The organism is Ruegeria sp. BE10 (assembly GCF_056538905.1).
On sequence record NZ_JBQFTX010000005.1, the window covers coordinates 113,060 to 167,284 of the forward strand.

Annotated in this window: 57 protein-coding genes, 3 tRNA genes and 1 riboswitch (1 of these 61 running past the window's edge); of the genes, 25 read left to right on the forward strand and 35 right to left on the reverse strand. The window is 58.6% G+C overall.

Going from position 1 to position 54,225, the window contains the following annotated elements:
• Both ACR0M2_RS12875 and ACR0M2_RS12880 read left to right on the forward strand, forming a co-directional pair.
• A protein-coding gene (locus ACR0M2_RS12875; protein ID WP_170349618.1) for a carbonic anhydrase crosses the window boundary here: on the forward strand, positions 1-218 show its 3' portion. Its footprint begins 433 nt before the window's first position; the window shows 218 of its 651 coding nt (coding positions 434-651); its start codon lies off the left edge, out of view; the stop codon is at positions 216-218.
• Between the two features lie 105 nt (positions 219-323).
• Complete coding sequence (locus ACR0M2_RS12880; RefSeq protein ID WP_480705418.1) at positions 324-860, forward strand: SRPBCC family protein; 537 nt, start codon at positions 324-326, stop codon at positions 858-860.
• Between the two features lie 60 nt (positions 861-920).
• On the opposite strand, the gene ACR0M2_RS12885 is transcribed toward ACR0M2_RS12880, so the two are convergent.
• From ACR0M2_RS12885 to ACR0M2_RS12900, 4 genes are all read right to left on the reverse strand, one after another.
• Positions 921-1,838, reverse strand: a complete 918-nt coding sequence (locus tag ACR0M2_RS12885) for an endonuclease/exonuclease/phosphatase family protein (protein ID WP_170550208.1) — start codon at positions 1,836-1,838, stop codon at positions 921-923.
• A 161-nt stretch (positions 1,839-1,999) separates the two neighbouring features.
• A complete protein-coding gene (locus ACR0M2_RS12890) occupies positions 2,000-3,022 on the reverse strand; it encodes an aspartate-semialdehyde dehydrogenase (RefSeq protein ID WP_170349621.1) in 1,023 nt (340 codons plus the stop codon).
• A gap of 110 nt (positions 3,023-3,132) precedes the next feature.
• On the reverse strand, positions 3,133-4,170 hold the full coding sequence (locus tag ACR0M2_RS12895) for a glycosyltransferase family 4 protein (protein WP_480638408.1): 1,038 nt from the start codon (positions 4,168-4,170) through the stop codon (positions 3,133-3,135).
• 33 nt (positions 4,171-4,203) lie between these two features.
• Positions 4,204-5,376, reverse strand: coding sequence for an MFS transporter (locus ACR0M2_RS12900; protein WP_226689046.1), 1,173 nt, complete (start codon positions 5,374-5,376; stop codon positions 4,204-4,206).
• Positions 5,377-5,518: 142 nt separating this feature from the next.
• Here ACR0M2_RS12900 and ACR0M2_RS12905 point away from each other — a divergent pair, with 142 nt between their 5' ends.
• Positions 5,519-6,661 (forward strand): DUF3095 domain-containing protein, encoded by a 1,143-nt coding sequence (locus ACR0M2_RS12905; RefSeq protein ID WP_480705420.1) that lies wholly within the window; start codon positions 5,519-5,521, stop codon positions 6,659-6,661.
• 4 nt (positions 6,662-6,665) lie between these two features.
• Here ACR0M2_RS12905 and ACR0M2_RS12910 read toward each other — a convergent pair whose 3' ends face one another.
• The gene (locus ACR0M2_RS12910) at positions 6,666-7,436 is read right to left on the reverse strand and encodes an HpcH/HpaI aldolase family protein (RefSeq protein WP_480705422.1); all 771 of its coding nucleotides are present in this window, start codon (positions 7,434-7,436) and stop codon (positions 6,666-6,668) included.
• Between the two features lie 10 nt (positions 7,437-7,446).
• A complete protein-coding gene (locus ACR0M2_RS12915; protein WP_480705423.1) occupies positions 7,447-8,859 on the reverse strand; it encodes a pyridoxal phosphate-dependent decarboxylase family protein in 1,413 nt (470 codons plus the stop codon).
• Positions 8,860-9,095: 236 nt separating this feature from the next.
• Here ACR0M2_RS12915 and hpaR point away from each other — a divergent pair, with 236 nt between their 5' ends.
• Positions 9,096-9,530, forward strand: coding sequence for a homoprotocatechuate degradation operon regulator HpaR (gene hpaR / locus ACR0M2_RS12920; protein WP_170349627.1), 435 nt, complete (start codon positions 9,096-9,098; stop codon positions 9,528-9,530).
• Positions 9,531-10,071: 541 nt separating this feature from the next.
• Entirely contained in the window at positions 10,072-10,770 is a 699-nt protein-coding gene (locus ACR0M2_RS12925) for a fumarylacetoacetate hydrolase family protein (protein WP_425081268.1), read from the forward strand.
• 3 nt (positions 10,771-10,773) lie between these two features.
• On the opposite strand, the gene ACR0M2_RS12930 is transcribed toward ACR0M2_RS12925, so the two are convergent.
• Together ACR0M2_RS12930 and ACR0M2_RS12935 are read right to left on the reverse strand one after the other, a co-directional pair.
• A complete protein-coding gene (locus ACR0M2_RS12930) occupies positions 10,774-11,982 on the reverse strand; it encodes a winged helix-turn-helix domain-containing protein (RefSeq protein WP_480705425.1) in 1,209 nt (402 codons plus the stop codon).
• Between the two features lie 4 nt (positions 11,983-11,986).
• The gene (locus tag ACR0M2_RS12935; protein WP_170349630.1) at positions 11,987-13,012 is read right to left on the reverse strand and encodes a LacI family DNA-binding transcriptional regulator; all 1,026 of its coding nucleotides are present in this window, start codon (positions 13,010-13,012) and stop codon (positions 11,987-11,989) included.
• A 115-nt stretch (positions 13,013-13,127) separates the two neighbouring features.
• Here ACR0M2_RS12935 and ACR0M2_RS12940 point away from each other — a divergent pair.
• Positions 13,128-13,204: transfer RNA gene (locus ACR0M2_RS12940), tRNA-Arg, on the forward strand.
• Positions 13,205-13,260: 56 nt separating this feature from the next.
• Here ACR0M2_RS12940 and arsJ read toward each other — a convergent pair.
• From arsJ to ACR0M2_RS12955, 3 genes are read right to left on the reverse strand one after another with little or no spacing between them, the layout of a single operon-like run.
• Complete coding sequence (gene arsJ, locus ACR0M2_RS12945; protein ID WP_480705427.1) at positions 13,261-14,526, reverse strand: organoarsenical effux MFS transporter ArsJ; 1,266 nt, start codon at positions 14,524-14,526, stop codon at positions 13,261-13,263.
• Entirely contained in the window at positions 14,523-15,521 is a 999-nt protein-coding gene (locus ACR0M2_RS12950; protein WP_480688663.1) for an ArsJ-associated glyceraldehyde-3-phosphate dehydrogenase, read from the reverse strand. The genes arsJ and ACR0M2_RS12950 overlap by 4 nt, the downstream gene beginning before the upstream one ends.
• Before the next feature lie 2 nt (positions 15,522-15,523).
• Entirely contained in the window at positions 15,524-16,351 is an 828-nt protein-coding gene (locus ACR0M2_RS12955; protein ID WP_480705429.1) for an arsenate reductase/protein-tyrosine-phosphatase family protein, read from the reverse strand.
• A gap of 206 nt (positions 16,352-16,557) precedes the next feature.
• On the opposite strand from ACR0M2_RS12955, the gene ACR0M2_RS12960 reads away from it, so the two are divergent.
• Positions 16,558-16,633 (forward strand) — tRNA-Thr (locus ACR0M2_RS12960).
• Between the two features lie 32 nt (positions 16,634-16,665).
• On the opposite strand, the gene dxs is transcribed toward ACR0M2_RS12960, so the two are convergent.
• From dxs to ACR0M2_RS12990, 6 genes are all read right to left on the reverse strand, one after another.
• Positions 16,666-18,594 (reverse strand): 1-deoxy-D-xylulose-5-phosphate synthase, encoded by a 1,929-nt coding sequence (dxs, locus tag ACR0M2_RS12965; RefSeq protein ID WP_480705431.1) that lies wholly within the window; start codon positions 18,592-18,594, stop codon positions 16,666-16,668.
• A gap of 14 nt (positions 18,595-18,608) precedes the next feature.
• Entirely contained in the window at positions 18,609-19,475 is an 867-nt protein-coding gene (locus tag ACR0M2_RS12970; RefSeq protein WP_480705433.1) for a polyprenyl synthetase family protein, read from the reverse strand.
• A complete protein-coding gene (locus ACR0M2_RS12975; protein WP_058282745.1) occupies positions 19,476-19,718 on the reverse strand; it encodes an exodeoxyribonuclease VII small subunit in 243 nt (80 codons plus the stop codon).
• Complete coding sequence (locus tag ACR0M2_RS12980; protein ID WP_480705434.1) at positions 19,715-20,641, reverse strand: histone deacetylase family protein; 927 nt, start codon at positions 20,639-20,641, stop codon at positions 19,715-19,717. The genes ACR0M2_RS12975 and ACR0M2_RS12980 overlap by 4 nt, the downstream gene beginning before the upstream one ends.
• 69 nt (positions 20,642-20,710) lie before the next feature.
• Positions 20,711-21,412, reverse strand: coding sequence for a response regulator (locus tag ACR0M2_RS12985; RefSeq protein ID WP_170349647.1), 702 nt, complete (start codon positions 21,410-21,412; stop codon positions 20,711-20,713).
• A complete protein-coding gene (locus ACR0M2_RS12990; RefSeq protein ID WP_170349648.1) occupies positions 21,409-21,921 on the reverse strand; it encodes a MarR family winged helix-turn-helix transcriptional regulator in 513 nt (170 codons plus the stop codon). The genes ACR0M2_RS12985 and ACR0M2_RS12990 overlap by 4 nt, the downstream gene beginning before the upstream one ends.
• 160 nt (positions 21,922-22,081) lie before the next feature.
• Between ACR0M2_RS12990 and ACR0M2_RS12995 the strand changes: the two genes are divergently transcribed.
• The 4 genes from ACR0M2_RS12995 (at position 22,082) to ACR0M2_RS13010 (ending at position 24,961) form a co-directional block, all read left to right on the forward strand.
• Entirely contained in the window at positions 22,082-22,948 is an 867-nt protein-coding gene (locus ACR0M2_RS12995) for a branched-chain amino acid aminotransferase (protein WP_170349649.1), read from the forward strand.
• A gap of 127 nt (positions 22,949-23,075) precedes the next feature.
• Entirely contained in the window at positions 23,076-24,026 is a 951-nt protein-coding gene (locus tag ACR0M2_RS13000) for an AraC family transcriptional regulator (RefSeq protein WP_480705436.1), read from the forward strand.
• Between the two features lie 109 nt (positions 24,027-24,135).
• On the forward strand, positions 24,136-24,501 hold the full coding sequence (locus ACR0M2_RS13005; protein ID WP_170349651.1) for an SPW repeat domain-containing protein: 366 nt from the start codon (positions 24,136-24,138) through the stop codon (positions 24,499-24,501).
• 262 nt (positions 24,502-24,763) lie between these two features.
• Positions 24,764-24,961 carry a hypothetical protein gene (locus ACR0M2_RS13010; RefSeq protein WP_170396731.1) on the forward strand — a complete coding sequence of 66 codons (198 nt, stop codon included), beginning with the start codon at positions 24,764-24,766 and terminating at the stop codon, positions 24,959-24,961.
• Between the two features lie 33 nt (positions 24,962-24,994).
• Here the strand turns inward: ACR0M2_RS13010 and cobO are convergent, their stop codons facing one another.
• The 5 genes from cobO to ACR0M2_RS13035 form a co-directional block, all read right to left on the reverse strand.
• Positions 24,995-25,594 (reverse strand): cob(I)yrinic acid a,c-diamide adenosyltransferase, encoded by a 600-nt coding sequence (gene cobO, locus ACR0M2_RS13015; protein WP_480647608.1) that lies wholly within the window; start codon positions 25,592-25,594, stop codon positions 24,995-24,997.
• 58 nt (positions 25,595-25,652) lie between these two features.
• Entirely contained in the window at positions 25,653-26,588 is a 936-nt protein-coding gene (locus tag ACR0M2_RS13020) for a DMT family transporter (protein ID WP_170376372.1), read from the reverse strand.
• Positions 26,589-26,633: 45 nt separating this feature from the next.
• The gene (locus ACR0M2_RS13025) at positions 26,634-27,296 is read right to left on the reverse strand and encodes an HD domain-containing protein (RefSeq protein ID WP_480705438.1); all 663 of its coding nucleotides are present in this window, start codon (positions 27,294-27,296) and stop codon (positions 26,634-26,636) included.
• On the reverse strand, positions 27,280-28,380 hold the full coding sequence (aroC, locus tag ACR0M2_RS13030) for a chorismate synthase (RefSeq protein WP_480705440.1): 1,101 nt from the start codon (positions 28,378-28,380) through the stop codon (positions 27,280-27,282). The genes ACR0M2_RS13025 and aroC overlap by 17 nt, the downstream gene beginning before the upstream one ends.
• Before the next feature lie 95 nt (positions 28,381-28,475).
• Entirely contained in the window at positions 28,476-28,916 is a 441-nt protein-coding gene (locus ACR0M2_RS13035; protein ID WP_480705442.1) for a 6,7-dimethyl-8-ribityllumazine synthase, read from the reverse strand.
• A 74-nt stretch (positions 28,917-28,990) separates the two neighbouring features.
• Positions 28,991-29,138: riboswitch (FMN riboswitch) on the reverse strand.
• Positions 29,139-29,247: 109 nt separating this feature from the next.
• Here ACR0M2_RS13035 and ACR0M2_RS13040 point away from each other — a divergent pair.
• Positions 29,248-29,856 carry a glutathione S-transferase gene (locus tag ACR0M2_RS13040; RefSeq protein ID WP_480705443.1) on the forward strand — a complete coding sequence of 203 codons (609 nt, stop codon included), beginning with the start codon at positions 29,248-29,250 and terminating at the stop codon, positions 29,854-29,856.
• Positions 29,857-29,897: 41 nt separating this feature from the next.
• On the opposite strand, the gene ACR0M2_RS13045 is transcribed toward ACR0M2_RS13040, so the two are convergent.
• Positions 29,898-30,356 (reverse strand): c-type cytochrome, encoded by a 459-nt coding sequence (locus ACR0M2_RS13045; protein WP_170349659.1) that lies wholly within the window; start codon positions 30,354-30,356, stop codon positions 29,898-29,900.
• 485 nt (positions 30,357-30,841) lie between these two features.
• Here ACR0M2_RS13045 and petA point away from each other — a divergent pair, with 485 nt between their 5' ends.
• The 4 genes from petA to ACR0M2_RS13065 all read left to right on the forward strand — a co-directional run bounded on the left by petA (position 30,842) and on the right by ACR0M2_RS13065 (position 34,132).
• The gene (petA, locus tag ACR0M2_RS13050; RefSeq protein WP_170349660.1) at positions 30,842-31,426 is read left to right on the forward strand and encodes a ubiquinol-cytochrome c reductase iron-sulfur subunit; all 585 of its coding nucleotides are present in this window, start codon (positions 30,842-30,844) and stop codon (positions 31,424-31,426) included.
• A gap of 11 nt (positions 31,427-31,437) precedes the next feature.
• Complete coding sequence (petB, locus tag ACR0M2_RS13055) at positions 31,438-32,769, forward strand: cytochrome b (protein ID WP_170349661.1); 1,332 nt, start codon at positions 31,438-31,440, stop codon at positions 32,767-32,769.
• Between the two features lie 17 nt (positions 32,770-32,786).
• Complete coding sequence (locus ACR0M2_RS13060; protein ID WP_170360923.1) at positions 32,787-33,572, forward strand: cytochrome c1; 786 nt, start codon at positions 32,787-32,789, stop codon at positions 33,570-33,572.
• A 146-nt stretch (positions 33,573-33,718) separates the two neighbouring features.
• Positions 33,719-34,132, forward strand: coding sequence for a nuclear transport factor 2 family protein (locus ACR0M2_RS13065; RefSeq protein WP_170349663.1), 414 nt, complete (start codon positions 33,719-33,721; stop codon positions 34,130-34,132).
• Between the two features lie 11 nt (positions 34,133-34,143).
• On the opposite strand, the gene mtaB is transcribed toward ACR0M2_RS13065, so the two are convergent.
• Together mtaB and dapF are read right to left on the reverse strand one after the other, a co-directional pair.
• On the reverse strand, positions 34,144-35,400 hold the full coding sequence (mtaB, locus tag ACR0M2_RS13070; RefSeq protein ID WP_480705445.1) for a tRNA (N(6)-L-threonylcarbamoyladenosine(37)-C(2))-methylthiotransferase MtaB: 1,257 nt from the start codon (positions 35,398-35,400) through the stop codon (positions 34,144-34,146).
• Entirely contained in the window at positions 35,397-36,239 is an 843-nt protein-coding gene (dapF, locus tag ACR0M2_RS13075; protein WP_480705447.1) for a diaminopimelate epimerase, read from the reverse strand. Before dapF ends, mtaB begins: the two co-directional genes overlap by 4 nt.
• 211 nt (positions 36,240-36,450) lie before the next feature.
• On the opposite strand from dapF, the gene ACR0M2_RS13080 reads away from it, so the two are divergent.
• The 7 genes from ACR0M2_RS13080 to ACR0M2_RS13110 all read left to right on the forward strand — a co-directional run bounded on the left by ACR0M2_RS13080 (position 36,451) and on the right by ACR0M2_RS13110 (position 41,285).
• Positions 36,451-36,526 (forward strand) — tRNA-Lys (locus ACR0M2_RS13080).
• A gap of 397 nt (positions 36,527-36,923) precedes the next feature.
• A complete protein-coding gene (locus ACR0M2_RS13085; RefSeq protein WP_170349678.1) occupies positions 36,924-37,352 on the forward strand; it encodes a hypothetical protein in 429 nt (142 codons plus the stop codon).
• Positions 37,349-38,014 (forward strand): MotA/TolQ/ExbB proton channel family protein, encoded by a 666-nt coding sequence (locus tag ACR0M2_RS13090; RefSeq protein WP_480705449.1) that lies wholly within the window; start codon positions 37,349-37,351, stop codon positions 38,012-38,014. Before ACR0M2_RS13085 ends, ACR0M2_RS13090 begins: the two co-directional genes overlap by 4 nt.
• 31 nt (positions 38,015-38,045) lie before the next feature.
• Positions 38,046-38,372: a biopolymer transporter ExbD gene (locus ACR0M2_RS13095; RefSeq protein ID WP_170550152.1), complete on the forward strand. Its 327-nt coding sequence runs from the start codon at positions 38,046-38,048 to the stop codon at positions 38,370-38,372.
• Positions 38,369-38,746 (forward strand): ExbD/TolR family protein, encoded by a 378-nt coding sequence (locus tag ACR0M2_RS13100; RefSeq protein ID WP_170349681.1) that lies wholly within the window; start codon positions 38,369-38,371, stop codon positions 38,744-38,746. Before ACR0M2_RS13095 ends, ACR0M2_RS13100 begins: the two co-directional genes overlap by 4 nt.
• Positions 38,743-39,888 (forward strand): TonB family protein, encoded by a 1,146-nt coding sequence (locus ACR0M2_RS13105; RefSeq protein ID WP_480705451.1) that lies wholly within the window; start codon positions 38,743-38,745, stop codon positions 39,886-39,888. Before ACR0M2_RS13100 ends, ACR0M2_RS13105 begins: the two co-directional genes overlap by 4 nt.
• Before the next feature lie 374 nt (positions 39,889-40,262).
• Positions 40,263-41,285: a porin gene (locus ACR0M2_RS13110; protein ID WP_170360912.1), complete on the forward strand. Its 1,023-nt coding sequence runs from the start codon at positions 40,263-40,265 to the stop codon at positions 41,283-41,285.
• A 58-nt stretch (positions 41,286-41,343) separates the two neighbouring features.
• Here the strand turns inward: ACR0M2_RS13110 and ACR0M2_RS13115 are convergent, their stop codons facing one another.
• Genes ACR0M2_RS13115 through ACR0M2_RS13135 form a run of 5 tightly spaced genes read right to left on the reverse strand, consistent with a single transcriptional unit; the run spans position 41,344 to position 45,550 of the window.
• The gene (locus ACR0M2_RS13115; RefSeq protein ID WP_170360909.1) at positions 41,344-41,886 is read right to left on the reverse strand and encodes a DUF3833 domain-containing protein; all 543 of its coding nucleotides are present in this window, start codon (positions 41,884-41,886) and stop codon (positions 41,344-41,346) included.
• Positions 41,883-42,500: a DUF3833 domain-containing protein gene (locus ACR0M2_RS13120; RefSeq protein WP_170360907.1), complete on the reverse strand. Its 618-nt coding sequence runs from the start codon at positions 42,498-42,500 to the stop codon at positions 41,883-41,885. The genes ACR0M2_RS13115 and ACR0M2_RS13120 overlap by 4 nt, the downstream gene beginning before the upstream one ends.
• Entirely contained in the window at positions 42,497-43,720 is a 1,224-nt protein-coding gene (locus ACR0M2_RS13125) for an MFS transporter (protein ID WP_170410945.1), read from the reverse strand. Before ACR0M2_RS13125 ends, ACR0M2_RS13120 begins: the two co-directional genes overlap by 4 nt.
• Positions 43,720-44,265 (reverse strand): hypothetical protein, encoded by a 546-nt coding sequence (locus tag ACR0M2_RS13130; protein WP_170349686.1) that lies wholly within the window; start codon positions 44,263-44,265, stop codon positions 43,720-43,722. Before ACR0M2_RS13130 ends, ACR0M2_RS13125 begins: the two co-directional genes overlap by 1 nt.
• The gene (locus ACR0M2_RS13135) at positions 44,216-45,550 is read right to left on the reverse strand and encodes an NAD(P)/FAD-dependent oxidoreductase (protein ID WP_170376342.1); all 1,335 of its coding nucleotides are present in this window, start codon (positions 45,548-45,550) and stop codon (positions 44,216-44,218) included. The genes ACR0M2_RS13130 and ACR0M2_RS13135 overlap by 50 nt, the downstream gene beginning before the upstream one ends.
• 166 nt (positions 45,551-45,716) lie before the next feature.
• Here ACR0M2_RS13135 and ACR0M2_RS13140 point away from each other — a divergent pair, with 166 nt between their 5' ends.
• Positions 45,717-46,442: an SDR family NAD(P)-dependent oxidoreductase gene (locus tag ACR0M2_RS13140; protein WP_170550128.1), complete on the forward strand. Its 726-nt coding sequence runs from the start codon at positions 45,717-45,719 to the stop codon at positions 46,440-46,442.
• Positions 46,443-46,445: 3 nt separating this feature from the next.
• Here ACR0M2_RS13140 and ACR0M2_RS13145 read toward each other — a convergent pair whose 3' ends face one another.
• Entirely contained in the window at positions 46,446-48,098 is a 1,653-nt protein-coding gene (locus ACR0M2_RS13145) for a DUF6504 family protein (RefSeq protein ID WP_480705454.1), read from the reverse strand.
• A 61-nt stretch (positions 48,099-48,159) separates the two neighbouring features.
• Entirely contained in the window at positions 48,160-48,450 is a 291-nt protein-coding gene (locus ACR0M2_RS13150; RefSeq protein ID WP_170349690.1) for an I78 family peptidase inhibitor, read from the reverse strand.
• Between the two features lie 129 nt (positions 48,451-48,579).
• Here ACR0M2_RS13150 and ACR0M2_RS13155 point away from each other — a divergent pair, with 129 nt between their 5' ends.
• Complete coding sequence (locus ACR0M2_RS13155) at positions 48,580-49,692, forward strand: S-(hydroxymethyl)glutathione dehydrogenase/class III alcohol dehydrogenase (protein ID WP_480705456.1); 1,113 nt, start codon at positions 48,580-48,582, stop codon at positions 49,690-49,692.
• A gap of 51 nt (positions 49,693-49,743) precedes the next feature.
• Here the strand turns inward: ACR0M2_RS13155 and ACR0M2_RS13160 are convergent, their stop codons facing one another.
• The 3 genes from ACR0M2_RS13160 to ACR0M2_RS13170 all read right to left on the reverse strand — a co-directional run bounded on the left by ACR0M2_RS13160 (position 49,744) and on the right by ACR0M2_RS13170 (position 54,205).
• Positions 49,744-50,679 (reverse strand): DMT family transporter, encoded by a 936-nt coding sequence (locus ACR0M2_RS13160; RefSeq protein WP_170376338.1) that lies wholly within the window; start codon positions 50,677-50,679, stop codon positions 49,744-49,746.
• Between the two features lie 142 nt (positions 50,680-50,821).
• Positions 50,822-51,235, reverse strand: coding sequence for a group III truncated hemoglobin (locus tag ACR0M2_RS13165; RefSeq protein WP_480705458.1), 414 nt, complete (start codon positions 51,233-51,235; stop codon positions 50,822-50,824).
• Between the two features lie 51 nt (positions 51,236-51,286).
• On the reverse strand, positions 51,287-54,205 hold the full coding sequence (locus ACR0M2_RS13170) for an error-prone DNA polymerase (protein ID WP_480705460.1): 2,919 nt from the start codon (positions 54,203-54,205) through the stop codon (positions 51,287-51,289).
• Between the last annotated feature and the right edge of the window lie 20 nt (positions 54,206-54,225).

Here is a 54,225-nt window from a genome sequence, read left to right on the forward strand (position 1 = left end):
AATACGACTTGGTCGCCGATGTCGAGGACAGCGTTGAACAGGCGCGTCAGTTTGAGCGGCAGGCGGTTGTGGCCTCGCTTGAGAATCTGATGACCTTTCCCTTCGTGTCCTCTGCGGTGCAGGATGGTTCGCTCAGCCTGCATGGGTTGTGGACCGATATCGGCGAAGGCGGGCTGCAAAGCTATGATCCGCAGGAAAAGAAATTTGTCGTCGTCTAAGCGGCGCTGAAATGTTGCGCAAATAGTGGGCGGAGGATCAGGTCTCTGATTCTGCGCCCTTTTTTGGTATAGTGGCCTGATACGAGTTTGGGTCAGAGGCGCGATATGCGAGTCATCAAACGTATTGTTCTTTTTCTAATCTGTCTTGTTTTGCTATTGATCGGTGTCTCATACCTGCTGCCCGCCAAGGCGATCGTGTCGCGCAGCATCATCATTGATGCCCCGGCCAGCGCCATCTTTCCTTATGTGAATTCCATGCAAGAGACCGAGAAATGGTCTCCCTGGCTGGCGCGGGACCCGGAAACGCAACTGTCCTATAGCGGACCCGAAGCTGGGGTGGGCAATACCCTGAGCTGGAGTTCCGAGCATCCACAGGTCGGCAGCGGTACGCAGGAAATCATCGAAAGTGTTCCGGATCAGACCGTCAGAACCGCGCTGGATTTTGGTCCGATGGGCACGGCATCGGCGTCGTTTGAGCTGGCGCCCGAAGGCGATCAGACGCAGGTAACTTGGGGATTTGAGTCCGATCTTGGGATGAACCCGATGGCACGCTGGATGGGTTTGATGATGGATAAGTGGGTCGGCGGCGATTACGAACAGGGGCTGAGCAATCTAAAGGCGCTGGTCGAAGGGCAGACCTAAGCCGATAGGTTTTGCGCCGCAGGTTTTGATCTATGCAGCCCGGCGCAACGGCCGGGCAGATTATTCAAATCGAATTCTGGCGAGCTTTCCAAGGTGGTCGGAGCCCATGAAGGGGCGCAGCTCAACCGTTCCCGTTGTTCCTTTCGGGAACAACAGGATGTCGATTGGCAAGGGTATCTGCCAGCTGCCAAGGTTATGAGTGTTCAGGTTAGTTCCAAAACTTTGATTGTCTGCTGCCGCCGCGATCCGCTGAACGCTTTGGCCCCAGGGCACCATATTGAAATCTCCGGCAATCAGAACCGGCCCGTCGAGTTCCTTAATGCGGTCAGCAATCACTTGGCTTTGTTTGGATTGGTCATAAGGAAACGGCCAGTTCAGGTGTACGGATACAACCCAAACCAGACCGCCGCCGGGGGTTTTAACCTGCACCCCGACAAGCCCATACCCTTCCAGGCAAAACTCGGAACCTTCGACAATTGGCAATGTGGTCAGAATGGCGACGTTTTGTTCGGGGCGAAATTCACAGATCGATTTTGCCGGGTAATGTTCGAACATGTTTTTCATGAACTTGCGATTGTGACTGGACACTTCCTGCAAGGTCACGATCTCGGCGTTGGATTCTATTATGTCATCGGCCAAGGGATAGCGTGGCCAGGCCTGGCTCATGAGGTTCTTTTGATACAACGTCAGGCAAGCGCCATTGCAATCACCTGAGGGCGCTGCATAGCTGGTTGCGATTGACCCAATCGCGAGGACAGCGACGGCTATCGCGCTCAATGCCACGTAGCGCGCGCGCATGCACAGCAAAATCACGGCGCATGGTAAAAGCAGAACGCCGGCCAGCGGGCGAAGCAGGGCGAACGAATCCCCAGCTGCAATGACGGGGCCTGTAAAGCCAATAATGACCAGACCCATCAGCATACTTGCGCAGCCTATGATCAGGTTTCGTACAATCCTGTGCTTGGTCAAAACTCGCATGCTCTGCCTCTGTCGCTTTGTGCGGGGCAATGCATGTGGTTTGCTGTGTCACATGTCCCGCTGTCAAAGCGCGTCATTTTGGTGACAAGCCAGCCTGTCTTTGTCAACAGGCAGAGGTGGAATGTGCCACGTCATCCAACATGGCACATTCGATATGTTTATCAGCCCTTTTTCAGGACTTCGCGACCCAGCAGTTCGGCAATCTGCACAGCGTTGAGCGCCGCGCCCTTGCGCAAGTTGTCGGACACGCACCACAGGTTCAGGCCGTTTTCGATCGTCGAATCCTGACGGATGCGGCTGATGAAGGTGGCAAAATCGCCCGCGCATTCGATCGGCGAGACGTAGCCGCCGGGTTCGCGCTTGTCGATCACCATGATGCCCGGTGCCTCGCGCAGGATGTCGCGGGCTTCGTCTTCGTCCAGGAATTCTTCGAATTCGATGTTCACCGCCTCGGAATGGCCGACGAACACTGGAACACGAACGCAGGTAGCAGTAACCTTGATCGACGGATCGACGATCTTTTTGGTTTCGACAACCATCTTCCACTCTTCCTTGGTCGAGCCGTCTTCCATGAAGACGTCGATCTGAGGAATGACGTTGAAGGCGATCTGTTTCTGGAACTTCTTCGGTTCAACCTCGGTGGTGGGGTTGTAGATGGCCTTGGTCTGATCCCACAGCTCATCCATCCCCTCTTTGCCAGCACCCGAAACCGACTGATAAGTCGACACGACAACGCGCTTGATCTTGGCGCGATCATGCAGCGGCTTCAGCGCGACAACCATCTGCGCCGTCGAGCAGTTGGGGTTGGCGATGATGTTCTTGTTCTTATAGTCGTGAATCGCCTGCGGGTTACATTCCGGCACGATCAGCGGAATCTCCGGGTCATAGCGATAGAGCGACGAGTTATCGATCACCACGCAGCCAGCCGCGGCCGCCTTGGGGGCGTAAACCTTGGTGGCCTCGGACCCCACGGCAAACAATGCCATGTCCCAGCCGGTGAAATCGAATGTGTCCAGGTCTTTGGTCGTGAGGGTCTTGTCGCCAAAAGTCACCTCAGTCCCCAGCGAACGACGGCTTGCCAGGGCAGCAAGTTCATCGACAGGGAACTGGCGTTCCGCCAGGATGTTCAGCATTTCGCGGCCCACGTTACCCGTGGCGCCGACGACTACGACGCGATAGCCCATTTCATGTCTCCAAAGTTAAGGACGCGCGTTCATAGCCGCGTTGCAGCAAAGAAAAAAGAGGAATCGCTCCATTATTCCGAGGATGACGGCGATTTGAGGCGTTTCCGGCCTCAGTCTTGCGCTAACAGGGATCGGTAGACCTTGACGATCTCTTCTGCCTCGCCTTCGATTCGAAAATTCTGTTCGATATGCTGGCGGGCAGCAGTTCCGGCGGCGGCCATCTTGTCCGGGTCGCTCAGCATATCGCGCAGGGCTTTGGCCAACGCATCAACGTTGTCTTTTTCCACCAGACGTCCGGTAACACCATCCTGAATCTGCGCACTAAAGGCGCCAACGCCATGGCAGGCGATGGCCGGAACGCCTGATGCCATCGCTTCAAGCGGGGTCAGGCCGAAGCCTTCATGGCGGGCAGGGGCGACGAACAAATCCAGCGCGCGATAGGTTTCGACGATCTCCTCCCACGGGCGTTCGCCCAGAAACCGGACACGGTCGGCCAGCCCGGCCTGTTTCAGCTTGGTTTCCTGTTCATGCTGGAAGGCTTCGAATTCTTTCGTGGCATTGCCGGTAAAGACAATTTTGGCATCGGGAAAGGATGGCAGCACCTTGATCGCTGCATCAACCAACAGATCGACGCCTTTTTGGGGTCGAATACGCCCGAAACACCCTATCAACGTCCCGGTTGGCAATCCAAGCTTGGCGCGCAGTGCTTCCTTATCCTCGGCCGGGTGGAAGATCTGCGTATCAACGCCATGCATGATCACCTTCGACGGGTGTTGCAGGAATGAGGCCGCCTGTGGTGTGGTGGCAATCAACGCATCCATTTTCGAGATCAGTTTTTTGGTAAATCCTGAATGATCGCGCTGTGCGGCCGACGTGAACAGCATTTTATAGTTGCGGCGGAATACGGACCTTAGGAACAGCCCCATCAGCATCTCTGTGTTGCGACGCGCATGCCAGACGATGGGCGCACGATTGGGCAAAAACAGAGTCTTCCAAAGGGGAATATGCGGAATATTATCTGGCAACCCTGGCCCCGTGGCGCGGATGTTGATCATCTTTGCCTGGATGGGCAGCAGCCGGATAACAGTTGTGGTCACTCCCGAAAGACTATGTTTCAAGTTCGGCGCCAGAACTTCGATATCCTGCATTGAGCTCTCCATACCCGATGATCCGAGTCGGGATCAGTCTATGCTGTCGCGGCTGAATAGATAAATCACGCACCCGATGGCAAGCGCGACCGCGAAAAAGCCGAATATCGCTGTGTAGGGTGCGGTCGGGCTTATGTCCACCGTGGCCGCGTGAATGCGTCCGGTGATAAACTGCGCCAGCCCCACACCGCCGATGCCGAACAGGTTCAGCAAGGTCATGCCGCGCCCAACCAGATGCGGTGCAACGAAAGCGCGGCCATGCGCCATGATCACCGGAAAGCTGGCCCCCATGAACCCAATCACCGCCATCAGAACCACTGATACCCAGACGGCGTTGTCGATCCACAGACACAACAGCACCAGCGCCACGGTGCCCAACGCATTGCCGCCGAAAATCACCCATTTCCGCGTGCCTAGCATCCGGTCAAGCGGCCCGTAGGCAAAAGTGCCTGCAATCATCGCCGCGCCCATGATCAGAGTCGCCGTCCCAATCTGAGTGGTGCTTAGGTTGAATATATCGCTTAGGTACGGCCCGGCCCACAGTCCTCGTGTGGCGCCCGAGGGTGCATAGGCGACCAGCATCAAAGGCAGGATCGTCCAAAGCGCGGGTTCCTTCAGCAAATCCAGCACGGACCCCCTGTGTTCGGTCTCGACCCGTTTTGGGTCATGCACGGTGAACAAGATACCCAGTGCGATAGCCCCCGAAAACAGCGCCAACACCCACATCGTTGCGCGCCATCCAACCAGTTCGACCGCCAGCGCAGTGGGGTATGAGGCCACCAGATTGCCGACCGATCCAACCCCCAACATCACCGCGGCCAATGTCGCAAAGCGGGCGGGCGGGTATTCCCGCGCGAAGATATAATAAGATGCCATCAAAACAGGGGAGCATCCGACCCCGATCAATCCCATGGCGATGGCGATGTGAAACGGCGTGTGGGCCACGGCAAACAGGGCTGCGCCACCTGCGCCGCCGACCAGCAAAAGAACGGCCGAGGTCAGGCGCGGCCCGACCTGGTCCAGAGCCCATCCCACCGGCAATTGCATCGCGGCAAAGATCAGAAACCAAAGACCCGAGGCAAAGGCCAGATCCTCGGGTGTGGCGCCGATATCGCGGCCCAGATCAACGCTGAGAACCGCCAGAAAGGCGCGAAAGAACTGGCTGAGCACATAGCCCAGGCACAAGACCACCAGACCTGCCTTCATTTTTCGTCCCTTCTACCCCTGCCTGAGCGGAAATGCTTCGCACGTCACGATGCGTCACACAAGCGCGTGTGCTATACTGTTTTCACCGGACAGCGTTCACATTCGGTCTATCTAACTATTTACCCATCACCCCGAGGTGCAGATGAAAGACGCCCAGGCCGCCTTTTATGACAGCCTTCCCCTGCAGCGGGACTTTACTCGACTGGCTCAGCCTGCGCGGTTTACCGCTGTGCCGGATGACTGGGCGCTGGGCGTGGCCGATATCGTTGATTCCACCGGTGAGATTGCCAAAGGGCGTTATAAAACCGTCAATATGGTCGGCGCGGCTGTGATCTCGGGCATGATCAACGGGTTGAAGGGGCAGGAGTTTCCCTATGTCTTCGGTGGCGACGGGGCCGGATTTGCCATACCCGCCAGCGCGGTTGACACGGGCCGAACGGTCCTGGCCCAGCTTCGGCGCTGGGCGGGCGAGGAGTTTGGGATTACTCTGCGCGGGGCCTTGGTGCCTGTGTCCGAAATCCGCATGGCGGGCAAAGACCTGCGTGTGGCACGCTATGCGCCGTCAGACGGGGTGGATTACGCCATGTTCTCGGGGGGCGGACTGGCCTGGGCTGAGGCGCAGATGAAAGAAGGCCAGTTCGAAGTGCCGCCCGCCGACCCCGGCGCGCAGCCCGACCTTACCGGCCTGTCCTGTCGCTGGTCCAACAGCAGGGCACGGCATGGAATGATCGTCTCGGTCGTGGTACAGCCGACTTCCAAAGCCACCGAAAGCGATTTTGCCGATCTGTCTCAATCCGTCCTATCCGCGGCCGATCGGTTGGAGCGCGCAGGTCACCCGGTGCCAGAAAACGGCCCACCAATCAGTTGGCCACCCCCCGATGTCGCGCTTGATGCGCGTGTGTCACGGGCCGGGCGCAACCTGTTTGCGCAAAAACTCAAACTTTTGGGGCAGAACCTGCTGATTGCGCTGCTGTTCAAGACCGGTAAGCGATTGGGTCAGTTCGACCCTGAGCATTACAAACACATGGTCAGTCGCAATGCCGATTTCCGCAAATTCGATGATGGGTTGAAAATGACGCTGGATTGCGATCCGGCCACCTTATCGCAGATCCGCATGATGCTGGAACAAGCGCGCGGGCAGGGCAAGGTCCGCTATGGTCTGCACGTGCAGGATGAGGCGATGATGACCTGTTTCGTGCCCTCGGCCACGCGCGATGATCATGTGCATTTCGTTGATGGCGCGTCGGGCGGTTACGCGCAGGCCGCGGCAGGGATGCAGAGCTAAGGCGTCACTTCGCTTTCCACTTGGCCGCTAAGGCCCGCGCTGCCTGCGCCAATAGCATCACATCAATTCCCACAGCCAGAAACTGCGCGCCCATGTCCATATAGGCCTGGCTTGCCTCATCATTGGTGCCCAGAATGCCAGGTGCCTTGCCGGCTGCTTTGATACGGGTGATGGCGTCGGCGATGGTGGCCTGCACCTCAGGCGCGGCGCTGTTGCCTTGATAGCCCATGTCGGTGGACAGGTCCGCCGGGCCGATGAACACACCATCAATACCGTCAACCGTCAGAATATCGTCCAGTGCTGCCATCCCGGCGCGGTTTTCCACCTGAACCAGCAGGCAAATCTGCGCATCTGCCGTTTGAATGTAATCCGCGACTGATCCATAGCCAGTCGCGCGCGCTGCTCCTGCACCGACACCGCGTACACCTTCGGGTGGATAACGGCAGGCGCTAACCAATTCCCGCGCTTGCTTGGCGCTTTCTACAATCGGTACCAGAATAGTCTGCGCCCCCACGTCCAGCACCATCTTGATCTTCGCCGTTTCCCCCACGGGCACGCGTACCACCGGATGCGAGGGGCTGGCGGCCAGCGCCATAAGCTGATCGCGTATCGAACGGATGTCATTCGGCGCATGTTCACCGTCGATCACCAGCCAGTCGAATCCGGCGGTGCCCATGATCTCGGTTGCGATGGGTTCGGCAAAACTGCTCCAGCAACCGATTTGGCGATCTCCGTTGATCAGAGCCTGTTTGAAAGTATTTTTTGGTGCAGACATGGTGGAACCCTTAGGTTAGTGAGCGTGCGATTTCGGTGATGACATCATAGGCCATTCGCACGTCATCTTCAGTGGTTTCGAACTGACCCGCCTGAAAACGGATCGTCATATCACCGTCAACACGGGTTTGGGTCAGGTAAATGCGGCCATCATCGTTGATGGCATTAACCAGCCGCAGGTTCAGCGCGTCCAGATCGGGGTGCCCTTCAGGCGCATAGCGGAAGGTCCACAACGACCACATCGGTTGCGTGGTGATCTGGAAATCCGGCTCGGCCGCCAACTTGTCATGCAGGTCGACGGACCAGTTCACATGATTGCGCAGCCGCTCACGCAACCCCTCAAGCCCATAGGCGCGTATAACGAACCACAGTTTCAGCGCACGGAACCGACGGCCCAGAGGCACCGACCATTCCGAGTAGTTGATGATCCCGTCCTTACCATGCGTCTTCAGGAATTCCGGGCTAATCGCCAACGTCTGCACCAGGTCATCCGGGTTTTTCAGGAAATGCGCACAGCAATCAAATTGCACACCCAGCCATTTATGCGGGTTGAAGACGATGCTATCGGCCTGATCCACGCCGGGCCAATAGTGGCGATATTCCGGGCAGATCATCGCCGACCCGGCCCAGGCCGCATCCACATGCGTATAAAGCCCGTATTTCTGCGCCACCTTCAAGCATTCGTCGATCGGATCGGTGGCCCCAGTTCCGGTGCCACCAACACACATAATGACACCGGCGGGCTGAAAACCAGAGTCTAAATCGGCCTGAATTGCCATATCTAGTGCCGCAGGATCCATCCCCCGCCAATCTCCCTTGATCGGAACACGAACCAGATTGTCCTGCCCAATTCCCGCAACCCAGATGGCGCGGTCCACCGATGTATGGACCTCGGCCGAGCAATAGACACGAAGCGGTTTCTGACCGAACAACCCCTGACGATTGCCCTGCCAGTTCAACACTTTTTCCCGCATAGTCAGCACAGCGGCCAGCGTTGCCGACGAAGCAGAATCCTGGATGACACCAGCAAACTCTTCGGGCAGGTCCAGCGCCTGTCGCAGCCAGTCCATCATCCGCGTTTCCATCTCGGTTGCGGCGGGCGAGGTCTGCCACAGCATGCATTGTGGCGCGATTGCGCTGGCCAGAAACTCGGCCAGAACCGAAGGGGCCGAGGCGTTCGAGTTGAAATAGGCAAAGAACCGGGGGTGCTGCCAATGGGTGATACCAGGCATCACGATATCTTCGAAATCGCGGAAAATGTCCTCGATCGCCTGCGCCTGTTCCGGCGGATGGGCGGGCAGGGCGTTGAAAACTTCTCCGGGCTCGGTCTGGGCGCGCACCGGTTTGTCCCCCACGGTCAGGTGATAATCCTGTGCCCATTCGGATATTTTCTTGCCCCAGTCTGAGAATTCATCCCATTTCATCGCTATCCTCAGCATTGTTTGGTGGGGGTTACCCCCAGGCTGGTTTTGTCTTGCTGATAGTGATGGACAACGCGGGCAGAAGGTCAACGATCTTTCGATCCTTCACTTCATCACAAAATGACAACTCTGTGAAAATATCCCATCGCATAGAGTCTATTTATGGCCAAATAGGTAAGAACAGCCGAAAAAACCCTTTGTCCCGTTGCAGTGTCGGCGGAATTCGGCAAGAATTTCGTATGACCAATGATGTACCATTGACGTCACGTTCATTGCCCATTGCGTTGCTGCGGGCGCGGGAACGGGTCATGGGACCCATTCGCAAGATGCTGGTGGATGTTGGTGTGACCGAACAGCAATGGCGCGTGCTGCGTGTCCTGAACGAGGAAGGCCCGCAAGAGCCGACTCATATTGCGGACCGTGCTTGCCTGTTGTTGCCCAGCCTCACTCGCATTCTGCAAAAGCTTGAGGTCAAAGGCCTGATCCTGCGGAGCGCGCACCCTTGTGACAAGCGCCGCCAGATCGTCGACATCACAGCCAAAGGAAAGCAGATTATCCAAGACAATATTCAGATAACCATCCATCTGGCCGAGGATCTGCGCACCAAACTTGGGCCCGACCGGCATGAGGCCCTGTTGGACCTGCTGAACGAATTGCGCGAACTGGAAACGTGACACCCCAAATACGAACCCCGCCAGAGACAGGTGCTATCTCTGACGGGGCGGCCAGACGTGTACTGGATTATATGCCTGGCCCGAGGCCGGTTGCACCGGATAGTTCCCGACGGTCCGGCCCGCAATTCAGAGAACGCGCCAGTCAAAAAAGTAACCGGCTTTTTGCGCCAAAGACATTGGGGGTAACGCCTTTGACCATAGTTCTCTGAAATATTCGCACCCGACAATGCCGCGTGATGCGGGACCCTATGGGGTGTCTTGACGTCGTGGCGGGTGCTTGGGACCCCGCCATATCTGTGAGTGGTGGTCAGAGCGCGCGGCACCCCGATTTGCCAGCGCTCGTCACCCAGCCATCTTTCAACTTAGAGCTGTTTGAGCGTTTTCCAAGCCCGTCGACCAGATTGTGAACAGCTGTCGGCCAGGGCTTGCCGATTGGCAGGTAAAATTGCAGTGAATTCAGCTGATGTCGCGAGAAACGGCGGCTTGTTCCCGCGGTTCACCGCATTAAGATGCGCGCTGGCTGATAGATTAGGGGGCTGCCATGCCAGACAATTTGTTTTCTCTTCCCGATCCGGTTGTGATTCCGATGCAGGGGCAGGATGCGGCCTACCCGGTGGGGCGGATTTTCTGTGTGGGCCGTAACTATGCCGCTCATGCCGCCGAAATGGGGCACGAGGTTGACCGCGAAGCCCCCTTTTATTTCACCAAATCAGCGCCAAACGCAGTTCTGACCGGTGCGTCTGTGCCATACCCACCGGGGACCGAGAATTTTCATTACGAGATGGAGCTGGCTGTAGCCATCGGCAAGCCCGTTTTCCGCGCCACCAGTGCGCAGGCCTGGGACGCCGTCTATGCCTATGGCTGTGCCCTGGACATGACCCGTAGGGATCTGCAAATCCGAGAGCGCAACAAACAGCGACCCTGGGATCTGGGTAAGGACCTTGAGGCCGGGGCAGTGTTTGCGCCCCTGACCTCGGCTGCGGACTGGTCACCGCAAGACAACACACGCATTCATCTAAGCGTGAACGGCGACATTCGTCAGGATGCCACGCTGAGCGAATTGATCTGGAAGATCGACGAAATCATCAGCCATTTGTCCGGATATTACCATCTGCGTCCAGGTGACCTGATCCTGACGGGCACACCCGCCGGTGTTGGCCCAGTGCAGGCTGGGGATGTGATCGAAGGGGGGATTGACGGGTTGCAACCGATCCAATTGACGCTGACAGATTCGGAATAGACCCTATTTAGGGTCTTTCAGCCAATCGGTTGCGAATTCAATACCGTCCAATCCAGTAAACCGGCGGACGCGGTCCATCTCGGCCTCCAGCCTGCGTGTCCGCGCGTCGGACCAGCGCACGGATCGCTCTGGCCATAACGCGTTGATCTGTAGAATGCCACGGTCGCGCTGGGCTTTCATATCGATCCGGCCAATCAATCGGTCCCCTTCCAGCAGCGGAAACACGTAATAGCCATAGGTCCGTTTGGCGGCGGGAACGAAGACCTCAATCCGATAATGGAACCCGAACAGACGTTCCGCGCGGTTGCGGTCGCGCAGCATCGGGTCAAAGGGGCTAAGCACGCGAACGCGGCTGGACGGCGAAGGCGGGTTTTTCTCGGCCAAATCCGGGCGCGCGAGCAGTTTGCGGCTTCTTCCATCGGCACAGGTGACTTCAATCTCCTCCAGAATGCCCTGTGTTAGACCCTTATTACACCAGTTCTTGGCCTCGCTAACACTGACCGTATCCCAGAATGCCGCCAGCTCTCCGGGTGTGGCAAATCCCAGCCGGTCCAACGCTGCATTGCACAACCAATCCACGGTTTCCTCGGCGTTGCAGGGCATGTTGCCAGGACACAGATGCGTCTCGATGACCCGTTCGGTCAGATCGTATTGTTTTTGAAACCCGTTGCGGCCAACCACGGTCAGCGCGCCCGACCGCCACAGGAACTCAAGCGCTGTTTTCGATGGGTGCCAATCCCACCAACCGCCCGAGCCCTTTTTCTCGTCCTTGCCCACATCCGAGGACGAGACCGGGCCATGATCGCGGATATGTTGCAGGACAGAGGCAAACTGCTGCTCAAACCCATCCCGGCGCCAATTCTTCCACCGGGATTTCAACAATACCTCATCACGTTGAAACCGCAGATGCCAATGGGGGTAAAACTCGATCGGGATGACAGCAGCGTCATGAGTCCAGTGTTCAAACAGCGCCTTGTCACGTTCGTAAAGTTGTTTGAGGTTTTTGGCGCGATAGGATGGCCTGCGCGAATACAGGATCATGTCATGGGCGCGCGCCACGGTATTGATACTGTCCAGCTGAACAAAGCCAAGTCGGTGGATCAAATCCAATAAGTCCGCACCTTTGGCCCCGCCCGAAGGCGGTTCGGCCAGCGCATGGTGATCCATAAACAACGCGCGGGCCGTTTTGTTGTCCAGCCGCCGCGGCGCCATGAGTTTAGCGCCGCTTCAGGGTGTCGCCGTAGCTGATCTTGGGGGTCAGTGTCAGACGCGTGTCGACCTCGGTATTCGGATCGGCCAATTGCGTGGCGATAATCTCGGCCGCCTTGCGCCCGATCTCAAGACGGCAGGCATCCATCGTGGCAAGCTTGCGTGGTAACCCCTGCAGCAGTTCCACATTGTTGAACCCGGCCAGACCGATCTGTCCCGGTATGTCGATGCCCTGTTCCAGCAGGTACAGCAATCCACCAGCACCAATCATATCATTGGAATAATACAGGAAATCCAGATCTGGCGAACGATCCAGCATGGTCTGCGTCATCTCGCGCCCTTTGGCCAGGGCCGAGCCGCCGGAGTAGAACTCGCGATCTTCGATCTCGATCCCGTTCTTGCCCAGCACTTCGGTAAAACCTTCAAAGCGTTTCCGCGCGCGGTGGTCCAACGGCATCTTGGTGCCCATGAAACCGATATGTTGATAACCCGCTTTCAGGATCGCAGCAGCCATTTCACGCCCGGCACGGCGGTGCGAGATGCCGACCATCGCGTCCACTGGTTTGCCGTCCGTATCCATGATCTCGACCACCGGAATTCCGGCTGAATCCAACATTGCGCGGGCGGCTTCGGTATGTTCCAGTCCCGCGATGATCACACCCGACGGCCGCCACGAGAGCATCTCGTAAAGGACCTTTTCTTCTTTCTCGGGCAGGTAATCGGTGACGCCGACCACGGGCTGCAATTCAGTGTCTTCCAACACCTGATTGATACCGGTCAGAACCTCTGGAAAGACCATATTGGACAGCGACGGGATAATCACCGCAACCAGATTTACGCGGCTGGAAGCCAGCGCGCCTGCAATCTTGTTAGGAACGTATCCCAACTCTTTCGCGGCAGCCAAAACGCGGGTGCGGGTGGCGTCGGACACGTCACCTCGGTTCCTCAGAACGCGGCTGACTGTCATTTCGGACACTCCTGACGCTTCCGAGACATCACGAAGGGTAAGCGGACGTTTTGTTTCTGTGGTCACGGAGGGCACCTGCACTGTTGTTTTGCCCGATGGTAGCGTGAACGGGACTTGATTTACAACTGTTGTGCAAAGGTCATGACAACCTGAAAAAACCGGGTTACAGAGAGCCTTGCGCGGCCCCGTGGCTCAACTGGATAGAGCAGCCCCCTCCTAAGGGGCAGGTTGCAGGTTCGAATCCTGCCGGGGTCGCCAAGTTTGCTGAAACACGGCTATAGGCGGCCGGGCGGTCAGGTAGTGTACGACGACATTCAAGAATAGGCGTCAGCGGTTTGATCGGTCAGCTTGCCCGATGCCAGCGCTGCCAGTGCAACCATCGCGGCTGCGGTGCCCAGGACCAGGGAAAGACCTCCGGTTTGATAGGTCAGCCCGGAGAGGACAGTGCCCACAAGACGGCCCGTTGCGTTGGCCATGTAGTAAAATCCGACATCCATCGTCACCCGTTCCGATTTTGTGAAGGCCAGGATCAAGTAGGAGTGCAGCGATGAGTTGACTGCGAACACCGCACCGAACAGCAGCAGGCCCAGAACCAGCGTGACGGTTAACCATGTTTCGGGGCCTGAAGAGAACAGCACCACAATCGTCAATGCGGCGGGTACGCAAAACAAAGCTGCGGCCCAGCTGCGGGCGGAGCGTATCAGGTCTGCTTCGCTGCGTTCACTGGCGCGCAGAATCTTGGGCGCGCTGGCTTGAACAGCGCCGTAAAGGATAACCCAGACCGCCATGAAAGAGCCGATCATGAAAAAGGCTGCGCGGTTTCCTTCTTGGGTGCCGTCGGACAGCACGGCGTAGAAATAGATCGGGATGCCGACCACGAACCACACGTCTCGGGCGCCAAAAAGAAAGACACGCGCCGCCGAAAGCCAGTTCACATTGGCGGACTTCGAGAACACCTCGGAGAATTTTGCCCCCTTGCGGCCCAAGGGCAGACCTGCGGGCATGAACAGTATTACTCCAATCAATATCAGCGCCAGAACTGCGGCCATAATCAGGATCGCCATCATGAATCCCGAGGTGGCCAACATCACCGCACCCAGCAGAAAGCCCAGCCCTTTCACCGCATTCTTGGATCCGGTCAGCACCGCTACCCAACGAAAAAGCCCGCCCCCCTCGGTGGGTGCTAACAGTTTCACAGAAGATTTCGAGGACATCTTGGCCAGGTCCTTGGCCACGCCGCTGGCCCCTTGCACCATCATCACAAAGGTCACCGATGCTGCGATGGTCCAATTCGGGTCCAGTTGCGTCATCGCCAGTAAGGCCAGAACCTGAAGTCCCAGACCGGCATAAAGCGTCGAGGCCAACCCGAACCGCGCCGCGATCCAGCCCGCCGTCAGATTGGTCACGATCCCTGCGACCTCATACAAAACAAACAGATAGGCCAGCTGCACCGGTGAAAAGCCCAGCGAATGAAAATGCAACAGCACCAACATGCGCAACGCACCGTCGGTCAGCATAAACGCCCAATAGGCGGCTGTGACCGCGATATAGGCCGACAGACCCTCGGGCCGTTGGGTCACAGCCCCGACCCAACCATAAGGGCAACGTCCACCAGGCGGTGCGCATAACCCATTTCATTGTCGTACCAGGCATAGATCTTTACCTGCGTTCCGTTCACCACCATGGTCGAAGGCGCATCCACGATCGAAGAGCGTGTATCATTGGTGTAGTCGGTCGACACCAAAGGCCGCGTTTCATAACCCAGAATACCTTTCAAGTCCCCTTCGGCAGCGGCTTTGAACAGGGCGTTGACCTCTTCAGCAGTTGTTTCCCGCTCGACTTCGAACACGCAATCGGTCAGCGAGGCGTTCAGCAACGGCACACGCACCGCATGGCCGTTCAGCCGCCCCGTGAGTTCGGGGTAGATCAGCGTGATTGCGGTGGCCGATCCTGTGGTGGTCGGGATCAGAGAATTCAACGCCGAGCGTGCGCGGCGCAGGTCCTTGGCCGGTCGGTCCACGATGGTTTGCGTATTGGTCACGTCGTGGATTGTGGTCATCGATCCGTGTCGAATGCCCAGGTCATCATGGATCACCTTGACCACCGGCGCCAGGCAGTTGGTGGTGCATGAGGCCGCAGTGATGATTAGGTGCTTGTTCGGGTCATAGGTGGCATCGTTGACGCCCACGACGATGTTTGCGGTGGGCCCATCTTTGACCGGGGCCGAGACGACAACCTTTTTGACGCCAGCCTTGAAATAAGGGGCCAACTTGGCCTCGGTCTTGAATACGCCTGTACAATCGATCACCACATCGACACCGTCCAGTGGAAGGGCATTCAGGTCCTTGGTGCCAATAAAAGGCAGGCGGGTGCCATTGATCGTGACACTCTCTGCGTCATGCTCGAAATTGGCATCCCAGCGGCCATGCACGGTGTCAAACTCCAGCAGATGCGCGTGCATTTCGGGGTCGCCCACTGCATCATTGATCCAGGCGATCTTGGCGCCTTTGTCCAGCAATGGTTTCAAGGCCAGCTTTCCCATCCGGCCCAAACCGTTCAGTGCGTAGGTCGTCATAACTATTCCTCGACAGGCGTTCTGCCGATGTCATCGACAGCAGATTGCAATGCGATCCGGTCAAGACTTTCGACCGGCAAAGAGGTGAAGGCTTCGATCCGGCGCTTGAGCGCGCCATAAGTGTTCTGGAAGGCCAGGCTTTTTTCGGCGTCCGTGCCTTCGGTCTGGACCGGATCGATCATACCCCAGTGGCCGCTGATCGGCTGACCTTCCCAGGCGGGGCATTCTTCGTTTGCGGCCTTGTTGCAGACAGTAAAAACGAAATCCAACTCGGGCGCGTCGGGGCCCGAGAATTCAGATATGCTTTTGGACCGTAGACCCGAGGTGTCATGACCCTTGTCCTCAAGCACTTGCATGGCCATCGGATTCAGCTCGGAAAACGATTTTGTGCCAGCTGAGTAGACGTTGAACCGGTTCCCGGCGATGTCTCGCAGCAGGGTCTCGGCAAAAATGGAACGCGCCGAGTTGCCTACGCAGATAAACAACACGTTGAATTTGCGGCCCGTCATTGCGCCGTTTCCTTGCTCGGATGGCATGCAGATATCAGGGCGGCCACGGCAGCAATCGTTCAGCAGGAAGCCCAGCATGTTCTGCACGTTCTTCATTTCAACCGAATAGAGCAAAGAAGTCCCCGACCGCTCCTGCGTCACCAGCCCGGATCGTTGCAATGCGTTCAGATAGTTCGACAGAGTGCTGGGTTTGATACTCAGCTCTGTCGCCAATTCACCCGCCGGAACGGCGTCAGGAAAGCGTCGCATCAATATACGAAACACCGAAATACGTTGCGGGTGGCCAAGGACAGCGAGTTGGTTTGTTATTCGATTTATCATATTTCATGAAATATCGAAATAATATGCAAGCAACAATCCCTAACCTGCGCCGTTACAATAAATTCACATTCGTTGTCACTGAATGTTCGCGTTGGGGTCGAGCGGCCAACAGCGCAGCTTGCCCAAACGCGTGGAAAAAGCACGAGGAAACCAAAAAGAAGTAGGCTTGCGCGTACCACCCCGACCGTTTAAACGAACCCTCGCTTGCCTCAATAGCTCAGCTGGTAGAGCAGGTCCTTCGTAAGGACAAGGTCGGGGGTTCGAGTCCCTCTTGAGGCACCACATGCATTCCCGAATCGTGTTCCGGTAGCCGCTTAGGCGCGTTTTTCGCCTATTGTTGTGACGCCCAGAACCGACAGAACCTTGGCTTCGATCTGTTCGGCATTCATGCCCGCAACGGCATACATGTCCGCTGGGCTGGCCTGATCGATGAAGATATCCGGCAGCACCATCGAGCGGTATTTCAGCCCGTGATCGAACACACCCTCATCCGCCAATAGCTGTGCCACGTGGCTGCCAAATCCGCCAACGGCACCTTCTTCGATGGTGATCAGAGCCTCGTGGTTAGCGGCCAGATCAAGGATCAGATCACGGTCCAGCGGTTTGGCGAAACGGGCGTCGGCGATGGTGGGTGTGATCCCGCGGGCTGAAAGGGCCTCGGCTGCCTTCTGCACCTCGGCCAAGCGGGTGCCAAAGGACAAAAGCACCACGCGCGCACCTTTTTGGATCATGCGGCCTTTGCCGATCTCAAGCACCTCGCCTCGTTCAGGCAGGTCGACGCCCACCCCCTCGCCGCGCGGATAGCGGAACGCAATGGGACCGTCATCATGGGCCGCCGCCGTGGCCACCATGTGCATCAGTTCGGCCTCATCCGCAGCGGCCATGACGGTCATGCCGGGCAGGTTGGCAAGATAGGCAATATCGAAGGATCCCGCATGGGTTGCGCCATCAGCACCCACCAGCCCTGCACGGTCGATGGCAAAACGCACCGGCAGGCGCTGAATGGCCACGTCATGCACCACCTGATCATAGCCGCGCTGCAAAAAGGTCGAATACATCGCGCAGAACGGTTTCATACCGCCAGCCGCCAGCGCCGCCGCGAAGGTCACGCCGTGCTGTTCCGCAATTGCGACGTCGAAACAGCGCGAAGGGTAGCGTTCGGCAAACAGGTTCAACCCGGTGCCGTCCGGCATTGCGGCCGTGACAGCCACGATCTTGTCATCGCGCCCCGCCTCATCAACCAGCGCTTTGCCAAAGACCGACGTATATGACGGCGCGTTGGACGGGGCCTTTTTCTGCTCGCCCGTGACCACGTCAAATTTTGCGGTGGCGTGGCCTTTGTCGCGGGCCTGCTCGGCGGGCGCGTAGCCCTTGCCCTTTTTTGTCAGCACATGGATCAGGATCGGACCGGTCGCCCGTGCTTTGACCGTGCGCAAAACCGGCAGCAACTGATCCATGTCGTGACCGTCGAGAGGCCCGATATAGGAAAAGCCAAGCTCTTCGAACAGCGTGCCGCCCACCGCCATGCCTTTCAGCATTTCCTTGGCCCGTTTCGCACCTTCTCGGAACGGTTCAGGCAGAAGCGAAACCGCACCCTTGGCAGCCGCTTTCAATTCGTGGAACGGGGCTTCGGTATAAATTCGCGACAGATAGCTGGACAGTGCACCGACGGGCGGGGCGATGCTCATCTCATTGTCATTAAGGATGACGATCAGGCGTTTGCCCAGATGACCGGCGTTGTTCATCGCCTCAAAGGCCATACCCGCCGACATCGACCCATCGCCGATCACGGCAATTGCGTCACCCAGCCCTTCGGGCGTGACGCCTCCCAGATCGCGAGCCACGGAAAACCCAAGTGCGGCGCTGATCGAGGTTGAGCTATGCGCCGCCCCAAACGGATCATACGGGCTTTCGCTGCGCTTGGTGAACCCGCTCAGCCCGTCCTTCATGCGCAGGGTTCGGATACGGTCGCGTCGTTCGGTCAAGATCTTATGCGGATAACACTGATGCCCCACATCCCAAATGATCTTGTCGCGGGGCGTGTCGAACACCGCATGTAACGCGGTGGTCAGCTCGACTACACCTAGGCCCGCGCCCAAGTGCCCACCTGTGACGGACACGGCCGAAATCGTCTCGGTTCGCAATTCCTGCGCCACCTGATGCAGTTGCGCATCCGAGAACTGCTTGAGATCCGCAGGGCGGCTCACAAGGTCCAGCAAAGGCGTTTTCGGGCGGTCAGACATTTGGCGTTCCTGGCTTAGCTGTCCCGGGCAATAACGAAGCGGGCGGCGTCCTTCAAGGTTTCTGCCAATGCGCCATAGCCGTCCAGTGCGGCGCAGCCTTGATCCACCAGCTCTACCGCTCGGGCTTTGGCCGCATCCAGACCCAACAGTGAAACAAATGTGGCCTTGCCAGCCTGGGCATCCTTTTGCAGGCGTTTTCCAGCCTTTTCGGCATCACCCTCGACATCCAGAATGTCGTCCGCGATCTGAAAAGCAAGCCCCAGTGCCCGGGCATATTGGCGCAACGGCCCGGGGTCGGCCTGCGCCAAACGTGCGCCTGCACATGCGGACCATTCAATAAGGGCACCGGTCTTACCCGCTTGAAGGCGCGTGATTTCGTCCAGGGTCAGCGGTGCTGCAGCCGTTTCCGCCGCGATATCCAGCGCCTGACCCAGCACCATACCTTGCGCTCCGCTGGCCTTGGCAAGGGTCAGAGCCAATTCTGCCCGAACCTCGGCCGTGCCGACCTCGGGGCGGGTGCAGAGTTCGAAGGCCAGCGTTTGCAACGCGTCCCCGGCCAGAACGGCGGTGCCTTCGTCCCAATTCACATGAACCGTGGGCCGCCCACGGCGCAGATCGTCGTCATCCATACAGGGCAGATCGTCATGGACTAGTGAGTACGCGTGCAGTGCTTCGATCCCGGTGGCGGGCCAAACGGCGCGACTTGCATCCACGCTGTGCAGGCGCGCGCTTTCCAGCACCAGAAACCCACGTAACCGTTTGCCACCTTTGGTGGCATAGGCCATCGCACGGGTCACATTCAGATCGTCCAGCGCGCCCAGAACCAGATCGAACTGATCCTGAATCCGCGCCGCATCCTGCGCTAGTATTTCACGAAACATTTACTGACCTTCGACAGGCGTCGTCCCGGTCGGCTGACCGTTGGCGTCCAGAGTAATAGCGGCCACCTTTTCTTCGGCCCGCTTCAGTTCCTCCTCGCAGCGCTTTTTCAACGCCGCGCCGCGTTCATACAACGCGATGGACTGGTCCAGCGCCACATCGCCGCGCTCGAGCTGGCCAACAACGGCCTCAAGCTCTTTCATCGCCTGTTCGAATGTCATCTGGTCTACTGGAGTATCGGTCATCGGGCTGCCTTCATCAATTCTTCCACATGGGCGAGTGTGGCCTGGGCCAGTGCGTTCAGATCATACCCGCCTTCCAGAGTCGAGACGATACGTCCCCCGCAAAGCTCATCGGCTATGTTGCAAAGCTCTGCGGTGACCCAGGCAAAGTCACCTGTGGACCAGTTCAGATTGGCCAATGGATCGTCCTGATGCGCGTCAAATCCAGCCGAGATGATGATCAGGTCCGGCTTGAAGGCGCGCAGGCGCGGGAAGGCCTGTGTTTCATAGGCCGCGCGCATCTCTGCCCCGCCGGAACCGGGGGGCAGGGGGATGTTGAGAATGGTCTCATACGCGCCGGTTTCATCCGGACGCCCCGATCCGGGCCATAACGGCATCTGCTGGCTGGTGATCACAAGTGCGCGTTTCTCATCCCACAGCAAATCCTGCGTGCCATTGCCGTGATGCACGTCAAAATCAACCACTGCGACGCGGTTCAGCCCGTGGTGATCCAGCGCATGTTTCGCCGCCAGCGCGGCATTGCCGAACAAGCAAAACCCCATCGCGGTGTCAGTCTCGGCGTGATGCCCCGGAGGCCGGATCGCACAAAACGCATTTTGCGCCTCACCGCCCAGCACCATATCCACCGCCCGCACCACAGCCCCCGCCGCGCGATAGGCCGCATCGACCGAGCCCGGAGACATGAACGTGTCCCCGTCGATCTGGGCAAAGCCCTCCGCGGGGCGCATTTTGCGCACATCCCGGATGTAGCTTTCCGGATGTATGCGCAGCAGATCGTCATCCGCCGCCAGTGGCGCTGTCACCCGGTTCAGGTCCAATGACTCCAACGCATGCAGGATATGCTCCAGCCGGGCCACCCGCTCAGGGTGCCCATCCGGGGTGACATGCTCCAGACAATCCGCATGAGTCAAAAGGGCGGTTTTCATATCGATCCCCTGTTCATCTGGCTAAAAATACCTTCGCCGAAGGCCAATAGTCGCCGCGAAGCGGCCTGATCAATCCGGCGCCAGCATATACCCGGCGCCCCGGACCGTCTGCAGATAACGTGGCTGCTTTGGGTCTTGTTCGATCTTGCGCCGCAGCCGGGTGATTTGCACATCAACCGCGCGTTCCTGCGCCTGTCCCTTGTCGCGGCCCAGATCCTCGACCAGCTTGGCGCGGCTGATCGGCTCACCGGGTTGGGTCGAGAAGATCTTCATCAACTGGCTTTCCGTCGCAGTCAGACGCACCGGTTCTTCGCCCTGCCACATCTCACCACGTTCCACGTCATAGCGGATCGGGCCGAGGGTCAGAATCTTGGTCGCCGTATCCTGGGCAGGCGTTTCGGGCATCCGCCGCAGAATGGCGTTGATGCGCAACAACAGCTCTTTCGGTTCGAACGGCTTGGCCAGGTAATCGTCCGCGCCAGCCTCAAGCCCGGCGATCCGGTGTTCGGTCTCACCACGCGCGGTCAACAGCAGGATCGGGGTTGAATGGGTTTCGCGCAGCGTTCTGGTCAGGCTTACGCCGTCTTCGCCCGGCATCATCACGTCCAGAACGATCATGTCGAAGTCCAGCCCCGAAAGTACCCGCCGCGCATGGGCGGCATCACGGGCGGCGGTCACCAGAAACCCGCTGCGCATCAGGAATTTCTTGAGCAGATCACGAATACGCTCATCGTCGTCGACGATCAGCAGATGGGCATCCAAATCGCTCATGAGGTCGTATCCCGCAGTTTCGTGTAAGCATGACGCATATCAGCATCCATCATTGCTTCAAGTACTTTACGAAATCCTGATACCGCCTCGGGGCCCGCATCCTTGTAGGCGGCGCGCATTCGCACCCGCTGAGCCTCAGAGAGTTTGGCCTCAAGCGCCTTGCCTTTTTCGGTCAGAAACAGATGGCGTTCGCGCTTGTCCACTGTGCCCACGCGGCTTTCGACCAGCCCGTCATCGATCAAGGTCCGCAGTACCCGGTTCAGCGACTGTTTCGTCACGCCCAGGATTGCCAGCAAGTTGTTCACGGTCGTTCCTGGCGCGCGGTTGATGAAATGAACGGCGCGGTGATGGGCTCGACCATAGGCGAGTTGCGCCAGAATGCGATCAGGATCGGCGGTAAAGCCCCGGTAAGCGAAAAACATCGCTTCGATCCCTTGTCGCAACTGTTCGTCGGTCAAAAACAAAAGGCTTTCACCGCCAAACACTTGGGCGGGGCGCGTATCCGACATCATTTGCCTCATTCGTTACTCAGGACCGACTTTATGTCAGCGTTATTGACATTCCAAGAGTGGACAGGTATCGAACCGCAGTTTCTGCGCAACTTTATGTCCGCATCGGACTTAAATGGCGCAACAAGCGAAAAATTCAACCCAGTTCAGGAGGTTTCGCATGGCGGGGTATGATGATCGTGACGGCGTGATCTGGATAGACGGTGAACTGGTGCCTTGGCGCGATGCCAATGTACACATCCTGTCTCATGCAATGCACTATGCGTCCTCGGTGTTCGAAGGTGAGCGCGCATATAACGGCAAGATCTTCAAAAGCCGCGAGCATTCCGAGCGTCTGATCGCATCTGCCGATGCGCTGGACATGCCGATGCCTTATACGATCGATCAGATCGAAGCCGCCAAGGAAGAAACCCTGAAAGCCAGCGGTCTGCAGGACGCCTATGTGCGGGTGCTGGTCTGGCGCGGTTCGGGCGAAGATATGGGCGTGGCCTCGGCCCGAAACCCGGTACGTATGGCCGTCGCGGTTTGGCCTTGGGGCGCCTATTATGGCGACGCTAAGATGCAAGGCGCCAAGCTGGACATCGCCGAATGGAAACGCCCCAGCCCCGAAACCATCCCGGTTCACGCTAAGGCGGCGGGTCTCTACATGATCTGCACCATTTCCAAGCACAAGGCCGAGGCCAAGGGCTGCTCGGACGCGCTGTTCATGGACTACAACGGCTATGTGGCCGAGGCGACCGGTGCCAACGTGTTTTTCGTCAAGGATGGCGAGGTACATACTCCGTTGGCCGATTGCTTCCTGAACGGCATCACCCGTCAGACCGTGATCCAGATGCTGAAAGACAAGGGCATCAACGTGATCGAACGTCGTATCAAGCCCGAAGAAATGGCTGATTTCGAGCAATGCTGGCTGACCGGCACAGCGGCCGAGGTCACTCCGGTGGGGCAAATCGGCGACTACACTTTCGAAGTCGGAGATCTGACCCGCGAGATCGCCGCAGATTATGAGGCGCTGGTACGCGCCTGATCTGACCAGAAACGCACAGTTTTGAACCCCCGCGTTTCGTGGGGGTTTTTCTTTGCCCACCGTTCAAGTTCTTGTGCAGATCGTTCAACGGGCTGGACGGCAGCGCAGGCAGCGATAGGTTACGCTCATGTTGGACCTGCTCAGCGATATCCTCACCCGCCTGTCTTTGCGGGGGACATTCTATTTCCGCACGTCATTCACGCCGCCTTTCGGTATCCAGGTCCCTGCCTATCAAAATGTCGCCCGCTTCCACTTTGTTCAGCGTGGCGAATTGAAGGTTTACGTCTCTAACACAGGGGAAACGCTGCGGCTCAAGCAAGGCGATTTGATCCTGATCCCGCACGGGGCCGCGCACGCGCTGCTGTGCAATGAGATCAAGCCACTGGACGCGTTGCCATTAGAGCAGGTTCTGGAGGAGGCCGGTTATCAGGGCGATGGCGTCCTGATTTACGGGGGCGAGGATAACAGCCGCGATACTCAGCTGGTGTGCGGCCATTTCTCATTCACTGGCCCGCCGGGACGAAGGGGCGCAGGTCATATGCTGATCGACCGCTTGCCGTCGTACATTCTGATCGAAAACTACGGCGAAGAGGCCGGTGCCTGGATCGAAGCGACCCTGCGCATGATCGGGTCCGAGATCAACGGTGCCCGTATCGGGGGCGACCTGATCGCCCTGAAACTGTCCGAAGTGCTATTTGCGCAAGCTATACGCGCCCATCTGGAATACCAAAGCCCCAGCGATACCGCCTTGGCCGGGTTCGCTGATCCGCGCATCTCGCGGGCGCTGACCGCCTTTCATCAGGCCCCCGCACAGGAATGGAGTGTAGAGTCACTGGCGCGTGAGGCCGGGATGTCACGTACCGCCTTCGCGCAGTTGTTTGCCGAGAAGATGAACGCGACCCCCATGCAATATCTGACGGATTGGCGCATGCAGATCGCCTGTCACGGCCTGACTGAGAATCGCTGGAACGTGGCGGATGCGGCGGCCGAGGTTGGCTATGCGTCAGAAGCGGCCTTTTCCCGCGTGTTCAAGAAACAGATTGGCCTATCTCCGGCAGCTTACCGGTCCATGCACTGATCCGCTGGATCTTCGAACGATCTGCAATGTTTCGCGAACGATCCAGAATTAAACGTCCGACTATCCAATCTTAACTTGGTGCCATGCCAAATTAGGAAAGGAAAAAACAATGTCTGTCCGTTTTGTTACCCGCACTGTGCATGCTTATCTTGATTATCCGGTTGCTCTGGCGCTGATGGTGTTGCCTTTTGTTTTAGGGTTGGGGCAATCCAACCCAATGGCGTTGTGGCTGTCGGTAGTCACCGGTGTCGCGGCGCTTGTTCTGACCGTGCTGACCGACCACCATCTCGGCGTCTGGCGGGTTCTGCCCTATAAATTCCACCTGGCGGTTGATTTGCTTGTCGGCGTCACGTTCCTGGCCGCACCTAGCCTGTTTGGTTTTACGGGGCTGGACGCAATTTACTACTGGCTGAATGGTGCGGCGGTGGTTGCTGTGATCTCGCTTAGCGCGTCGGAACAGGGCGCAACCGCCTGAATGTGAAATACGCCCACTTTTATGTCTGTGAGTCGCTTGTTTTAAGGACAGGCGACTCATCCGCTCATCAAACGCACCACACCTGATCACGCGGCGCTTTTGCCCTTGCAATTCCCGACTAAAATAATCAGATAAAGAGTAACGCTGGGTATGATACTATCCGGCACCGAATTTCGAGGCGGTTTGCGGGCTTAGCGCGTGACTTGGTGAGAGCCCGCCGCCGCCTCGGAAACGAAACAGACTGGCATGGAAAGAGCTTGGTATGGGCGATCCGCTGGACGAAATCATGGCACGGTACGAGGCCGCAACCGCGTGCGGCTGCTGTTGTGACGACGATTTTTGCGCCTATGTCGACAAGAAAAAACCTGCCACAGATGCCAAGTCATCCGACCGTTTACCTGACAGCGCCGCCAGCCAACGCGGGTCGGTCCGGTTTCTCAATGAAAACCGGGCGGGATAACAGCCCCGGTTTGGGGCTGTTTAGACTCTGTTTTCAGAAATCCACGCCGCGCTGTGCTTTGATCCCGGCTTGGAACGGGTGCTTTTCTTCGGTCATTTCAGTGACCAGATCGGCATAGTCGCGCAGCGCTTGCGGAGCGTCCCGCCCGGTCAGGAACACGCTGGTTTTGTCTGATCGCTCGTTCAGCCCGTCAATCACCTGATCAACCGACAGATATTCATAACGCAGGGCGATGTTGATCTCATCCAGTACCACCAGATCATAATCCCCGCTGGCCATCAGCGCGCGGGCCTTGTCAAAGGCGGCATTAGCGGCTGCGATGTCACGCTCGCGGTCTTGGGTGTCCCAGGTAAAGCCCTCGCCCATCGTGTGCCAGGTGACCAGATCACGTTCTTCGAAGAAACGCCGCTCGCCGGTTTTCCACTTGCCCTTGATGAACTGGACCACGGCGACCTTCTGCCCCCAACCCAGGGCGCGGATTACCACGCCAAAAGCAGCCGAGGATTTGCCCTTGCCTTTGCCGGTGTTGATCAGCACCAGCCCACGGTCGGGATCGACCGCCTCTGAGACTTTCTTGCGGTGCTGAGCCTGCACCTTTTGCATCTTTTCCTTGTGATCCTGCGCGTCGCTCATGGGGAACCCTCATTTTGTGTCGCGCCACACCCTAGGGGAAGTTTGGCAAAGGTAAAGGTCAGGCTTTGGGATCTGTGACGGCGCGGGCGCGTCCACGTTCCAGACCCAGCTGATGTTCGCGCCAGATCACCACAATATTGCCGGCGATCACTAGTGCCGCACCGATCAACATCACCAGTGTCGGGAGTTCGCTGAACCAGAAATAGCCGATGACAATGGCAAACAACATCGAAGTATAGTCGTAGGGCGCTAACATCGACGCTTGACCAAAGCGATAGGACGAGGTCACCAGAATCTGCGCCACACCGCCGATCAGCCCGGCCAGAATCAACACGGCGGCTTGCTCCCACGTGGGCAGGACCCAGCCCCAGAAAACGGTCAGACCGGACAGCAAGGTCGCGGTCATCGAGAAATAAAACACAATGGCCGCCGGGTGGTCGACCTGCACCAACTGCCGGATGTGAATCTGCACAAAGGCGCGTGCAACGGTCGCTCCTAGTATGCACAGCGCGCCGATGGTTGCGGCGGCCTCCATGTTGTTGCCGCCTAGTCGGGGCCAGATCATGATCAGAACACCCAAAAGGCCAATTGCCACGGCGGCGATCCGAATCTTGCGGATGCGCTCGCCCAACATGATCGCGGCCAGAATCAGGGTGAAAATCGGGGTCGCGTAACCAATTGCCGTGGCCTCGGGCAGGGGGATCAGACCAAGGCCAGTAAAGGTCAGCCCCATCGCTGTGGTCCCAAGTACGCCGCGCCAGAAATGACCCATGGGTTTGCGAACAACAAAGCCTTGCGCCAATTCTCCGCGTGAGATCAGCCAGATGACGATCACTGGAATGGCGAACAGTGATCGGAAGAACACCATCTCGCCGGGTGGAAAGTGATCAGACTGCGACTTGATCAACCCGGCCATCACGGTGAACAAAAAAACCGCGCTCGTTTTCAGAGCGACGGCCAGCAGCGGTCGATGCGATGTTAACGGTTTTGCCATCGGCGCGAACCTGCGCCTTTGTTCGACAAAGATCAACGCGTGGAATCAGGAATTCGTCCAGTCCGCAGGCAGAGACTGGCCGATCTCGTCCGCGAAGTCATCCAGAAAGCGGATCATCAGCTCGATGCGTTGTCGTGCAAGGGTTTTTCCGCCCTCGGTCAGCATGTCACTGGGCAGGCCCAGCAGCTTTACCTTCCAGTGATCCAGCGAATAGGTCAGATCGTCCAAGGACCGATTTGCGGCAAACGGATCTGCCGGATCGTACAGCGCCCGTCCCAAAGCGCCTGAAACCGAAAAGTTCCGCGCAATGCCGATCGCGCCCAGCGCGTCCAGCCGATCCGCATCGCGTAAGATGCAGGCCTCGGGTGAGACTGGCGTGATATTGGCAGAGAAGCTGTGTGCCTCAATCGCATGCTGAATGGCGCGAGTTTGGTCTGGGCCATAGCCGAGTTTGCCCAGTATAGGCTCTGATTCCTGCGCGGACTGGCGGGATGCCAGATGGCGATCCGGGTCGTCTTTGGACAGGTTCACCAGATCATGCAGATAGCTGGCGGCCAGCAACACGGGCATGTCGGTCTGATCGTCCGCAATGGCCTGCGCGTTCACCCAAACTCGGTCCAGATGGGCCAGATCATGCGCCGGGTCGGTCTCCATCCGCTGCGCGACGATGGCGCGCAGGCGCGCGCGCAGATCAGCCGATCCGTCCACGGTTCTCTCCGATCTGGCCACGGTGCAGCAGCAAGTGGTCGAGGATGACGCAGGCCATCATTGCCTCGCCCACGGGCACAGCACGGATGCCGACGCAAGGATCGTGGCGCCCTTTTGTAATGATCTCGGTTTCCTCACCGGATTTAGTGATGGTTTTGCGGGTGGTCAGGATCGACGAGGTCGGCTTCACCGCAAATCGCACCACAAGATCCTGCCCAGTCGAGATACCGCCCAGAATACCGCCCGCATGGTTGGAGCTGTATTGCGGACCGTCCTGCCCCATGAAAATCTCGTCTGCGTTGGCTTCGCCGGTCAGTTCGGCGGCGGCCATACCTTCACCGATCTCAACACCTTTGACGGCGTTGATCGACATCATCGCAGCGGCCAGATCAGTGTCTAACTTGGCATAAACGGGCGCTCCGATTCCCGGCGGAACGCCGCGCGCTACCACTTCAACCACTGCGCCGACCGAATTGCCGGATTTGCGCAGGTCATCCAGATAGGTCGCCCAGTCTTCGGCTGCTGCCGCGTCAGGTGTCCAAAACGGGTTCTGTTCGATCTGCGACCAGTCAAAATTGGCGCGGTCAATCTTGCGCGGCCCCATTTGCACCATATAGCCGGTGATCTGCACATTGGTAGCGATCTGTTTGATAGCTTCGCGCGCCAGCCCCCCGGCGGCCACACGCGATGCGGTTTCCCGGGCCGAACTGCGCCCGCCACCGCGGTAATCCCTGATACCGTATTTCTGCCAATAGGTGATATCGGCGTGACCCGGCCGGAACTTGTCCATGATATCGCCGTAGTCTTTTGAGCGTTGATCGGTGTTCTCGATCATCAGTTGCACGGGCGTGCCGGTGGTCTGGCCTTCAAACACGCCGGACAGGATTTTAACCTGATCAGGCTCACGTCGCTGGGTAGTGAATTTGTTCTGCCCCGGTTTGCGCTTGTCCAACCAGTGTTGAATCATCGCCTCGTCAATCGCAACGCCCGGCGGGCAGCCATCGACGGTGGCACCCAAAGCGGGCCCGTGGCTTTCGCCCCAGGTGGTGACGCGGAAGAGGTGTCCAAAGCTGTTCATCGACATGGGGCATGCTCCTTTGCGCGTCGTGATTAGCGGGCAAGGCCCGCGGCCTCAAGCGGATTTGCGGTTGGGGCCGTTTGACCCCAACCTTGTTCACATCACGCAGCCGCCGCCAACCCGGCGCGGGTCTGGGTTATTTTCAACGCCGCCTGTGCCGCTTCGCGGCCCTTTTGCACAAAGTGGTCGCGGTAGATGGCATTGTGGTGGTCGGTTTCCTGATACTGGTGCGGGGTCAGCGATACCGATAGGACCGGAATACCTGTGTCCATCCCAGCGCGCATTAGCCCGTCAACCACGGCTTGGGCAACGAAATCGTGCCGGTAGATACCGCCATCCACGACGAATGCGGCGCAGGCGACCGCGGCATAGCGCCCGGTTTGGGCCAGGTCGCGGGCCAGCAGCGGCATCTCGAACGCACCGGGGACGTCATAAATGTCGACCTGCTCGGCGGGAATGAGGTCCAGAAACCCATCCAGCGCGCGGTCAACGATATCGGAATGCCAGTTGGCTTTGATAAAAGCATAGCGGGTGTGTGTCATCATGATCTCCTTTCGTAACAGACACGTCACCCAAGGCGATCACGAGCAAATACGCCGTATCACCGGCGTTACTTGCACGTTCTCTTCCATCCGGACTTTAACCGTCGGCTCTGGCCTCTCACCAGATCTGCTGACACCCCGGTCAACGGGGCCGCTCGCGGGCTTACGGGTCTTGGCCCGCATACCGCCGGTGGGGAATTTCGCCCCGCCCTGAGAACGGGATCGACATTGCCAAGGCCCGCGCCGTTCCGCAAGGGTGAAGGTGCTGGCAATTGACGGGTTTTGTTTCAAACCAGCTGCTGTAGGGTTTCTGAAGCCAAGGAGAATGTGAATGAAACTCTATCACAGCCCGATGTCCCCCTATGTGCGTAAGGTTATGGTTTTGCTGCATGAAACCAGCCAACTTGACGATGTCGAGGTGATGACCATTGCCAATACGCCGTTGGATCCGTCCGATTCCCTGCTGGGCAAAGTGCCGTTGACCAGAATCCCCGCGTTGGAGCGGCCCGATGGCCCGACATTGTTCGACAGTCGGGTGATCTGCGCCTTTCTGGACGCACGTGCCCAGGCCGGGATGTACCCCGAGGGTTCCGGGCGCTGGGACGTGCTGACACTGGAAGCGCTGGCAGACGGTATTATGGATTCAGCTTTGGCGGTCGCCTATGAAGAGCGTTTCCGCCCCGAGGATAAGCAGTGGGACCTTTGGAAGGATGCGCAATGGAGCAAGATCGAACGCGCCTGCGCTGCGCTGAACCAACGGTGGATGGCCCATTTGGCGGGTCCACTGGATATGGGCCAGATCGCTGTGGCCTGTGCACTGGGTTATCTGGACCTGCGGCATGATGCGCGTGGCTGGCGTAAGGGCAATGATGCCTTGGCCGCGTGGTACGCGGATTTCAGCGAACGGCCAAGCATGGTTGCCACCCGCCCGCCAGCCTAGGAAACAGGCCCCGCGCCGAGGATGGGGCGGAGCCTTTTGCATTACTGACTGCTGAAGGTGGCCAGATAGGCAGCAATGTCTTCGGCCCCTTTCTTCAGCTTCACGCTCATGTTCGGGCGTGCGGTTTCGTCATTCAGGTAATCCTGAATAAACCCAATCGGGTCTTGCGAGTAAGCGATGATATTTTCCTCGGTCCACACAAGCCCTTCGTTGCCCGCACGGATCATGTCATCAGTGAACATTCCGATGGGCAGGCGTTCGCTTCCGTAAAGATAATCAGTCTCGGATCCGGCAACACGACCTACCACACCATACAGATTCGGCCCGGTGATGCCGCCTTTGACCAAAATTTCTCCATCTTTGATGATCGCGTGGCAAGAAGAGCAGCGGTTATATAGTTTTTCACCCTTTGCCGGATCGCCAACGGCCACGGCCTGAGACGCGATGGCCAGAAAAAGGGTCAGCGTTGGTGCAAAAAGTTGTGACACGGGGTTTGACATTGAAAACGTCCTGCAGAGGTTGGAATTTCCTTGCCTTTCGTGGATTCCCGTTAAAAGTGCAATCGAATTCAGGCGTATATAACCCGTTATAAAATATACATTTTTAACTCAGTTTTTAATTGGTCACACATTCCAGAAAAGTGGAAAATAGAGTGGCAGAATCTGGTCTGAATCTTGCCCGATGCCCGCTTTCTTGCGGGGCAAAACCCAGTTCTGCATGCCGGTTTCGACCTCAGTATGCCTCACCCGAATCACATGGGCAGCAGGTTTGGACAGGCGGTGGGTTCCCCCGCTTAAATCTGTCCCCATCTTGAAAAAATACCCCGTCGTTGTGACATGAATGCCCTGTTGAGGCGTCCTGCGCGCCTATGACCGCTGGACGAACCGATTTCTCCCGGCTAGATAGCCGCGATGAGACGCCGCTTTGATGCGGTGCTGATGCATGTTTGCCCGCAATCGCGGGCGCCGGAATCGGAGAAAACCTCGTGTCCCACGCAGAAGACCACGAAGGCACCCGCAGAGATTTCCTCTACTACGTCGCAGGCGGCGCAGGTGTCGTTGCGACGGGTGCAGCCGTATGGCCCCTGATCAACCAAATGAACCCATCGGCAGACGTTCAGGCGCTGTCCTCGATTCGCCAGGACGTCAGCGGTGTCGAGCCGGGCACGCAGCTGACCGTCAAATGGCTGGGCAAGCCTGTATTTATCCGTCACCGTACCGGTGCTGAGATCCAAGAGGCTCAGGAACAGGACGCCGAAGGCGTAGATGCACTGCCTGATCCGCTGGCGCGCAACTTCAACCTGCCTGCCGATGCGCCCGCAACGGATGCCAACCGCGTGATGCCGTCGCCCGAAGGCGAAGCGCCCGGCGCATGGATTGTTCAGATGGGCGTTTGCACCCACTTGGGCTGTGTCCCTCTGGGCGATGCGGGTGATTTCGGTGGCTGGTTCTGCCCCTGCCACGGTTCGCACTATGACCTTGCCGGTCGTATCCGCAAAGGCCCCGCGCCTGAAAACCTGCCCGTTCCGCCCGTTGAATGGGTGGATGCGACAACCATCAAGCTCGGCTAAGGGAGACCCAGATGTCCGGAATTCCCCACGATCATTACGAGCCGAAGACAAATGGCGAGAAGTGGCTGAACAGCCGTCTGCCGATCGTCGGCCTGCTGTATGACACCCTTATGATCCCAACGCCTAAGAACCTGAACTGGTGGTGGATCTGGGGCATCGTCCTGGCGTTCTGCCTGGCGCTGCAAATTGTCACCGGTATCGTTCTGGTGATGCACTACACCCCGCATGTCGATCTGGCTTTTGCTAGCATCGAACACATCATGCGCAACGTGAATGGTGGCTATATGCTGCGCTACCTACACATGAATGGCGCATCGCTGTTCTTTGTTGCGGTATACATCCACATCTTCCGTGGCCTGTTCTACGGCTCGTACAAAGCCCCGCGTGAGATCACGTGGATCATCGGGATGCTGATTTACCTGATGATGATGGGCACCGCCTTCATGGGCTACGTTCTGCCTTGGGGTCAGATGTCCTTCTGGGGTGCAACCGTGATCACCGGCCTGTTTGGCGCGATCCCGTTCGTGGGTGATGCGATCCAGACCTGGCTGCTGGGCGGACCTGCGGTGGACAACGCCACGCTGAACCGCTTCTTCTCGCTGCACTACCTGCTGCCGTTTGTCATTGCGGCGCTGGTGATCGTGCATATCTGGGCCTTCCACACCACTGGCAACAACAACCCAACAGGTGTTGAAGTGCGCCGCGGTTCGAAAGCCGAAGCCGAGAAAGACACGCTGCCGTTCTGGCCGTACTTCGTGATCAAAGATCTGTTCGCACTGGCTGTGATCCTGGTTGTGTTCTGGGCGGTCGTCGGTTTCATGCCGAACTATCTGGGCCACCCGGACAACTATATCGAAGCCAACCCGCTGGTGACGCCTGCGCACATCGTGCCCGAATGGTACTTCCTGCCGTTCTACGCGATCCTGCGTGCCTTCACTGGTGAGGTCTGGGTTGTGCAGTTCGCCAGCTTCATCACCGGCGGCATTGTTGACGCCAAATTCTTTGGTGTGATCGCGATGTTCGGTGCGATCCTGGCCATGGCGCTGGCGCCCTGGCTGGACACGTCGACTGTGCGTTCGGGCAAATACCGCCCGCTGTTCAAATGGTGGTTCTACCTGCTGATCATCGATTTCTTTGCCCTGATGTGGCTGGGTGCGATGCCCGCGGAAGAGCCCTATGCGACCTTCTCGCTGATCGCGTCCGCCTACTGGTTCGCTTATTTCTTCGTGATCCTGCCGATCCTTGGCGTGATCGAGAAACCTCTGGCCCAGCCCGAGACCATCGAAGAAGACTTCAACGCGCATTATGGCAAGGCTGACGCCGACGCCACGCCGGCCGAGTAAGAAGAGGGACCGGAAACATGTTCAAGAAACTTGCAATCGGTGCCGCGTTTGCTCTCGCCCTTGCTCCTGCTGCGTCCTACGCGGCAGGCGGCGGTGAACAGCATATCGAGGACTTCCACTTCTCGTTCGAGGGGCCGTTTGGCACCTGGGATCAGAACCAGCTGCAGCGCGGTCTTCAGATCTATACCGAGGTTTGCGCGGCTTGCCACGGCCTGAGATACGTGCCCCTGCGCGACCTTGAAGCGCTGGGCTATTCGGAAGAAGAAGTCATCGCCTATGCGGCGGGCAATTTCGAAGTGTTCGACCCCGAGCTGGACGATTTCCGTCCGGCCATTCCGACCGATCACTTCCCGGCAAATGACGGCGTTGGCGCACCGGACCTGAGCCTGATGGCCAAGGCCCGTGCGGGCTTCCACGGTCCTTACGGTCTGGGCATCAACCAGTTCTTCAAAGGCATGGGTGGCGCGGAATACATCGCCTCGCTGCTGGATGGCTATACCGGCCATGAAAAAGAAGAGGCCGGCACGATCCTGTACGAAAACACCGCCTTCCCAGGCGGCTGGATTTCGATGGCACCGCCCCTGGCCGAAGATCAGGTGGAATTCGCTGATGGTCACCCGGCCACGGTCGAAGCCTTGTCCGAAGACATCGCGGCCTTCCTGATGTGGACAGCCGAGCCGAAGATGATGGAGCGTAAGTACTCCGGCTTCGTCGGTGTGATCTTCCTGTCGCTGTTGTCGGTGCTGTTGTACCTGGTCAACAAACGCCTGTGGGCAGGTGTGAAAGGCAAGAAGTCCGTCTGATCGGATTTTGCTTCTGAATGTTGCGAGGCCCGGTGTTCGACACCGGGCCTTTTTTGTTCGGCTGGCTGCCGGTGTTATACTCGCCTCGTCCTTTGTTGTTTCTGGGGCAGCACATTTTCAGCGCATTACATTTGGGAGAACGAATTATGGACACGCAGAGCAATGTCGAAAAGATGCGGAAAGCCTTTGCAGAATGGAACGATTGCAAGGCGTCAGATATCGGTATGTGGGAAAAATACACGACCGAGGATCTGTGCATGCGTTCGCTGGGCCGGGGCCAATACGGGCTTGATTTCAGCTGTGGGCGCGATGGTCGGGCCGAGATGCAGGAATATCTGGAAGATCTGACTGCCGCATTCGAGATGCAGCATTGGACCCTGAAAGACACCATTGCACAGGATGACCGTGTTGTCGGCATCGGCGCCTGTGCCTGGACGCATAAAGGCACTGGCAAGACGGTAGAGACGCCGATTTTGATCATTTGCCGGTTTCGCGACGGGCTGGTCTGTGAATACGAGGAATTCTATGACACCGCAGCGGTGTCTGCGGTCACCACCTAAGCAGCTTTACCTCAGGCAGTCAGCTGTGTGTCTGAGCGCCCTAGCACTTTGGCCGTCACAATCTGCCCCTCGGTATGCGGGGTGTTGAACGCGACCTCGGTGAACTGCTCGGTCCGGCCCATATGCGGGTTTTCCATCAGGATGTGATGGGTCTTGCCGATCTGTTCGTTCAGGTGCTTTGCGACCTGTGCTTCACCCGCCGCGCGCAGCCGGGCGGCACGGTCCTTGATGATGTTGCCGTTGATCTGCTGCGGTATCCGAGCCGCTGGGGTGCCGTCGCGCTTGGAATAGGGAAAGACGTGCAGCCAAGTCAGATCACAGTCAGTGACCAGTTTCAGAGAATTCTCGAAATGCGCCTCGGTCTCAGTCGGGAAGCCAGCGATGATGTCGGCACCAAAGGTCATCTCAGGCCGCAGCTTGCGGGCCTCTTCAGTAAAGCGGATGGCATCGTCACGCAAATGGCGGCGCTTCATCCGTTTCAGGATCAGGTCATCCCCGTGCTGTAGCGACAGGTGCAGATGCGGCATCAGGCGTGGTTCGGTTGCGATGGCCTGCATCAGGTTCTCATCCACTTCGATCGAGTCGATGGAGCTGATCCTCAGCCGCGGCAGGTCAGGCACCAGTTTCAGGATGCGCATGACCAGATCGCCCAACTTGGGCTCTGCGGGCAAGTCCGCCCCCCATGAGGTCAGGTCAACGCCGGTCAGAACAACCTCGTTATAACCGCGGTCCACCAACCGCTTGATTTGATCCACCACCACGCCCGCAGGGACGCTGCGTGAGTTACCGCGGCCATAAGGAATGATGCAGAAGGTACAGCGATGGTCACAGCCATTCTGGACCTGCACATAAGCGCGCGAGCGGGTGCCGAATCCGTCAACCAGATGTCCCGCTGTCTCAGTCACCGACATAATGTCGTCGACCTGCACAGCCTCGGTTTCACCGATGAAATCCGCGGCCATGCCTTTCCAGGTGTCCGGCTGCATCTTCTCGGTGTTGCCGATCACCGCATCGACCTCCTCCATCCGGGAAAAGGTCTCAGGCTCGGTCTGCGCAGCACATCCGGTCACGATCAGTCGCGCGTCGGGGTTTTCACGGCGCAGCTTGCGAATCTCTTGCCTGGCCTTGCGCACGGCCTCGGCAGTTACAGCGCAGGTATTCACCACCACCGCGTCGGTTAGACCTGCCTGTTGCGACAGTTCTTTCATCGCCTCGGTCTCATAGGCGTTCAGGCGACAGCCTAGCGTGGTGAATTTGGGCGCGCTCATCCCAGCGAACCCAGAAATTCCGGGGTCAGAGTGCCCGAAAACACATGGCAGGTCGGACCGGTCATCCAGACCCCATCTTCGCGCCAGTCGACCCAAATGGTGCCACCGTCCAGATCGATCTGCACCTTGCGACCAGTCAGGCCAAGACGGGCAGCAGCCACAGCCGTCGCGCAGGAGGACGAGCCAGAAGCCAACGTGATTCCCACGCCCCGCTCCCAAACACGCATGCGGATGTGGTCCGGTCCGATGACTTGCGCCACCTGAACATTGGTGCGCTCAGGGTACAGCGGGTGATATTCGTACCGCGCGCCAAATTCTTCCAGGGGAATCGCCTCGGCGTTTTCGACAAAGAACGTGCAATGGGGATTGCCCATACCGGTCGCGGTCGGAGTACCCTCGATCGGCAATTCCAGGGTATCGACCTCTTCAGCTAACGGGATCTCGTGCCAGTCCAGTTGCGGCTGACCCATGTTCACCGAGGTTAGGCCATCCCCGGCATCGCAGGCAAAAAGCGTGCCGCGTTCGGTGGTCAGCGTCAGTTCCGATTTGCCGCTTTCTTCCATCAGGAAACGGGCGATACAGCGCGTGGCGTTCCCGCATGCCGCTGAGGTCGACCCGTCGGCGTTATAAAACACCAGATGCGCATCTGCGTTACCGTTTTCTATCACGGCCAGCTGGTCGAAACCCACGCCGAACTGTCGGTGCCCGATTCCCCTAGCAAGCGCAGGCGAAATCTCAACACTTTGCGCGCGCGCATCTACAATGACAAAGTCATTGCCAAGCCCGTGCATCTTCATGAAGGGCAAACCAGAGGTCATCATTCGTTGCATGGCCGGCATATAACCACGCGTTTGAAAGGAATCCACCCTGCGATGCAGATTCCTGAAAAAAGGGGTTGACCCCCCCGCGTCACCTCCCTAATTAGGCCGCCTATCGGGACGCCGGAAACAAGTTAAGTGACGGTGAAACGAGGTGCAAAATAAGGGCTTGAACCCAGTCGGGAAAATACCTTAGAGAGCGCCACGGATCGAACAGATCCAACAAAAGAGTGGGCCGTTAGCTCAGTTGGTAGAGCAACTGACTTTTAATCAGTGGGTCGCAGGTTCGAATCCTGCACGGCTCACCACTTTTTCAATAAAAGCAAGATTTGTCGTGGAGCAGAAGCTGACGTTACCACGAGGTTTGTTTGCACCCCTTCCCCGATAGCTATTCACGTGTGAGTGTGCTTGCGAACAAGAAATTTAAGCCGATCAGACCTGAAGTGGGCGCAGGTCCGACATGTAAGTCTGTTCGTGCCAGTGAGTGGACTGCGCGATGACACATAGGACTGCCCGCAACTGCCCCAGTGACATCAACTAGAGCAGCACGCTGTTGCCCTTGACCCGGCAATAGGGTTGAACGGGTCGAAAATCGCACTTTATCACAAAGATGTCCGCAACCCTTTCGCGCCCCAGCGGTCTTGGATAAGACGGACATAGCGCTGTCAGAACCTCTGCCTGCGTGAAACAATTGGGAGCGTATTCATGAAGTTTCGCCCTTTGGCCCTTGCTGCCATCGTTAGCACGCTGCCCTTTGCGGCTCAGGCCCAAACGGCGAAGGATGCGCCGGGGTTGGTGGTCGAGCTGAACGCGACTGAAGATGTCGAAGGCGCCTGCCGTTTGACCTTTCTGGTCGAAAACGAAACTGCAACGGCGATCGACACTGCCAATTATCAGGTGGTGATTTTCGATGCCGCTGGTGTGTTCGAACGCTTTACCCTTTTTGGATTTCGGGACCTGCCAGCGGAACGCCCCCGCGTGCGTCAGTTTGATGTACGCGACATCGCCTGTGAAAATCTTGGGCGGGTTCTGATCAATGGGCTAAGCGGCTGTACCGTCGACGGTGCTGACAGCGAAATCTGCGACAAGACACCAACCTTGCGCAGCCGTACTGAAGTGGAGCTTTTGGGATGAGTATTCTTGACGCCCTGCGCGAAATTCTGGCCCTGGGCGGGCCGGTTGTGGCCATCCTGATCGCCATGTCCGTGGTGACGCTGGCAGTGACGCTTTACAAGCTTTGGCAATTCGCCGCCTCGGGTGTTGGTCGGCACCGGGTGCTGTCGCAGGCGCTGGACGCTTGGGATGCCGGTGACAAGCAAGCCGCCCGCGCGCGACTGGCCAAAAGCAACAGCTATCTTGCGCCGCTGGTCGGCGTGGCGATGGATGCGCCGGACGCACCCGGTCTGGATCAACGGTTGGATGCCGAGGCGGGGCTGGCGCTGGCCGGGCTTGAACGTGGTTTCCGTCTGCTGGATACGGTGGCGCAGCTGGCGCCGCTGTTGGGTCTGTTTGGTACGGTTCTGGGCATGATCGAAGCGTTCCGCAGTCTGCAATCCGCCGGGTCCTCGGTTGATCCGTCGCTGTTGGCGGGTGGTATCTGGGTGGCGCTGGTGACCACTGCGGTGGGCCTGGCGGTAGCGATGCCGACCTCGATGGTGCTGTCGTGGTTCGAAAGCCGCACCGCACGGGAACGGGTGTTCGCCGATAAGGCGCTGCGCACCGTACTGGTGCCGGGGCAGGCCATCCCGCTGGCCGAGGACGCACAGAGCATGGCGGCCACGCCCGGACATGCGTAACCTCGCACCCTTTGTCAGGCGACCACTAGCGATGACGCCGCTCATCGATGTGATCTTTCTGTTGCTGCTGTTTTTCATGCTGACCTCGACCTTTTCCAAATATGGCGAGATCGAGCTGAGCGCCGCCACAGCGGGTAGCGCGTCTGCGAACACACCCAAAGACCGCGCCTTTGTCCAGCTGGGAGAAGAAAGGCTGGTTCTGAACGGTACTCCGGTCACGCTTGCGGACCTGACCACACAGGTGACGACCGGGCAGGTGCTGGTCAGTTTGGACCCTGACACGACGGCGCAGCGGCTGGTGGACCTGCTGGTTTTGCTGCGCGGGCGCGAGGGCCTCAGCGTTCTGGTGTTGGAATGATCCGTCCTGGCCGCCCCCGCCGCAAACGCGACTCGACCATTGCGCTGATCAATGTCGTGTTCCTGATGCTGATCTTCTTTCTGATCGCGGGAACGGTGGCCACGCCGCTGGATCCTGATCTGAATCTGGTCGACACGTCCGAGTTGGAAGGCCGCGAACCACCCGATGCGCTGGTGTTGCACCGGGACGGAACGCTCAGCTTTCGCGGCGCGCCGATGGACCCCGAAACCTATATGACAGGGCGCGACCCCGGACCGGTACGTATCGTCCCGGATCGCGAGGCGCCGGGCGCTCGGCTGATGGAAGTGACGGCTGAACTGCGGCGACTGGGCGCCGTATCCGTGTTTGTCGTGACCGAAAAGGCGCTGGAATGATCCGGGGGTCGGTGGTCATTGCGGTTCTGGCCGCGCTTCTGTCGCTGCTGCTGCATCTGACGGGGCTGAGCCTGACCGCACCCAGACTGACCGGACAATCAGGTGACACTGATACACCCGACAGGGTTGAACTGGGCAACAGTTTCGAAGATCTGGTTGAAGCCGTCGCTGAACCTGTTGAGCCCGAACCGGAGGAAACGCCTGAACCTCCGGTCGAAGACCCGCCCGAACCTGCCGAGATTCCAACCAGCGAAGTGCATGTGGCCTCGGACGATCCCCAACAAACCTTTGCGCCCGATACGGGCACCTCAGAAGTGTTGCAGCCCGTTTCCCCCGAACCGGTCGAGTCAGAAGCCCCCGAACCCCAAGAGACCACGGATGGCGACCAGAGCGCCAGTGACGAGGTGGAAGAAAATCCGGACGTAGAAACTGCCGAGGTTGTCGAAGCCCCAGAAAGCAACCCCGAGGTGACCGAGCCGATTACTGAGGCCGCGGCAACTGAACCGGTTGAGGCCGAGCAGCTTGCCGCGCTGCCGGACCCGTCGGAAGACGTATTGCCATCAGTTGCGCCGGATATCCCCACCGAAAGCGAGGCGGTCGAGCCCGATATTCCCGCAGCCCAAGCCGAATCCGCACCGCAGGCAGAGGAAAGCAGCGAAGGATCAGAGCTGGCTGTGGCCTCTTCGATCCGCCCACAACTGCCGGATCGTCGCCCACAGTATGAACCGCGGGACGTGTTGCGTAGCGTGCGGGATTTCAGCAACCTTCGGTATCCATCGCGCGAAATTGAATCCCCCCTGACCACATACGCGCGCCGGGGTGTCGACAGGTTTACTTCGGGCAATAGCGGAAGGCGCTCAGGCGGGCGAGGGCCCGGAAATTCTGACCGGACGAATTATGCCGGAGAGGTTCTGGTTCACCTGAACCGCGCGCCGATCGTCTATACAGCAGCGCGGGGCTTTGCGAGGGTGTTTTTCGTGATCAAGCCGGACGGAACTCTGGATTATGTCGAAGTGGTGGATACCAACGGCACACCGGATCTTGAACGGGCAGCCAAGGCACAGGTGGCAGCGGCCTCACCCTTTCCGAAACCGCCCGGAGGTGTCAGCCGGTCACTGTCTTTTGTCTATTACGGCAACTGATCTGCCGAAGAGCTTGGCAGGCTGAGCAGGTATATTCGAAAGCGTTGGATTTTGCCGATCAGCGTGGCCGTAAGGCGTTGGCATGAGTATCGAAAACACCATTTACGGCTATTGGGTCAGTCTCTTTAAATTAAAGAGGTCGCGGCCTTTTTCTGCGATCAACTTTTTGTAACGGCTTCTGGAAGCTATGCTAATTATCTAAAAATAAACAATAAAAATTAGATTATCTGATTTCACCTGTGCAAAGTTGCAACGCAAGCCGAGGGCAAGACGTTCGAATGTCCGCGGGCCCTGTTGAGCATGCCCGCGATTTGTTCGACTAGGCGCTCAGCCACACTTTGTAGCCAAACTCCTCTCACTCTCATGGACTTATCATGAAACAACTTCTTTTTGCGTCGACCGCAACAATTGCAACCGCAGGCATCGCAGCGGCCGAATCCGGCATCAACCTCAGCGGCTATGGCCGTTTTGGTATTGGTTACCTTGAGGACCGTCAGAACACGACACTGACCACCACCACAGCCAATGGTACGGTAAACCAATTCACGGCAGATTCTGACGAGGCCATCCTAATCTCACGTTTCCGTCTGAATATTGACGGTTTCACGGAAACTGACGGTGGCGTTCGGTTTGAAGGTCGTGTTCGTCTGCAGGCCGACGAAGACTCCGACACTGGTGAAGCCAACAACGCCGGTCTGAACGGCGCGCGGTTCTCTGTTATCTATGGTGGCTTACGTGTTGACGCCGGCAACGTGGCTGGTTCATTCGACAACCTGGATGACTATTTCGGCACCGAGCCCGGCCTGGAAGAGTTTCTGGGTCAGTATTCGGGCGTGAACTACTCATTCCTCGAGTATGAATCGACCGGTTCGGGCGACAATGCCGTGTTCTTCCAGTACACCGTTGGTGATTTTGCTGTTTCGGCGTCCTACGACCAGAACACCATCTTTGCAAACAATGGCACTGGCGCAACCACGGACCGTGACCGCTGGGACGTAAGTGCGGCTTATACTTTCAACAACATCACCGCCTCGCTGGTTTATGGTGAAACCGATGAAGGTGATGGTGTCGAAAAGGAAAGCCTGACCGTCTTCACTTTGGGTGCCGAATTCAATGACTTCTACGGAACGCTGTTCCTGGCGGACGACGATGTGGCCGATGATGATGAAAACGGCACTGCTTACGGTTTCTCGGTCGCCTATAACCTGGGTGCAGCGACCACGTTGCAGTTGGTCTATGGTGACGGATCGGCCGATAATGACACGCGCAACATCGGTGTGGGCGCCATCTATGATCTGGGTGCGGGCGCTACACTGCGTGGTGCTGTTGGCGAAGTTAAAGACGGTGACGACGACGGCCGGATTCAGGCCGACTTTGGTGTCTGGTTCAACTTCTAAAGTGACCTGATTGACCTAGATTCAAGGGCGGGCCTTTGGGCTCGCCCTTTTTGGCGACTTACTGTTTTTCAAAGAACAGGATGACCTCGCCCAGCCGTACGCCATATCGCGATACATAGGCGCGGTTCAGCAGACGATCATCGCTTAGCAGCCACATCCAGTCGTCAAAGTTGACCCGCATGGTGCCGTCCTTGACCGGCAGATCGATCTTGTATGTCCAGTTGAAGGTATCACCACGCTCGACCCCGCTGGCAGCGCCCAGGACGCCAGGCGCAGTTCCGGTCCAGGTGTCCTGACCGGTTTTGATCAGGGTCCAGATGCGTTGTTCGGTGGCGCCGTCGTCATAGACGAAATCCTCGATCAGGGTCAGGGTTTCACCATCCCAGGTGCCTTGGATATCCACCGTAAATCGGCGGGGGACATTGCCCAGAACATCCTGAAACTGACCATAGGCGACGGTTTTGCCTTCAAAGAACTCCTCAAGGTTCAACTGCCGGTCGGACAGAAAGCTTTTAGGTACGCGCGGCTTGGCGGAACAGGCGGTCAGCGCGGCAAGCCCCGCGATGGCAAGGGCCGCGATCAGGATGCGGCGGGGCGTCATTGCAAGGTCCTCGTTTCTACCGCGGTGTCATAGCCATTTGAACCGCTGACATGCGCAGCTTTAGCTTCGGGCGCGGGGCGCATGGTGGCGACCAGTTCAGCGACCTTGATGCCGAATTTGCGCATCTCGGACCGGTTCATGATCACACCGTTCTCGGTCAGGTACATCCAATCGGTAACGTCCAGTGTGTGCCCGCCCGCGTCTTGGGGTAGGATGATCCGATAAGTCAGCTTCACGGTCGATCCCGAAATTGTGCCGTGACCCTCACCGACGATATCTTCTGCCGTCGCGGTAAACGTGTCGCCCGTGCCCAGCGTCAGATGCCATTTGCGGGTCATCTTCTTGCCGTTGGAATAGGTGAAATACTCGGTCAGCGTGCCGGTGTTGCCATCCCATTTCCCCACCATACGGGCGACAAAGCTGTTCGACATCTTCCCATTGGGGCCATAAATCAGCCCTTCGGACAGGATTTCGCCGTTCAGGACTTCTTTCATTTTAAAGGCAGGCCCGGTGCCGCTGTAATCGGCAGGGGATTGCGAGCGAAAGCTTAGGAACCGGCGCTGAGCTGCGACCAGAACAAGGATAGCAAGCAGTAGGATAGCTACGATAGTCATTTGGCTGAGACCTCAGAAGGCAACGTCAGGACCAGCCCAAACGCGCCGAGTTTCAGGATGCAGGGCAGCACGGCATAGGCGAGGGTGAGCGTCCGCAACGCCTCGGCCGAGTTTGCCTGTCCTGGGGTGAACCCGCTGCGTTCCAGCAGCGGCAGAGTGAAAAAGGCAGCGAGCGCGAGGCCCAGCTTGCCAGCGAATGACCAGATGCCAAATGCGGCGGATGCGTTCAGCCCCGCCCGCGTCAGCGCGACTGAGAACATCGCGGGCAGCACCACCATATCCGCCCCCAGTGCCGCGCCCGAGGCCAGGCAGATTGCGGCGAACCCGGTCAGATTACCGGCGGACAACAAAGCTGCGCCAACAAATCCCGCGATCGACAGGGGCATGGCGATGATCAGTGTTCGTTTCGGGCCAATCCGGTTAGCCAGCTTTGCCCAAAGCGGAACGCTGGCCCCGGCGCTGAGGAAGAACAGGATCAGCAGTGGTCCGGCTTTTCCCGGCAATTGCAGGCGATCTTCGACAAAGAACAAAAACAGGGTCGAAGTGATGGCCACTGGTAAGCTGTTGACCAGCGCCAGCAGCAGCAATCGCAGCGCACCAGCTTGTGCGAGCCCATTGAACGACAGGCCATCGCCAGTAATCGGGGGTCGGCGCCAGATTGGGATCGTCAGGGTCAGGGTGAAGATCGCGATCAGGCCCAGAAACAGGCCAAAGGCGGGATAGCCCTGCGCGCTGGCTCCGAATCCTACGAACAAGGCTGGGGCGCTGGCTGCAAGGATGACGCCTGTCAACTGCCCGCCTTCGCGCCATGCGGCCATTCTTATTAACTCTTTCGGCTCTGGCTGTATGGCAAGCGTCGCGCTGCGACCGTAAAGCAGGATGGTGCCCAAGCTGTAGGCTGAGAACAGTAAGATTAAAACAGAGACTAATAAGGCAATATTTGTTCCCGGCGGCAGTCCAAACAGCATTGGAAACCCGATCGCCAAACCAATCGCAGCGGTCGCAGCAAACAGCAGTTGCGCGTTTGGCCAGCGGTCTATGGCCCAACCAATCAGCGGATCCTGCACCAGATCGATTAACCGGATCACCAGCAGAACGGTGCCGATCACACCCAACCCGATACCAAGATTGACGGCAGCAAATCGCGGCAGATGGATATATAGCGGTATCCCCGCCGCAGCGAGCATCAGCGCATACAGACTGACACGCGGGTACAGCATCATCCGCCCTTCAATTGTCGGGTGAAACTGCCCGATCGGGTGTTGTCGCCCAGAAAAATCGACATAAAGGCGCTTTTGGCGCCGGGATAGGACAGGGTACAGGTCTTTTGGCCGTTTCGCCAAAATCCAACTTTGTTCGGGCCTTCCGAAATTGCAATATAGTTGTCGCCCTTGCTAACCGCCTGAAAACACTTCTGTAACTGGGCCTGCGTCGGGGCAGGGTTTCCTTGTCGAGCCATCTCATCCAACGTCGATTCAACCAGTGCTTTCTGTTTCAGGGATTTGCGATAGGTCAGCTGCAATGCAAAGTCCTGCGTCCAATTGAGCGTGCTGCCTTGCGGCGTATACAGCTTGGCTTCGTAGATTGGCATGCCCAAAAACCGGAAGGTTGCGCTGCCTCTGAGTTGCGCATCAGTCAGCGTCTGGGTGATCGGTGACGCGGCCAACCCGCCCGGGGCCAGCACGATCACAGAAAACAGTGCAGCGCGGCAGGTATCAGAGATCAGCCGAGGCAGGGATGGCCGGGTCTTGTGCAGGAATGCCATTGTCAGCTCCGAGTGTGTGCGGGGTGCCGTTAAGGCGCTCAACAACATGCATCGCGCTGGCAATCCCGTCTTCGTGAAAGCCATGCCGGTTGTAAGCCCCGGCAAACCAGGTTCGGTTCTGTCCCTGCATCTCGCGGATTTGCCCCTGAGCTTTCAGGGCCGCTTTGTCGAACACCGGATGGGCAAACTCGACCTTGTCATAGATTTTACCCGCAGGAATTTCCGAAGATGCGTTCAGCGTCACAAACAGCGGATCGCTGTCTGGAATATTCTGCAGTCGGTTCATCCAGTAAGTCACGCCAACATTCCCCGCTTGCGAACGGTAGGTCCAGCTGGACCAGCACGCGCGGCGGCGCGGCATCTGGCTTGGGTCACAGTGCAGGATAGCCGTGTTCGGTTGGTAGCGAATAGAGCCTAACGCAGCTCTTTCCGCATCTGTTGCGGTCTCGCCCAGAATGGCAAGGGACTGATCGGAATGGGTGGCCAATATGATTTCGTCGAACAGATCAACCTGACCCAGGCTGTGGACAGTCACACCGGCATCGCCGCGTTGAATATGCTCAACCGGGCAGGCCAGACGGATTTCACACCCGCGCTCACGTAACGCGGCATCGATGCGGCGGACATATTCGATGCTGCCGCCCTTGACAGTGTACCATTGATGCTGATTGGCGCGACCACTGGCCAGCAGGGCATGGTTGCGGAAGAATTGTACCAGCGAGCGGGCTGGGAACTGATCCACAAACTCCACCGGAGTGGACCAGATCGCGCCGCACATCGGCATCAGGTAATTGTGGCGGAACCAATGGCCTAGGCGCAGTTGATCGACCAGCTCTCCGATCGTGGTGTCATCGTCACGTGCGGCTTCGGGGGCTTCTTTGCCAAAGCGCAGGATGTCCGCGATCATCTTATAATAGGCAGGCCGTGCAAGGTTGCGTTTCTGCGCCGTCAGGGTGCGCAGGTTGTTCAGACCGTATTCAATGCGGCCGTTGTCGATGGTGGCACCAAAACTCATCTCGGATTTGATGACGGGCACGTTCAGCTCATCGAAGAGGCGCGTCAGATAGGGGTAGGTGGCATAATTGAAGACGATGAAACCGGTATCGACAGGTTGGTCGCCGTTTTTGCCTGCCATGACGGTTCGGGCATGGCCGCCCAGCCGGGGTTCGGCCTCGAACACGGTCACATCGTTGTTTTTTGACAAATAGTAAGCGGCCGACAGACCTGAGATACCTGCACCTACTACCGCGATTTTCTTGCGTACGCCTCGGGTTTCGTCGAACATGCCATCCTCTTTGTGCGACATTTTACAATAGGATACGCAGGAAATGCCGGGGTGGATCAATCAGATTAGAAGTTTTTCGCAAAAGCACTATGTTCTGACGTCTGGAGTTTGATCCAGTGCGTCGCTCTGGCCGTAAAATCATAGACACAACTGTATTGGCCAGGGCATGAGCAGCTTTGAAGGAAAAACCTATTGGATCGTTGGCGCCAGCGAAGGGCTGGGCCGGGCTTTGGCCGAGGCGCTGAGCCGTCAGGGCGCACATCTGATCCTGTCTGCCCGCAATACCGAGCGTCTGACCGAGATTTGTTCTGCCCTGCCAAATGCGCAAGCTGTTCCGTGCGACGTGACAGATCTGGACGCTGTACGTCGTGCCGCGGTCGAGGCGGGAGAGGTGGACGGATTGGTCTATAACGCCGGAGCTTATGAACCGATGCGCTCTGCCGATTGGAATTCCGAGGCCGTGCTGGCGATGACGGATGTGAATTACACGGGTGCCCTGCGGGTTCTGGGTGAGGTTGTACGCAGGTTCGTACGCAGGGGTCGGGGGGATATCACGCTGATCGGGTCTTTGTCGGGGTATCGAGGGTTACCCGCGGCGGTGGGGTACGCGGCCAGCAAGGCAGCACTTGTTTCGTTGGCCGAGACCATGCGGTTCGACCTGGCGGGCACAGGGGTGACGGTGCGCATCGTCAATCCGGGCTTTATCAAGACCCGTCTGACCGAGAAGAACACTTTCAAGATGCCGATGCTGATGACGCCCGAGGATGCAGCGGACCGGGTGGTCAAAGCGATGTCACGTCGCCGATTCCGTACGGATTTTCCAGCACCATTTTCCTGGCTGGTGCGTCTGATCGACTATCTGCCTGATTGGCTGATTTATCGCGGAAAATAGACTCTAACAAAACTGTCCCTGGCAAAACCATCCTGCCGACATGGTACCGCCATGGCCATAAAACAGCCACAGTCGCTCGCCCTGTTCGGTTACCACCACCCAGTAATCGCGCACGCCGCTGCGCCAGTTGGGATCGTCCAGCCACCATTCCGGCGCAATGCGTTCCGGGCCCGTGGCCTGCGCCAGTTGCCAGTCGCGCCCACGCCAGCGAAAGGCGCTGGGCACGTCCGGGGTTTCCGGCGCCATCACCGGTTCGGGTTGCCACATCTGCAAGGGGCGGGGACGCGGAGGGGCAGGCCAGTCATGCGCCGGTTCCGACCAGGCTGCGGCCAGCGTCTGCGCCGTCTTCTCGGGGATATGTGAGGCCGCCGGGTGCCGCCGCGTGATCGCCTCCAGCCCCACGCGTGCGCCCAGCTTACCGATCAGGTCGTCGACGGCGGTGTTGCCCTCAAGCCGATCCCGCACGGCGCGGCGGGCCTCGGCATGGCCCGCCATGGTGCGGGCGTGGATAGGCTCGGTCTGGACCGCCACAAGCCGCAACATGTCGATGCCATAACCTGCATCAATCTTGTCGACTTTCATCTCTAACAAAGGGCGAATGCGGTATTTGTCAAAGGTCGGACGGGCCAGACCGACTTCGACAATCTCAGCCGCCTGATCAGCGCGATGTGCCTCAAGCCGCAGGGTGCGAACGCCGCGGCCTTTCTCCTCCAGTTTTGCGCAGAGCGTGGGCAGTATCCGATCAATGGCGGCCATGACGTCTTCGATCAGACCGATTGGGTTGGGCAGGGTCATCCGCACCGCAAAGCGATGCGGCGGACGGGCGGGCGAGACCGGTTCGGGCGCACTGCCCATGGCCTGATCCAGCCGCAGCACCAGACCCCGCCCGAACCGCCGCGCCAAACTGGCACGCGGCTGGCCCAACAGATCGCCGATCCGGCGCAGGCCCAGCCGGTTCAACTGCGCCACGGTCTGATCCTCCAACCGCAGCGCCGCGATGGGCAGGGGGCTGAGCGCGCCATAGGATTGTCCCGGCGCTGCAATCCGCGCGCCACCACCCAAGGCCATCACCTGCGGCGCGGCGCCACCTTTGGTCCAGTGCCGCCGCTTGGTGGCGCGGGCACGGGTGGCACGGGCCTCTTGGCTGATGGCGTCGCCGTTGCGGTCGGACGTGGCTTCTTGCCCGGCGTATCGCGCCAACGCCCAGGCCGCGCCCAGCGTGTCGGCGATGCCCATCTGTACGCTCAGGCCCATATCGGCGCAGTCGACCTCAAGTACGCTCAGCAACGCCTCTTCGCCGCCGAACAGATGGGCGCAGCCCGACAGGTCGACAATCAGCCCGTCCGGTGATTCTTCGGCTACCCAGGGGCTGAATTTGCCTGCCCAGCGGCGCAAAGCGGTTAGAAACGCGGTCTCGGCGGGGGTATTGCGAGGGCGCGTCACAAGATTCGCGCACATGGCATGGGCATCGCGCACTGGCTGACCCACGCGCAACCCGGCGGCCTGAGCCTGTGCATTCAGCGAGGTGACAACCTGCATGTTCGCCTGCTCGGCCACCACGGCCAAAGGCCCATCCTGCAGGCCCCGCGCAGCGCGGACCAGCCGTTCAGCCCCCAGACGGGGAAACCAGAGTGAGAGTATTCGTCGTTTGGGCATCGGCAGACATCAAAATGTTCCCATTTTGTTCTTACCGTAGAATCATGCCCCGAGTCCACGCCTACCCGCAGGTCAGACGCTGAATGATCCCGGCGTCATTGACGAACACGTTCAACCGGTCGATGCGGTAATCCTGCGTGGCCAAATCATCCGGCCCTAACACACGCGCGCGTTCAGGCAGCTGGCCCTGAATGGTCGAAACCGGCTGACCAATGGAATCGCCAAAGGGTTCACCCTCGCAAAAGGCCAGATCGACCGGTGCGGCTTCGGGTGCAAGGCGGGCGTCTTCCGGTGCGGGTGGCGTTTCGGCACAAGCGGCCAGCAAGATCAAAATCGGAATAAATCGGCGCATTGGCGTTCCTCTTTGCGGCAATGTCGTTTCTGCAATATCAAATCATTAGCCGATCTGTCACCAAAGCGCAGTTGAAAACCCTCTGCGATTGACGCAGGGTCGGGGCAAAGAAGACAGGGAGACAACGATATGCGTACCCGTGCCGCCGTCGCCGTTCAGGCCGGCAAACCCTTGGAAGTGATGGAAGTAAACCTCGAAGGCCCCAAAGCGGGCGAGGTTCTGGTGGAAATCAAGGCCACCGGCATTTGCCACACCGATGAATTCACCCTGTCGGGTGCTGACCCCGAAGGGCTGTTCCCCGCCATTCTGGGCCACGAAGGCGCGGGCGTGGTGGTCGAGGTCGGCCCGGGAGTGACCAGCCTGAAGCCGGGCGATCACGTGATCCCGCTCTACACCCCGGAATGTCGCGAATGCGAATACTGTCTGCACCCCAAGACTAACCTGTGTCAGGCGATCCGCGAAACCCAAGGTAAGGGCCTCATGCCCGATGGCACCTCGCGCTTTTCGACGCTGGATGGCGATCCGATCCTGCACTACATGGGTTGCTCGACCTTCGCTAACCACACGGTCCTGCCCGAGATTGCGCTGGCCAAGGTGCGTGAGGACGCTCCTTTCGACAAGATCTGTTACATCGGTTGCGGCGTGACGACCGGTATTGGCGCGGTGATCAACACCGCCAAGGTCGAGATTGGCAGCCGCGCCATCGTGTTCGGTCTGGGAGGCATTGGTCTGAACGTGATCCAGGGCCTGCGTCTGGCCGGAGCGGATCAGATCGTTGGTGTCGACCTGAACCCTTCAAAAGTGGAAATGGCCACCAAGTTTGGCATGACCGACTTCGTGAACCCCAAAGAGGTCGAGGGCGATCTCGTCCCCTATCTGGTCAACCTGACCAAGGGTGGCGCGGACTATACTTTTGACGCCACCGGTAATGTCGGCGTAATGCGCGCGGCGCTGGAATCGGCGCATAAGGGCTGGGGAGAATCGATCATCATCGGCGTGGCACCTGCCGGGGCCGAGATCTCGACCCGTCCGTTCCAGCTGGTCACCGGCCGGTCATGGCGCGGTACAGCCTTTGGCGGCGCGCGAGGCCGGACCGATGTGCCCAAGATCGTTGACTGGTACATGGACGGGAAGATCGAGATCGACCCGATGATCACCCACACCATGGGTCTGAACGACATCAACCACGGCTTTGACCTGATGCATAAGGGTGAGAGCATCCGGTCGGTTGTGGTTTACTAAGCCTCTAGCTCCGAGAAATTTGCCTGCGGCGCGCTGATTGGCGCGCCGTATTCATTCACCCGGACGCGACGCACCCGTATCCGACCGCGGTGATCGCACCCGCAGAACCGGAGTGTTGGCGGATGCATTTGTCCGGCTTTCGCGCCAAACCACGAACACGCCGGATGCGATGATGATGCTGGCCCCGACTGCGACCCAAGCATCGGGCTTTTCGCCGAAAAAGATCATACCAAACAGAGTGGCCCAGATGATCTGGCTGTACTGGCTGGGGGCGATAACACCGGCGGGCGCGGCGCGGTAGGCAAGGATGATCAGGTGCTGGGCGATGACCGAGAACACGCCGACCAGCGCCATCATTGCCAGATGCAGCAGCGAGGGCGGTAGATACACGGCAGGTTGGGCAAGGCTCATCGCCACAATGGCCAGCAGCATCGGATATAGGATCAAAACGGCCGAGCGTTCCTCATTCCCGATCTTGCGCACCAGAACGGACGCAAAGGCACTGCAGAACGCGGCCGTCAGGGCCGCGAGATGGCCCAGGGTGATATCCGTGGCACCGGGGCGCAAGACGATCAGGACACCGATCAGACCAACACCAACGGCGGCCCAGCGTTGGGCGCGGACGACCTCTCCCAAAATCGGAATCGACAGGACGGTGACGATCAGCGGGAAGGAAAACAGCAGCGAGTAGACCTCAGCCAGCGGCAGAACCGAAAAGGAATAGAAAGCACAGACCATGGACGAAACCATCAAGGCCGAGCGAAGCAGTACCAGCCAAGGGTGATGGGGCAGGAAGTTCCCGGTTGTCCGGTCGGTCAGGATTGTCACCGCCATCGGCACGAAGGAAAACAGCGTGGCGAAAAAGATGATCTGCATCACCGAATAGGTCCCGCCCAGCACTTTGATCAGTGCGTCATGACTCGCAAAAACTGCAAAGCCTGCAAACGCATAGCCAAGACCCCGGAGGGTGGTGTTTTGAGTGCTCATGAGTCTGGCCTCGGGTGATGTGCGGTGTTTAGGACGGCACGGAGTGATCTCGGGCTGTCTATTCTCGCTGCATAAACCCATTTTGCAGAGTCTGATAGCCCCTATTTTACCGCTAACATGTCAAAGCCGGTATGATATCCGATCATCGCAGGATCGGCGGCGCGTCCTTAGGCTGACGAGCAGACTGAACACCCGCTTTCATCCCCACACCGATACGACGCGCCAAGGCGATCCAGGGAATGGCGGTTTCCGGTGGCAGCATCCGGGTGGCGACCTCTTCGAACAGATCCAGCCAATGGGCGAAGAATTCGGGTTTTACATCGGGCCGCTCGATGTGAACCCGCTGTGGATTGCCGTCATAGCTACCCTCGAACAGGATGGCGTTGCGCCAGAAGGCGGCAATTTTTTCCTCATGCGCGGGCCAGTCATCGACATGTCGGTTGAAGATTGGCCCCAGCACTTTGTCTTCCCGGACGCGAGCATAGAAGGCGCTGACCTGCGCGTTGATTTGCTCGGGCGTCGCGGGGAATCGCGGGGGCATGGTTGGTCTGGACATGCGTGATCTCGGGGTTTCGATTCTGTTCGCGGTCAATAGCCGGTTCAGGGGTTACGCTACAGGGGTGGTTTTGTCGCGCGTCTCTGGCGTCAGAATATGCCGCAGCAGGGCCACCGGATGCGCCTTGAGGCTGAGACGGGTGGCCACATAATCCTCAACCACCTGTTCGCCCAGCGTCATCTGGGGCAGATAGGCTTCGGGCTCGTCCAGCGCCTCGCCTTCCAGATCCTGTGAGAACAGCGGCAGAGGTTTGGCTGTGGCAATCGCCTTGGCTTGCCACAGCGCCTCGCGCCGGGTCAGATCGCAGGCGGCGAAGGCATCGGCTTCGGCCAGCCGTTCGATCACCGACGGCCCCAGCCCGGCGCGGCGCCAAACATCATCGACCTGATGGTAGCCGTTGCCGCGCGCGGCGGTCAGCCAACTGGCGTCTTCCTCGCTGAGGCCTTTGATCTGGCGAAACCCCAGCCGCAGGGCCAGCCCGCCATGACCGTCGGGTTCCATCACATTGTCCCAGAAACTGGCATTGATGCAGACCGGGCGCACCTGAACCCCATGTTCGCGTGCATCCCGCACGATCTGGGCAGGCGCATAGAACCCCATCGGCTGCGAGTTCAGCAGCGCGCAGGCGAAGATGCCGGGATGGTGGCACTTGATCCAGGCCGAGGCATAGACCAACAGCGCAAAGCTGGCCGCGTGGCTTTCGGGGAAACCGTAAGAGCCGAATCCTTCGATCTGAGAAAAACAGCGCTCGGCGAATTCGTCGTCATAGCTGTTGCGCTTCATGCCGCGCAGGAACAGCGCACGGAATTCGCTGACATTGCCATGTTTCTTGAACGTGGCCAGAGACCGGCGCAGGCGGTCGGCCTGTTCCGGGGTAAACCCGGCACCGACAATGGCGATCTGCATTGCCTGTTCCTGAAACAACGGAACGCCCAGCGTTTTTCCCAGCACCTCGCCCAACGCGTCCGAGGGAAAGCTGACCTCCTCTTCTCCGTTGCGGCGGCGGATATAGGGGTGGACCATGTCGCCTTGGATGGGGCCGGGGCGGATGATGGCAACCTCGATCACCAGATCATAGAAATTGCGTGGTCGCATCCGGGGCAGAAAGTTCATCTGCGCACGTGATTCTACCTGAAACACGCCGATACTGTCTGCCTTGCACAGCATGTCATAAACCATTGGGTCCTCGGGCGGCAGGGTGGCCAGCGTATAGCTGGTCTGGTGGTGTTGGCCGATCAGGTCGAACGCCTTGCGGATGCAGGTGAGCATTCCGAGGCTGAGGACATCGACCTTGAGGATACCCAGAGAGTCGATGTCGTCCTTATCCCAGCAGATGACCGTGCGGTCCTCCATCGTGGCGTTTTCGATGGGGACCAGCTCGTCCAAACGCCCCTCGGTGATGATGAAACCGCCGACATGTTGCGAAAGGTGGCGGGGAAAGCCGTTGATCTCATAGACCAGCATTAGAGTCTGTTTTAGGCGGCGATCCTCGGGGTCGAGACCGATTTCGCGCATGCGTTCAGCCTCGAGCCCGGCGGCAGAGAAAAAGCCCCAGAGTTGTGAGGATAAGGCTGAAATGGTGTCTTCGGTCAGGCCCATCGCCCGCCCGACCTCACGAATGGCGCGTTTGCCGCGATAGTGGATCACGGTGGCGCAGAGACCCGCACGGTGGCGGCCATAGCGGTCGTAGATGTGCTGGATCACCTCTTCACGCCGTTCATGTTCGAAATCGACGTCGATATCGGGGGGCTCATCGCGGGCCTCGGACACGAAGCGTTCAAAGACCATGGTGCCCATCTCGGGGCTGACTTCGGTGATGCCAAGGCAGAAGCAGACCACCGAGTTGGCCGCCGAGCCCCGCCCCTGGCACAGGATACCGCGTGAGCGGGCGAAATGGACGATGTCGCGCACGGTCAGGAAGTAGGGTTCGTATTTCAGCTTGCCGATCAGGGTCAGTTCATGCGCCAGCATCTTTTGCGCCTTTTCCGACGCGCCCGCCGGATAGCGCCATTTTAAACCCTCATGCGCCAGGCGGTGCAGGCGTTGAGTCGGGGTTTCCTGTTCGCTACCTTCGCTGGGATATTCATAGCGCAGCTCGTCCAGAGAAAAGGTTAGTTGTTCGCTGAGTTGATGGGCGCGGGTGACCGCGCCTTCGTGGCCTTTGAATATCCGCAGCATCTCGGCCTCAGACCGCAGGCGCTGTTCCCCGTTGGCCAGCGCTTCGCGACCGAGCTCATCGACTTTGCGGCGTAGGCGGATGGCGGTCACCACATCGGCCAGCTTGCGACGGGTGCCGTGATGCATCAGCGGTGTGCCACTGGCTAGGGTGGGAATGCCGAGTTGCTTTGATTCAGTCTCTAATAAAGAGAAATAGACAGTATCTGCGCCATCATACCGGGGGTGCATCAACAGATGCATCCGTCCGGCAAAGCGGCGCGTCAGCTGTTGCGCCTGTGTCCGCCATCCGTTCGCGCCGTCCGGAGACGGTGTCGCCTGTGGCCAGAGCAGCAGGTGGAGACCGTCGGAGAATTCCAACAGGTCGGACAGCTGTAGAATACAGTCGCCCTTTTCGGCGCGCAGGCGGCCAGCCGACAGGATACGGCACAGGTTGGCCCAGCCCTGCCGGTTCAGGGGTAGGGCGGTGACGGTGGGCGCGTCGGTAAAGATCAGCCGCGCCGCTGGGATCAGGCGCGGCACCGCGTGGATGGGGTAAGAGGGCGGTTTGTGGATGTGATCGGGGCAAGGCGGGCCGATAGAGGTGTTCTGCGCCTCCCACTCCAGCCGTTCACGTACCTTGCGGGCGATTTCGCGCGCTTGGGTATGGGCACGGACGATCCCGGCCACCGAATTGTCATCGGCAATCGCGATGGCCGGTAGGCCAAGGGTGACGGCACGCTCCATATATTCCTCGGGATGTGAAGCCCCGGTGAGAAAGGTGAAATTCGACGTGATCGACAGTTCGGCATACATGGCGATTCTATATTATATTC

Coding starts and splice junctions, on each gene's coding strand:
- ACR0M2_RS12880 (WP_480705418.1), top strand. CDS start 324: ATGCGAGTCATCAAACGTATTGTTCTTTTTCTAATCTGTCTTGTTTTG.
- ACR0M2_RS12885 (WP_170550208.1), bottom strand. CDS start 1,838: ATGCGAGTTTTGACCAAGCACAGGATTGTACGAAACCTGATCATAGGC.
- ACR0M2_RS12890 (WP_170349621.1), bottom strand. CDS start 3,022: ATGGGCTATCGCGTCGTAGTCGTCGGCGCCACGGGTAACGTGGGCCGC.
- ACR0M2_RS12895 (WP_480638408.1), bottom strand. CDS start 4,170: ATGCAGGATATCGAAGTTCTGGCGCCGAACTTGAAACATAGTCTTTCG.
- ACR0M2_RS12900 (WP_226689046.1), bottom strand. CDS start 5,376: ATGAAGGCAGGTCTGGTGGTCTTGTGCCTGGGCTATGTGCTCAGCCAG.
- ACR0M2_RS12905 (WP_480705420.1), top strand. CDS start 5,519: ATGAAAGACGCCCAGGCCGCCTTTTATGACAGCCTTCCCCTGCAGCGG.
- ACR0M2_RS12910 (WP_480705422.1), bottom strand. CDS start 7,436: ATGTCTGCACCAAAAAATACTTTCAAACAGGCTCTGATCAACGGAGAT.
- ACR0M2_RS12915 (WP_480705423.1), bottom strand. CDS start 8,859: ATGAAATGGGATGAATTCTCAGACTGGGGCAAGAAAATATCCGAATGG.
- hpaR (WP_170349627.1), top strand. CDS start 9,096: ATGACCAATGATGTACCATTGACGTCACGTTCATTGCCCATTGCGTTG.
- ACR0M2_RS12925 (WP_425081268.1), top strand. CDS start 10,072: ATGCCAGACAATTTGTTTTCTCTTCCCGATCCGGTTGTGATTCCGATG.
- ACR0M2_RS12930 (WP_480705425.1), bottom strand. CDS start 11,982: ATGGCGCCGCGGCGGCTGGACAACAAAACGGCCCGCGCGTTGTTTATG.
- ACR0M2_RS12950 (WP_480688663.1), bottom strand. CDS start 15,521: ATGACGACCTACGCACTGAACGGTTTGGGCCGGATGGGAAAGCTGGCC.
- ACR0M2_RS12955 (WP_480705429.1), bottom strand. CDS start 16,351: ATGATAAATCGAATAACAAACCAACTCGCTGTCCTTGGCCACCCGCAA.
- dxs (WP_480705431.1), bottom strand. CDS start 18,594: ATGTCTGACCGCCCGAAAACGCCTTTGCTGGACCTTGTGAGCCGCCCT.
- ACR0M2_RS12970 (WP_480705433.1), bottom strand. CDS start 19,475: ATGTTTCGTGAAATACTAGCGCAGGATGCGGCGCGGATTCAGGATCAG.
- ACR0M2_RS12975 (WP_058282745.1), bottom strand. CDS start 19,718: ATGACCGATACTCCAGTAGACCAGATGACATTCGAACAGGCGATGAAA.
- ACR0M2_RS12980 (WP_480705434.1), bottom strand. CDS start 20,641: ATGAAAACCGCCCTTTTGACTCATGCGGATTGTCTGGAGCATGTCACC.
- ACR0M2_RS12985 (WP_170349647.1), bottom strand. CDS start 21,412: ATGAGCGATTTGGATGCCCATCTGCTGATCGTCGACGACGATGAGCGT.
- ACR0M2_RS12990 (WP_170349648.1), bottom strand. CDS start 21,921: ATGTCGGATACGCGCCCCGCCCAAGTGTTTGGCGGTGAAAGCCTTTTG.
- ACR0M2_RS12995 (WP_170349649.1), top strand. CDS start 22,082: ATGGCGGGGTATGATGATCGTGACGGCGTGATCTGGATAGACGGTGAA.
- ACR0M2_RS13000 (WP_480705436.1), top strand. CDS start 23,076: ATGTTGGACCTGCTCAGCGATATCCTCACCCGCCTGTCTTTGCGGGGG.
- ACR0M2_RS13005 (WP_170349651.1), top strand. CDS start 24,136: ATGTCTGTCCGTTTTGTTACCCGCACTGTGCATGCTTATCTTGATTAT.
- ACR0M2_RS13010 (WP_170396731.1), top strand. CDS start 24,764: ATGGGCGATCCGCTGGACGAAATCATGGCACGGTACGAGGCCGCAACC.
- cobO (WP_480647608.1), bottom strand. CDS start 25,594: ATGAGCGACGCGCAGGATCACAAGGAAAAGATGCAAAAGGTGCAGGCT.
- ACR0M2_RS13020 (WP_170376372.1), bottom strand. CDS start 26,588: ATGGCAAAACCGTTAACATCGCATCGACCGCTGCTGGCCGTCGCTCTG.
- aroC (WP_480705440.1), bottom strand. CDS start 28,380: ATGTCGATGAACAGCTTTGGACACCTCTTCCGCGTCACCACCTGGGGC.
- ACR0M2_RS13035 (WP_480705442.1), bottom strand. CDS start 28,916: ATGACACACACCCGCTATGCTTTTATCAAAGCCAACTGGCATTCCGAT.
- ACR0M2_RS13040 (WP_480705443.1), top strand. CDS start 29,248: ATGAAACTCTATCACAGCCCGATGTCCCCCTATGTGCGTAAGGTTATG.
- ACR0M2_RS13045 (WP_170349659.1), bottom strand. CDS start 30,356: ATGTCAAACCCCGTGTCACAACTTTTTGCACCAACGCTGACCCTTTTT.
- petB (WP_170349661.1), top strand. CDS start 31,438: ATGTCCGGAATTCCCCACGATCATTACGAGCCGAAGACAAATGGCGAG.
- ACR0M2_RS13060 (WP_170360923.1), top strand. CDS start 32,787: ATGTTCAAGAAACTTGCAATCGGTGCCGCGTTTGCTCTCGCCCTTGCT.
- ACR0M2_RS13065 (WP_170349663.1), top strand. CDS start 33,719: ATGGACACGCAGAGCAATGTCGAAAAGATGCGGAAAGCCTTTGCAGAA.
- mtaB (WP_480705445.1), bottom strand. CDS start 35,400: ATGAGCGCGCCCAAATTCACCACGCTAGGCTGTCGCCTGAACGCCTAT.
- dapF (WP_480705447.1), bottom strand. CDS start 36,239: ATGCCGGCCATGCAACGAATGATGACCTCTGGTTTGCCCTTCATGAAG.
- ACR0M2_RS13085 (WP_170349678.1), top strand. CDS start 36,924: ATGAAGTTTCGCCCTTTGGCCCTTGCTGCCATCGTTAGCACGCTGCCC.
- ACR0M2_RS13090 (WP_480705449.1), top strand. CDS start 37,349: ATGAGTATTCTTGACGCCCTGCGCGAAATTCTGGCCCTGGGCGGGCCG.
- ACR0M2_RS13095 (WP_170550152.1), top strand. CDS start 38,046: ATGACGCCGCTCATCGATGTGATCTTTCTGTTGCTGCTGTTTTTCATG.
- ACR0M2_RS13100 (WP_170349681.1), top strand. CDS start 38,369: ATGATCCGTCCTGGCCGCCCCCGCCGCAAACGCGACTCGACCATTGCG.
- ACR0M2_RS13105 (WP_480705451.1), top strand. CDS start 38,743: ATGATCCGGGGGTCGGTGGTCATTGCGGTTCTGGCCGCGCTTCTGTCG.
- ACR0M2_RS13110 (WP_170360912.1), top strand. CDS start 40,263: ATGAAACAACTTCTTTTTGCGTCGACCGCAACAATTGCAACCGCAGGC.
- ACR0M2_RS13115 (WP_170360909.1), bottom strand. CDS start 41,886: ATGACGCCCCGCCGCATCCTGATCGCGGCCCTTGCCATCGCGGGGCTT.
- ACR0M2_RS13120 (WP_170360907.1), bottom strand. CDS start 42,500: ATGACTATCGTAGCTATCCTACTGCTTGCTATCCTTGTTCTGGTCGCA.
- ACR0M2_RS13125 (WP_170410945.1), bottom strand. CDS start 43,720: ATGCTGTACCCGCGTGTCAGTCTGTATGCGCTGATGCTCGCTGCGGCG.
- ACR0M2_RS13130 (WP_170349686.1), bottom strand. CDS start 44,265: ATGGCATTCCTGCACAAGACCCGGCCATCCCTGCCTCGGCTGATCTCT.
- ACR0M2_RS13135 (WP_170376342.1), bottom strand. CDS start 45,550: ATGTTCGACGAAACCCGAGGCGTACGCAAGAAAATCGCGGTAGTAGGT.
- ACR0M2_RS13140 (WP_170550128.1), top strand. CDS start 45,717: ATGAGCAGCTTTGAAGGAAAAACCTATTGGATCGTTGGCGCCAGCGAA.
- ACR0M2_RS13145 (WP_480705454.1), bottom strand. CDS start 48,098: ATGCCCAAACGACGAATACTCTCACTCTGGTTTCCCCGTCTGGGGGCT.
- ACR0M2_RS13150 (WP_170349690.1), bottom strand. CDS start 48,450: ATGCGCCGATTTATTCCGATTTTGATCTTGCTGGCCGCTTGTGCCGAA.
- ACR0M2_RS13155 (WP_480705456.1), top strand. CDS start 48,580: ATGCGTACCCGTGCCGCCGTCGCCGTTCAGGCCGGCAAACCCTTGGAA.
- ACR0M2_RS13160 (WP_170376338.1), bottom strand. CDS start 50,679: ATGAGCACTCAAAACACCACCCTCCGGGGTCTTGGCTATGCGTTTGCA.
- ACR0M2_RS13165 (WP_480705458.1), bottom strand. CDS start 51,235: ATGTCCAGACCAACCATGCCCCCGCGATTCCCCGCGACGCCCGAGCAA.
- ACR0M2_RS13170 (WP_480705460.1), bottom strand. CDS start 54,205: ATGTATGCCGAACTGTCGATCACGTCGAATTTCACCTTTCTCACCGGG.